The sequence below is a fragment of the Paenibacillus amylolyticus genome (assembly GCF_003719335.1).
In the GTDB taxonomy this organism is placed as follows: domain Bacteria; phylum Bacillota; class Bacilli; order Paenibacillales; family Paenibacillaceae; genus Paenibacillus; species Paenibacillus amylolyticus_D.
Map to the genome: position 1 here is coordinate 288358 of NZ_RIAS01000001.1, position 57671 is coordinate 346028.

Below are 57671 nucleotides of genomic sequence, written 5' to 3' on the forward strand. Positions count from 1 at the left end.
ACGCCCCCCACGAATCACATTCGTTACCCCATTAAGCCAAGGAGCGAAAATGCCATACGACGTGCCTGTTACCCAACCTGGATCGGCAGTACACCAGTATACGTCATTTTCTCGCAGGTCAAGTACAACCTTACCTGTATAATAATGCTGAATCATCGCATTCTGGACGTGGTACACACCCTTCGGTTTCCCTGTTGAGCCAGAGGTGTAATGAATCAACAGTCCATCCTCACGCGTCAGCCATTCTACCTCCATATCATCCGAAGCCGCAGACATCTCTGCATCAAAATCAATCAGTCCTTCCTCAGACTGTGGGCCACCGCCGACAACAAAAATATGTTTCAGCTCTGGCAATTCGGAACGTTTGATCCGTCCCAGAAGCTCAGGAGTGGTCACAAGCGCAACAGCACCACTGTCCTCCAACCGATCCTTCACTGCCGTTTCCATAAAAGCCTCAAATAAAGGACCAGCTATAGCTCCCACTTTTAAAATACCCAGCAGACTGAAATACAGCTCAGGACTTCGTGGCATAAAAATAAATACACGATCTCCTTTAGCTACGCCATATTTACGCAACACATTACCAAAACGACTCGACTGCTCGCTCAGATCTGCGAAGGTGTACGCTTCCTCACGAGAAGCATCGCTGTAGAGCAATGCCGTCTTCCCGCCTCTGCCTTCCAGGACATGGCGATCAATCGCCTCATGTGCCATATTCACTTTGCCGCTGGCGTGCCACGTAAAGTGCCTTTCTACCGTTTCCCAATCGAACCGGCTTCTTGCTTCCGTATAATCGCCCAGATTCGATTCAGACACCACCGTTTGCAGCATCTCATTATGTGCTTGACTCATGCTTGCCAGCCTCCTTCAACTCGACATTTCGATTCCCATCAGGGTTCATTCGTATTGCCTTCATGTTGACTGAACTTCCAGTTAGCGCTTACATTAGTAGAGAGAACTTCTCATCTTGTACTTGCCTGACCCAACCGATGCACTCAAACGGTGTTGAATTGTGAACATTTTTTGTCAACGCAATTATAGCAAATTGGATCAAACATCGTCTACGGCTTTTCATTTTTTTGGTTTTTTGCTATAAGTAGGGGGAGAGAGGGGTATGAACCATGGAGCATATCAAGAAACATCATATACGTTCCATTTTCAAGTCCGGCCACCGAATTACGGTTGAGGGGCCTGTGCCCGCAGAGCAGATTATGGAATTGACGTTTCACTCCGATCTGGATGCCTTTCGGCGCCCGGCAGAGCAACAAGAAGCCATTGCCGAGATTGCTGCCTTACCGGAAGGGCGAATTATCATTGCCTATGAAAATGATATCATCATCGGATACGTTACTTTTCACTACGCAGATGAATGTGAACGCTGGTCCGAGGGCAACATGACAGACTTGATTGAGCTCGGAGCCATCGAAGTCGCAGACGAATATCGCTCTCTGGGTGTTGGCCGTGAAATGCTCCTTACTGCGATGCAAGATACGTATATGGAGAACTATATTATTTTCACAACAGAGTATTACTGGCACTGGGACTTGAAAGGCAGCGGACTATCGGTATGGGATTATCGCAAAATGATGGAGCGGCTCATGCAAAACATTGACATGACCTGGTACGCAACAGATGATCCTGAAATCTGCTCCCATCCTGCGAATTGCCTTATGGTACGAATCGGCAGTCAAGTACCGATGACCTCGGAGGAACAGTTTGACCGTGTCCGCTTCCGTCATCGGTTTATGTATTAAAGGAAAAGATGCGAATCGCGAATTGAATACATAAAAGAACCGCCTTGCAGATCATTGATTGGAAACAGATCTGTAAGGCGGTTTAATATTTATTCATTTATGGGTTAGTTACGTGTTTCGAATCACATATGTTCAAGCATGTGCTCAACAATACGATGGGAACGCTGGGAAGACTGCACCGTAAACTCGGCAAAATTCACATGTGCAGAACCGTCTGCCTTGTCAGACATGCTACGCAGCACGACAAAAGGTACACGGTTCATGTAACATACTTGAGCCACCGCCGCCCCTTCCATCTCTGCACAAGCTCCGTCCATCTCTGTGTAGAGCATATTTACGGTCTCTTTGCTGGCAATAAACTGATCACCTGATAACACTTTGCCAATCCGGTAATGAGCGCCCTGCGCCTTGCACGCTTCTTCAGCAAGCGAAATTAATGCAGGCTCCGCCGGAAAAGCGGATGTCTCCTGATACGGGATCACTCCGCGTTCGAATCCTAGCGGCGTTACGTCCATGTCGTGCTGTACACATACCGAAGAAATGACCATGTCGCCAATGTTCAATTCAGGATGAACCGCTCCTGCCACACCTGTAAAAATGATCCGATTCACCTGAAAGCGATCAATCAGAATCTGCGTAGTTACCGCCGCATTTACTTTCCCTACGCCTGATTTGCATACCACAATCTGCTTGCCAAGCCACTCACCAGCAACATACGTAATCCCCGTCTGCTTGACTGTTTCATGCTGTTTCATGCCCTGAAGCAGAAGCTCTACTTCCTCATCCATAGCACCTATAATTCCTATCGTTTCACGCATTGTTGTATCCTCCCTGTTTCCAGTTCTCGATGTGAGATCAGATCATTATGCAAGCCGTATTAAGCACAAAAGCTCCGTTTCCGGAGCTCCTGTACAATCAAAATCTATGTAGAGAGAATTCAATCTCCCTTTTACTTACTTAATCAATTAACCTGCGTGACTTACCGACAGACGAAGAATGGTTTCATGCGGCAAAATCACTCTTGGATTCTCCACATTTTCTTTCTTCATCAGTTTGGTTAGCAAACGCATCGCTACCGCGCCCAGATCATACATGGGCTGAGCAACAGTTGTTAACTGTGGACGCACCATGGAAGCCATACGAATGTTATCCACACTAATGATGGAGAAGTCATCCGGTACTTTCAGGCCATCGTCCTGAATGCTATGAATTGCACCAATCGCCATTTCATCTGTTGCAGCAAAGATCGCAGTCGGCTTTTTCTTGAGTCCAAGGAAATATTTCATCGCTTCTACACCGGATTCATAACGATAGTTACCGATGCGTACCAGATCCTCTTGATATTCAATGCCTGCGGCTTCCAGTGCCTTCTTGTACCCTTGGAAACGTGCAAAACCGTTAGCCGGATCCTGTAACGTTCCACTGATCATCGCGATCTCTTTGTGACCGTGGCGAATCAGCGTGTTGACTGCATCAAACGCCGCTGCTTCATGATCAATATCAACAGAAGGGAATGTACCCTTCTCATCACTTGTTGCGCACAATACGATTGGAACTGCTGCAGACTGGAACGCTTGAATGTGTTCATCGGTTACCGTACCGCCCATGAAAAGCAGTCCATCCACTTGTTTCTCCAGCAGCGTGTTGATAACACGAATTTCTTTTTCTTTCTTTTTGTCCGCATTACACAAAATGATATTGTAGTGGTACATATTCGCAATATCTTCGATTCCGCGGGCAATCTCCGCAAAGGTGGAGTTCGAAATGTCCGGAATAACGACTCCAACTGTCGTTGTCTTTTTACTCGCCAGACCACGGGCTACCGCATTCGGACGATATCCGAGTCGTTCAATTGCTTCGTATACTTTTTTCCGCGTCTGCGGTTTGACATTAGGGTTATTGTTGACTACCCGTGATACCGTTGCCATGGACACTCCAGCTTCACGTGCCACATCATAAATGGTTACCGTCACAGTACTTCGCTCCATTACCAGTAAATTTTCATTCCATTTTCATTAAGGTTTATATTACGACAAATTATTGCATTAATCAATAAAATAGGCTCTAGGACTCACTTAAAGCGTTAGCAAGCACCCTACTAGTAATCTCTGAATGGGAAGTATGCCATACCGGATTTCCTTTTTTGATCAGAATTACTTGGGGAGATTCGTGCTTAACACCTAGTCTCTCGGCTGCTTCGTTAGAAACCGGGCGATCTTCCACCACGTAGATAATGCCATATTTCACGCTTTCATTCGGAGAGTTTTGCAAATAATCATTCATCTCCTGATAAGCATGTGCGCTGATTGGACAGCGGGTACTATGCTTGAACAGTAGCAAGGGTTGATCCTCCGTCGCCTGCACAGCGGAGTTTAGCTGTTCAATACTTGTCATTTTAGTCATGTCAGCCATTCGTTATACATCCCCCTTAATCAGCAATACCGCCATGTTGAGCGTTTTCACTCTTCGATATCTTAACAAAAAGTGAGCAAAAAATCCAATTTTCATGAAAACAAGCATTTTACACGTCAAAACTAGACGGCATTTGAGAAATGCGCCTGCCATACAAAACCGGACAATTGTGCAAGTCTGCGCTCCGTATCTTCAATCCACGCCTTGTCTTCCGCTTTATGTGCATAGCTCATAATATCTAACAATAGATTGATTCGCGCCTCTACCGCTTCTTTCATCCGATATTCCATCTCTTGATCCGATGCCTCCGGCCAGGCTAGGAGCTGTTCGTGAAGCAGGTCAGCCAATTCATTCTGTTCCCCAAAAGACACATCCTGCTTCACGGGCTGTTCACCGAGTCTGCTAATACATTCTGTCAAGTCCGGTTTCACCGGCTGCAACACCTCGTATGATACACAGTCGGTACATGCAAAAACAGGTACATTTCGAATTTCTACCTTTTTGGCGTATACGACCGTTCTTAATTCCAATTCCATTACATGTCCACATCTGCACGACTTGCGCACAACCATCACCTCATTCGTTCTCTACTCTCTATGTATGTACCATTCGACCTATTTCCGCCTAAATCCTGCTGTAATCTAAAGGTTGCACAAATTACCACTGTCACCAGATGAAGGCTGTCGAATGAAGGCAGGGGGATTGAAAATCGTTCTATCCAGATGAAGACTTGTACTTAAGCCATGCTTCAATTAGGAAGCCAAACAGCGAATCTGGTACAATATAAGACACGATCTGCCATTCAGTATAGAAGGAGAGTTGACGTATGAGATTATCAGGTCAAAAAGTCATCGCACTGGTTGATGAAGAATTTGAGGATCTGGAGCTATGGTATCCGGTATACCGCGTCCGTGAAGAGGGTGCCGAAGTGCATCTGGCTGGCGAGAAAAAAGGCAAAACATATATCGGTAAATACGGTGTTCCTGCTACCGCTGAATACAGTTTCGATGAGCTGAACTCCTCCGATTATGATGGAATTCTGGTTCCAGGCGGCTGGGCTCCAGATAAATTACGACGCTACCCCAAAGTGCTGCAACTTGTAAAAGAGATGCATGCAGACTGCAAGCCAATTGGGCAAATCTGCCATGCAGGCTGGGTGCTCATCTCCGCCAAAATTTTGAACGGAGTCACCGTAACCTCAACGCCAGGTATTCGGGATGACATGGAGAATGCAGGTGCGATATGGAAAGATGAGGCCGTTGTCGCGGATGGACATATCATCTCCGCTCGTCGTCCACCAGATCTCCCTCCTTATGGAAAAGCATTCTGTGATGCACTTGCTGCAAAAGCCGCCAAATAACAGCGAGCGATCGAAAAACCAAAGAAAAAACCGCTGAGCAACCCTATGCACGGCGGTTTTTTTGATATCTTTTGGAAAAAGTGGTACAAAAGTGAATATATTGATTTAAAGGTATTAATCGTCTGCTAATGTGCAGTTTCCCTTAAGATGCGTTTGATCCGCTTTGGTCATCAGGACTGCCGCTCGAATCATTAAATATCTGCAAACGCTGTTCAATTTCACTGCTCATTTTGAGGGTGAAACACTTGCGTGCCTCCTCCTTCGCAGCAGCAGCCGTTGTATTCAAAACTCTATGCTTCACGCGCAGCAAGGATTGCGGAGACATGCTGAGATGACGAATCCCCAGCTCCAGCCACAACGGAATAGACCGCTCGTCCCCTGCCATCTCACCACACACACTAACGTCAATCCCTGCCGTATGTGCTGCGTCAACGGTCGCTCGCAGCATACGCAGCACAGCTGGATGATACGGATGATACATATGAGCAATGTGTTCATTCATTCGATCCACTGCTAGCACATACTGTACCAGATCATTCGTTCCGATACTGAAGAAGTCTGCTTCTTCCGCAAGCAGATCTGCAATCATCACGGCAGCAGGGACTTCAATCATGATACCTACCTGAATGTTTGCATCGTAGGCCAAGCCCCGTTCATCCAGATCAGCCATCGCTTCCCGAAGGATCTCGTTAGCTTGTTGCAACTCCTCGACCGATGAGATCATAGGATACATAATTTTCACATTGCCTGCTGCGCTTGCACGAAGAATCGCCGTTAGCTGCGTTTTGAACAGATCCTTGCGATCCAGACTGATGCGAATCGCTCGATACCCTAGAAACGGATTATCCTCTTCGGGTAATTCAAAATAATCAAGCTCTTTGTCGCCCCCAATGTCGAGTGTGCGTATGACAACGGGCTGACCTGCTGTTTTCTCCGCAACAAGCCGGTACACCTCATACTGTTCCTGCTCCCCAGGGAAGGTCGCACGATCCATATACAGGAATTCAGTTCGGAACAAACCCACACCCTTTGCACCGTGTTTTAATGCCAGATCAAGCTCCTTCACAGAACTGATATTGGAAGCAAGCTTTAATACTGCTCCATCCTTGGTCACCGCATCTACAGTGGCCAGCACCTGCAACTGTTCTTTTTTCTGTATTTCCTTGTTGCGAAGCATCGTGTATCGTTCAATGGTTTTGCGATCCGGGTCTGTAAATACCAACCCATTATCGCCGTCTACGACAAGCATGTCCCCTGTCTCGACCGGCATGCCAAGACTCGCTTCCAGTCCGGAAACGAGAGGAATCCCGAGTGCACGTGCCATAATGGCCGAGTGAGACGTCTTACCTCCAATCAGCGTAACAATGCCCAAAACATAGCTTGGATTTAGATGCGCCAACTGAGACGGTGACAGCTCTTTAGCAACGAGGATGTAAGGTTGGGTATCTGAAGGCAGCGTAATCTCAGGTGCACCCAGCAGATGTTTAAGCAGGCGGTTGCCAACATCCTTAATGTCGATCGCCCGCTCCTTCATATATTCATCTTCCAGAAGGTCAAACATGGTGACAAAGTGGTCTATCGCCTCTTTTACCGCCACCTCTGCCGCCTTATACTGACGTTCAATAATGCCGCGTATTTCATTCATGAACACCGGATCTTCCAGAATGGCTAGATGCGCATCAAAGATGCTGGATTCCTCAGGTCCTACAACTTCTTTAAATTCATTTTTGATATATTCAATCTCATCCTTCGATGTCCGTATCCCCTCGTACAGCCGTTCGAATTCCTGGGCAAGATCCACCGAATCCATCTTCTGGTCGGGTAGATCCCATTCCCAGCTGGGCAGGACAAATGCTTTGCCGATGGCGATGCCTGCAGCTCCATTGATGCCTTGTATCTTCATTCTACCCCTCCAACGTTCCTGTCATAGAGCACCACGGACATGACGGATGCCTGACCTTTCTTCACTTGCTTGAATGGAGCAAAACTCCATGATTTTACACGATCCGGGTTCGTAATAACCATCGGAGTCGTGAGTGAGGCCGCCTGTTCACGTAATACGGCCAAATCAAATTTGATCAGCAGTTGTCCAGGCTCAACCGTATCCCCTTCTTGCACAAATGCTTCGAAATGCCCTTTCAGCTGTGAGGTATCGATCCCGATATGAAGCAGAACCTCTAGTCCCTCTCGTGTTGAAATGCCTAGGGCATGCATCGTTGGATACAAATGCATGATCGTTCCAAAGACAGGCGACACCAGTTCTCCTCGCTCCGGTACAAAAGCAACCCCATCTCCAACGAGCTTGGCTGCAAAAATCTGATCTGGAACTTCCTCAATCGGGAGCATTTTCCCCTGCACTGGTGCAGCGAAAAGTACTTGTTGCAAATCCCGTTCCAGCAACTTCGCAATCTCTTCCCGAATCAATTCGGAATAGGTGCCAAATACAACCTGTACGTTTCCGCCGCCTAGCTTGATCAGTCCGGCTGACCCTAGATTTTTCATCGCCCCCGTATCGATCAACCGATCGTCGTGAACCGTCAGACGCAGGCGTGTGATACACGCCTCAACCTGCACAATGTTGCTTTTCCCGCCCAGTGCTTCCAGAATCAACGGGGCTTGATAAGGAATATTACCAACCCAATCTTCCAGCATAGAACCCTCTTCCCGCCCCGGTGTTGGGATTTTGAAGGTACGTATGGCCCAGCGGAACAGGAAATAATAAACCAGCCCATATAGTATGCCAATCGGAATGAGCTTCCAAGCATTCTCAGACAGATGAAAATTGAGTATGTAATCAATAACGCCAGCCGAGTAAGAGAAACCATGCCTTATATCCAGCCAGTAACTAAGCCACATGGCCACCCCGGACATCACCGCATGTACGATAAACAGGTACGGCGCCGCAAAAAGAAAAGCAAACTCGATCTGCTCGGACACCCCTGTTAAAAAACAGACCAATGCAGAAGTCAGAAACGTTTTTCGGATTTTGGGTTTCAGATCTTCCCTGGCCTCCTGAATAATGGCAAATGCAATCGCAGGGATAGCAAACATCATAATCGGGAAAAGGCCCGCCATGAAAAATCCAGCTGACGGATCGCCAGCAAAGAATCGTGGTAAATCCCCTTGTACAATATTGCCACTCGGCGTTTCAAAGGTTCCCAGTTGGAACCAGAATACGTTATTCAGCAGATGGTGAAGCCCAAAAGCAACCAGCACCCTGTATAACACACCATAGATGAACAATCCGAAACCGCCAAGACTGTATTCCCATGTGGCAATGGAATTCAGACCATGCTGCAGAACCGGAGCAAGCCATAACATAAAGCAGGAAAAAAGAGCCGAACAGAGTCCGACGATAAGCAAAACAAACCTTGATCCGCCGAAAAATTGCAAGATTTCGGGCAGTTTGATGCTTTTGAACCGATTATGCATTCCACCGGCTAATGCACCGAGTATAATTCCAATTAAAGATGCAGGCTGCACTGTGCCATCCCCGAAATTTCGGGTGACCTGATCATAGATGACGATACCAGCCAGCGCTGCAAGTCCAGCTTGACCGGCCTGGTTGGAGAGTCCCAGAGCCACACCGACAGCGAACAAATACGGCAAAAAATAAAAAATACCGTGTCCGGCCACGGTAGACACTTCACCAACAATTCCCATTCCCCAGGAATTCCAGGGCAGACTGCCCACACTGAGCAAAATGGCAGCAGCGGGCAGGACCATTGTAGGCAGCATAACCGCTCTTCCGAGCTGCTGCAAGGATCCGAGCCAATTCATGGCGACCTCTCCTTTCTATCCTAGATGGTAAGCTTTACACAGCATTTTGTCAAAGTAAAAAGGGGAGTAATATCCCCTTCTGCGATGCACATAAATTAGAACATTCTTATCGGATAGCCAGCAGTTTCGTTCCAGTAACATAAATAGTCCCATCCCTTGAAACAAGCCATTGATCTTGTAAATCATGATTGATGATCATTTTCCAGTTCACTTTGGCTGTAGCAAGGTTCATGGAAACTAAATAGTTTATATTTTTAGCATAGTTTTTGTAATGATAGATTAGATTGCCGTTACGATCAATAATGGGTTCACTGGTAAAATAGGTTTGATTCTCTTTATTAAACGTGGTTACTTTCTTGCTCAGAGCATGATAGATATTTGTTCCAAATACGACGTCACCTTGCTTGCTGATTGAAGGAGCAAGTGAGTTACTTGTACTTTGGAAACCTCCCTTGACGGTTTTCTTCAGCTTGCCCTGGGCATCAAAAATATGAAGATCATCGTTTCCGACCACATAAATCTGATGATTATCAGAAATCGGACTCTGCAGATTCTCCCCAGTATACCGGGTACCTGATATTTTTTTACCCGCTAGGCTGTATTGAATCAATTCACCTGATTTCACTCTGCCTTTCTCTTTAATACTGCTTAAGGAGGACAGTGTCAAAAAAATTCGATCTTTAACAAAGACTGGGTCAGATACAACGAAGAAAGGACTTGAATTGATCTCTGTGCCAAGAAGACTGTTAAACTTCTCACTGCCGTCCATATTAACGCCGAGCAATCTCTTCTCTTCTTTAAAATCTTGTCCCTGACTTATAGGTTTATTGTTATGTATAACTTGTACATAAGAAGCCGTAAAAATAATAACTCCATCCTTGCTGACATCCACATTATAATTAGCTGTGTAATCCTTGTACCTTTTCTCCCAAATCTGTTCTCCGTCTAATGTATAGTTTGATATGCTCGCCGTTCCAAAATTCTCTGACCCCCTGCCTCGTTCGGGAATATCATCACCAAGAATCACAAGAGAACTGTCTTTGTATAAATACATGTCTGATATGCTATTAATATGTTCCATTCGTTTAGCCCACTTCACTTCGCCTTTTGGGGTGACGGCAGTCAATAACGGATGACCAGAGTAATGTGAGATCACGTAAAGTGTTCCTTTGGAATCCACAACCAAGTGTCTTACATAATCTTTAAAGTCCAATCCCCATTTCACTTCCGGCTTCTTGGCAGGTGCGACGAAAAGTGATTGACTTGTCCACACATCCGTTGCATGAATCGCTTCATTCGCTGCGTAAACGGGAGCCTCTAGTCGTAAAATTGCTACACATACGGCAACAAGTAGCAGAATAACTGCCTTTTTAAACCGTTTCATCTATATTTCATCCTCCTTATATTTTCAATCTCATTTTACTACGCTGAACATAAAATATCCCGTGATTTTGAATAATCACGGGATATTCATTAAAATCCTAAGTTGAATATGCGATGCCATGAACGAGTTCATGAGGACAACACGGCCTCTTAGCCGCGGCCAGCGCCGCGCAGAACGATGGAATCTTCTACCTTGATACAACGATTGGTGACTGCGGTCATGCCGTTCTCAGCCGCAATCTGGACAGCCTCATCGTTATGAATGCCGAGTTGAAGCCATAATACATTGGCCTTGATCGCAGCAGCATCACGAGCGACTTCTGCGCAGAACTCCTCACGCCGAAAAACATTAACAATATCCACCGGCTCGGGGATATCTGCGAGTGTGGCATACACCTTCTCGCCAAGAATCTCTCCCTGTGCTTGCGGATTAACAGGGATAATGCGGTATCCTCTGCTCTGCATCGCTTCCGCGACCATATACGAGGTACGATCTGATTTGTCCGATAAGCCGACAACAGCGATGTTGCCTGCATTGCGCAAAATGTGTCCAATTTCTTCTCGAGTAGGGTTGTTAAATTCCATGTTCAAGCACCATCCTTTTCTGCTTAACGTGTTAATTTACTCTTTTACCCACTGAACCGAGGCGCCAAGCGCCTGCAAATGATCAAAATATTGCGGATATGACTTGGCTACATGGTGCGCATCCCGAATACGGATAGGCTGTTTGGCACGCAGACCCACGACGGTAAGCGCCATAATGACACGGTGATCATAGTGAGCATTAATCTCTACGCCGCCCTCTACACCTTCCGGACGCCCGTGTACGATAATCTCAGCCTGACGCTCTTCAACGTTCGCTCCGGCCTTGCGCAGTTCATTTAAATAATCCGTAATTCGGTCACATTCCTTGTAACGCAGGTTCTCTACATTATAAAACCGTGACGTGCCTTCCGCAAATACGGCTGCCGCTACCATAGCCAATACAGCGTCCGTAGCCGCATCTCCGTCGAATTCAATTGCCTTTAATCGGCCATTTCCTTGAACATGAACCACATCATTCTCATGAGTGAGCGGCACTTCCATCATACGCAACACATCAACAATGGCACGCTCCCCTTGCTTGCTCTGCTCCATCAGCCTGAGAATTTTCACATCAGACTGTGTAACTGCTGCGGCAGCAAGTACGGCAGCCGAGCCAGGGTAATCTCCTTGAACAGTGTACGTTGTAGGCTTGTAAGCCTGTCCGCCAGGTACACGGAATGACATGTAATCATCGCTTGCATGGATGATGATCCCTGCTTGTGCAAGAACCTCCAGCGTCTGACCGATGACCACTTTTGATTTCAAATCATTCAGAACCTCAATCGTGCTGTCTTCTGCAAGCAATGGGGTCACAAACAGCAATGCGCTCAAGTATTGGGAGCTTACAGAGCCAGATACACGAATATGTCCGCCTTTGGCATGACCGCCTTTAATTGTAATCGGCAGACGCCCTTGCTGATGCTCCACCTGAACCCCCATTTGACCAAGTGCATCAATCAAATCATCATGCGGCCGTTTACCCAGTGAATCGGGGTATGTGTTCACAAATGTAACTTCAGGGCACAGCGCGGTAACCCCCATCAGGAAACGAAGTACAGCCCCGGCGTTCCCTACGTTTAATTCACGTACATCACGGGGACGGCTTCCAAAGCCTTGGATAACGATTTTGCTGTCGTCCTCTTCCAGCACAGCGCCCAGATCACGAATACATCTGCGCATCGCATCGCTGTCCTCACTATGTGCCGGAAAATGAATCGTACTTGTTCCTTCTGCCAGCGCAGCGGCCAGCAGGTAACGGGTGGTATAGTTTTTGGAGGACAAGGCTCCGATTTCCCCGTTCAGATTAGGGGTAGGGTTAACAATAACGTCCATGGATGATATTCTCCTTCATCGATTGTTTTAGTGTAGTGAGTCTCCGTAAGGCCAAATTGACATCGCCTGGTTCGCTTAGGTATCATTAAAGGCGTTAAGTCCATATAGAAAAGAGGACCTGAATATGACACAAATCGCAGAAATTCAACCATCCGAGCTGCGCCGCCGTCTACAAGCGGGAGAGAAGCTGCAGATGATAGACGTCCGCGAGGACGAAGAAGTCGCGCAAGGCATGATCGCTGGTGCCAAACATATTCCACTGGGACAGATTCCAGATCGCTTGTCGGAGATTGATAAGTCCGGTGAGATCGTGATCATCTGTCGCAGCGGTTATCGCAGTGAACGAGCTTGTGAATACCTGCAACAACTTGGATACGACGGCTGTACCAATATGGTCGGCGGTATGCTGGAGTGGCAACAGGAAGACGAATAGGCAAGAACGAATAGGCAGTTTGCAATCCATTTTTTAATAGATTGCCCCTACACTTCGTTTCTTTCCAAGCAACGGGCCCTCTGGCCCGTTTTTAATACGCTTTTAATTCCTACCCTCAATAGGCTTATCACCGGATTTTAGCCTTTTAGAAAAGGGAATCCAAAAAATCTGGGGATAACCGCTACTCTCCAGGTTATTCTGTCGTCGGAGTGAACTGTGTAAAATCTTTAGTTCAACTTATATTCTCCCTCAACTTCGATGATAACAAGCTTAGACGCGGTAATGCGCTAAAATTAAATGAGTCACTTCGGCCGCAGACAACGCAGTAGTATCCACCGTGTAATCCGCAAAACGATATGCATCTTTGCGCTCTTCCATAATCGTTCGAATGCGTTCCTCGGCATTTCCTGCAAGCAGTGGACGGTTATCACACCCGCTCACACGTTCCACAATGACCTCAGGATCTGCTGTTAGGGCAACAACCCAGCCATTCGCTGACATCGATTCACAGTTGTCCGGACGAAGCACAACCCCGCCTCCAGTTGCAATGACCTGTCCATTGTTCTCAAGTACCGTGCACAGCACCCGGTTCTCTACGTCACGAAAGTACGCTTCTCCCTTGCTCAAAAACAATTCCGGAATGGTACAGCCTTCCTCCTGTTCAACCGCGGCATCTACATCGATTAATCGGTATCCCAGCTCATGAGAAAGCATATTAGCAACAGTTGATTTCCCCGTTCCCATCATGCCAATGAGAATAATATTTTTAGACTTGCTCAAGGTGTACACTCCTTTAATTCAAGCATTTCGTGAGCACTTTTTTCCTATCATAACACAGGCCTGCGAACGGGGGAAGGCCATGGTCCGTATCAAGCTTCCTTTCGAGCCACAATCGTACGTACTGTTCTTCCTCGCCCAATGATCGTCATTCATTAACGTTCCTCATCAGGCTCTTAGATTCTCTCCATTTATGAAAAAAGAGGGACCTGATGGTGATCGGTATAATCCGATCCTCCAAGTCCCTCTTTACATTGTATGATTTGAAGATTACTCCATCCAGTTGTGGTGGAAGCTTCCTTCTTTGTCGACACGTTTGAACGTGTGTGCGCCGAAGTAGTCACGTTGTGCTTGCAATAAGTTTGCTGGCAAACGCTCTGTACGGTAGCTGTCGTAGTAGGACAACGCACTGGAGAAGCCTGGTACCGGAATACCTTGTTTCACCGCAGCGGCAACCACTTCACGCCATGCATCCTGGTAGGATTCGACGATGTTTTGGAAGTATGGATCAAGGAGCAGGTTTTTCAGGGCTGCATCTTTGTCGTATGCTTCCTTAATGTTTTGCAGGAACTGTGAACGGATAATGCAACCGCCGCGGAAGATCATCGCGATGTTGCCGTATTTCAGATCCCAGCCATATTCGTCGGATGCGGCACGCATCTGCGCGAAGCCTTGGGCGTAGGATACGATTTTACTTGCGAACAGCGCTTTGCGCACGCTCTCGATGAATGCTTTTTTGTCACCGGAGAACGCTTCTGCCTTAGGTCCGTTCAGGATTTTGCTTGCAGCGATACGCTCGTCTTTCATCGCCGACAAGAAACGGGAGAATACAGATTCCGTAATCATGGACAACGGTACGCCGAGATCCAGCGCGCTTTGGCTTGTCCATTTGCCTGTGCCTTTTTGTCCAGCGGCATCCAGAATCACGTCAACCATTGGTTTGCCCGTTTCCGGATCGTATTTGGAGAAGATGTCTGCCGTGATTTCAATCAGATAGCTGTCAAGTTCACCTTGATTCCACTCTGTGAAAATTTCATGCAATTCCTCTACCGATACATTCAGTACCGATTTCAGCAGGTGATAGGCTTCACCGATCAATTGCATGTCACCATACTCAATGCCGTTATGTACCATTTTCACATAGTGTCCGGCACCGTCTGGTCCGATATATGTACAACATGGGTCGTCACCGACTTTTGCCGAAATCGCCGTCAGGATCGGTTCCACCAGTTTATAAGCACTTTCCTGTCCGCCTGGCATAATGGAAGGTCCCTTCAGTGCACCTTCTTCACCGCCAGATACGCCTGTACCGATAAAGCGAATGCCTTTGTCCTCCAGTTCTTTGCTGCGGCGAACCGTATCAGGGAAATATGCATTCCCGCCGTCGATGATGATATCGCCCTCATCCAAGTGAGGAAGCAACTGCTCAATGGTCGCATCTGTAGCTTTACCTGCTTGTACCATGATCAGAATTTTGCGCGGAGATTCCAGGGAGGCTACGAATTCTTCAATGGAGAATGTGCCTGTCAGGTTTCTGCCTTCGGCTTCTTTCAACAGGTCATGTGTCTTCTCTGGGGAACGGTTAAATACCGATACTGAAAATCCTCTGCTTTCAATATTAAAGGCCAAATTTTTACCCATGACTGCCAGGCCGATTACGCCGATTTGTTGTTTTGTCATCTGATCCTCCATCCTTTACTCCAATTAATTTTATTGAAAAAAATCTCAACAATACACCCATTTTAACGGTTTTATGTATGAAAGTGAACCCCGCACCCCAGCTAGACAGCGAGAAAAAGCTGTAATCTGCTCAGGTGTTCATCGTATTTTCATAAAATACGTTATTATAGTAAGAGTAATGAATCATCATCAGATTGGAGGAGCTTGCGAATGAGCTATGAGCAACTTTCAAAAGAAGAACGGTTTTCACTAGATATCCGAAGAACTTATCTTTTGGGGATGTATATGAATGAATGGGGTATGCCCGAGAGCAGAATCGTACTTTCCAAAACAGAGCGAAGCATTCATGTGGAGATATACTATTTCCCTGCAACGTTGCAGTCTGAGATATCCCGGTTTGTCACTGTAGGTTTGTCTCAAGCTACCCGCCCTACAGGGGAACGAGTCTCCGCAGAGTGGATGCTTGCGTTGCCTTCCGATTTAGGCGGTGTAAGCGTAGCACGTATCAACACCTACTTGGCCGATATCATTACGCATCATATCGAAAATGCTCCAAATTCGGATATCCCGCGCGTGATGAAATCAAGTCCGCTAGCACCCACAGAATGGAATGCAACTGCCTTGTTAATTGACGAATTGCGAGGAGAAAACGAATCTCTCGAACTTATTCACATTGGCCAGGAGACAATCCCTCTGTTGTGGGTCATTCCGATTACTGCTAAAGAAGCGGATTTAATTCTAGAACAAGGGATTGAGGAGTTCGATACCCATGTGGAGAGTTCGGACTATTCAATTATTGATCCTCAGCGTCCTTAGACGAGCGGAACAGTGCAAGTCCAGAGATTGAGAATCCAAAACTAACGCTCCCTCTACATATCAAAGGGCTGCCCCTAGTTCATTAGTAACCTTTGGGAACAGCCCTCTTCTATAAGAGTGATGCTTCAATACGCTTTTCCTCATCCTTCCAGCATCAGCAGATGCCCGGATAATCGCTGCAGCGCTTCACGGCAGGCGTTGGCCTTCTCTTTATTATCGATCTGCACAGCATCATACAGACGCTCCAGTTCATCATCGATCTCCATACGCAGCAGCATCAGCCGTTCTTCGCCTTCGCGCGAGAGGAACATTTCTTCCATCTCTTCCGCCGTAGGCGCAGGTTCTTTTTGAAAAATGACGCGTTGCTTGAATCCCGATACTTCGACCAGACGAATCACTTCACCAAATAAAATATTTTCTACTGTCATCTGCTGATCCTTGAAGCGTTTCACCACAGCATGGCCGCGTGTATCGCCAATCAGCTTCTCCAACCACTCTGCGAGCTTGGCGTCCTTGATCAGATAATCTCCTGTCATTTTATAATTCCCACTGCGTGTTTGTTGAAAACGGAGCTTTACCAGCTTACGTCCGGTGCGGACTGACAGGATAAAGAAGGATTCGTCCTCGCTCCAATATAGTGAATACCCCTCACGAATTAGGTCTTTGATTAGATTTTGGATATGCCGACGGTTGAACCGCAGCTCCAGATTGCAATATTCAACTTCATAACTCTTGTTCACGGCACTCCCTCCATCTGTACCGGATTTGCTCCGGCCCTCATGTTTCAAGCGCTTGTGTTACATCGGCTTACCCTATTTTATACTTCATTTTATGTAAGGGTACTTGGTTATTTGACTATTTTTCACGGAATACGAATCCGAATTGAAGCTTTCCGCAGATGCACAGGGGCAAGCCCCCGGAAATTCATCGTATAACGGACGCAAAAGGAAGAAAATGCAGTTGACTTTCTAAGGGGCACAGAAAAAATTCGAAGCTCTTCTGCTCCAATCGTACAAGTGTCGAAATCATGATCATTGTGTTGTGCAGCTGAGATATCTCACTTCATTTGCACTAATTGACGACTCCCAGGCATCACAACACATCAAAAAAAGAAGATCCATAAACCCTGATCAGGGTTTATGGATCTCCTATTTTACTATCCTTCATCTATCCAGCAGGTGCGGTACGGTAAGGCTTACGTGCCAAGACAAAGTGAACGACGAAAAGTCCTGCCATCACAAGAGCGCTCGCGATAAACGGGGCCGGATGACTGATGTGATCCCACAACAACCCCGACACAATAGGACCAAAAACCATACCCGAACCTTGCAAAGTAAGGAAAAATCCCCAAATCGCCCCCCGTTCCCCTTCTGGAATCAGTGTGGCAACAAATGCATTCCAAGCCGGAAGAATCATCGCATAACTTACGCCCACAAGCATTACAATGCCAAAAACAACAGGAATGGCTGTCACTGTCGAGAAAACAAACAAACTTGCTGCCGCCATCAAAAACCCAACATTCAGGAACGGCTTCGTACCGAATTTGTCCACCATTTTCCCAACAGGAAGCAGTGCGATGACGGTAATCCCCCCTCCTGCAATGAGCAGCAGACTGTACAGATTGGGTGAGATATTTAGATCTGTTCGTGTATACAGCGTAATGACAGGGCTAAGCAGACCAATCACAAATGACTGCATAAACAGCGCTGGATAGACAAGCGGATTGACATTGAGCGTGCTGCGCACCCGGTGTAATGTACGCTTTACGCTCTGTTGCAACCGAATAAACGGGGTAAGAAGATTCGGCTTGGCTGGATATTTCTGATTTGTGGACATTCGGTCTTCTCCAGCATCTCCCGCTTCTGCTGCTTGTCCCCCCTGGGCCACAACGCGGCCCGGAAGAATCATAGCGACCAGGATGACCAGAATTGCACATCCCATGAGAACGAGGAAGATTGTACGGTAATCATGATTGGTCCGCTCCAGCAGCCAGTTCATACCGACAGGCCCGAGCCCCGTGCCTCCCAAAGCCGCCATTTCCAGAGCCCCCATCGCTGTTCCATTTTTGTTCTGCGGGCCTGACATCGCAGTTACTCCCGTCATTGCGCAGGGCCACAAGGGCGACGTACCGATTCCGAGAATGAGACAAGCCATAGACAGCCCGACGGCACTTTTGAGAAAAAGAATCATGATAACGGCAATCAAAGTACAGATCAGAGCCGTTACCATCGTGGCGCGGAAGCCGATTCGTTCTGCTGCCCAGCCTGAAGGGGCTCTGAACAGATTATCTCCCAGATACTGAAGAGCAAATGCTACGCCAATAACACCAGCAGACAACCCCAGAATATTATCCATGTATACGGGGAGAACAGCGACCAGCAGCGCCCCCTTGATGATCTCCACCAGAAAAAGTGTCAGCCACATCGCGATAAAAAAAGGCGATCTCAGTATCTTGGCTGGTTTGATGTCGGTTTGCATTCTTTTTCCCCTTTCAAGGTTCATTTACCGGTCCTCTACACATAGTGTAACCGGGGACATGACAAGCAAATCTCACCAATTCAAAAATTTGTCGTTCATACCGCTTGCATTCAGTGCTTATTTTGCTATACTCATCTTTGTTTACCATTTTACTTAGGAAGGGTTGTGACAGCACTGATGAATCACCACCGTACGCCGCTGTTTACCGCTTTGAAAAATCACGCGGCACTCAATCCCGTACAGTTTCACATTCCGGGACATAAAAAAGGATTGGGAGCGGATACCGAATTCCGTGAATTTATTGGCGATAACGCCTTCTCCATAGATTTAATCAACATCGCACCACTGGATGACCTGCATCAACCGACAGCTGTCATTCGGGAAGCACAGATGCTTGCCGCAGATGCCTTTGGAGCCGATTATACCTATTTTAGTGTACAGGGTACAAGCAGTGCGATTATGACGATGATTCTATCGGTATGCGGACCTGGGGACAAAATCATCGTGCCCCGCAACGTGCACAAATCCGTCCTGTCTGCCATTATTTTCTCAGGAGCCAAACCCGTATTCGTTTCTCCTGCACAGGATGTTAACCTTGGCATTGATCACGGTGTGACCATCCAATCCATTCGCCGTGCGCTTGAGCGGCACCCGGATGCCAAAGCTTTGTTGGTCATTAACCCAACCTATTACGGTGTATGTACAGACCTGAAGTCCATCGTAGAGCTGGCTCACAGCTATCAAGTGCCCGTTCTGGTAGATGAAGCACACGGGGTACTCATTCATTTCCATGAGGATCTGCCGCTGTCTGCAATGGCCGCTGGAGCCGATATGGCTGCAACAAGTGTGCACAAGCTTGGTGGTTCGATGACACAGAGCTCGGTGCTGAATCTGAACACCAAGAACGGGTTCGTCAACCCACAACGTGTACAGACCATCTTGAGCCTGCTGACATCCACATCCACGTCATACGTATTGCTTGCATCACTGGACACTTCCAGACGTAATCTGGCGCTCCATGGTCATGAGATTGCACAAAAGGCCATTGACCTTGCGGAGTTTGCAAGGCGTACGATCAATGACATTGATGGCTTGTACTGTTTCGGAAAAGAACTGTTAGGCACAGAAGCCACTTTCAATTATGATCCAACGAAAGTCACGATTCATGTGCGCCATCTCGGCATTACAGGCTACGAGACCGAGAACTGGCTGCGTGAGCATTATAACATCGAAGTTGAGCTTAGCGACATGTACAATATTCTGTGCCTCATCACGCCAGGTGATACAGATGACAGCGTGAATATCTTGCTGAGCGCGCTACAGGATTTGTCCCGTACGTATTATCAAGTCAATCCTGCGCATGAACTGGTTGTCAAAGTGCCAGACATCCCTCAGCTGATGCTGACACCGCGTGATGCCTTTTATGGAGATACCGAGGTCATTCCTTTCAAGGAGTCCGCAGGACGCATTATCTCGGAGTTCATCTATGTGTACCCGCCAGGGATTCCAATCCTGCTTCCGGGCGAGGTAATTACACAAGAAAATATCGATTATATCATTGATCATGTTGAGGTCGGACTGCCCGTTAAAGGACCCGAAGACCGTAGTGTAACTAATGTCAAAGTCATCGTGGAAGCTGACGCTATTTTCTAGAATGGCACGAAAAGTGAAGGACCGGGTCTATCACCTGGTCCTTTTTGATTTTCATTTTTTGTGACTCTCCGTACCAACCTGACAATCCAAACCAACAACAAAAGACCCCCTGAAATTCAAGGAGTCCTTGTGTCATATTCCAAAAGAATGACTATTCTTGGGAAGCAACCAGTTCGTTGTATGCCGCTTCAACACGGTTCCACTCTGCTTCGTCTTCAATATTGTAGAGCACCATTTCCTCGTCTTCTTCTTCCATACGCAGGATGATGCCGTCAGCTTCAGGATTGTTGCGTTCCAGCAGAAGTGCATAAACGTGATCTTGCACGTCAAACGTTTCTACCAAAACCATCTCCACGTCTTGACCGTTCTCATCAGTCAATGTGAGAAGGATCTCTTCGTGTTCATGATCGTGATCATGGTCGTGACCGCAACCGCAGTTATCTCCATGCTCGTGTTTGTGATCGCTCATTGTAATACCTCGCTTCATCAATAGAAAATGTGTAACCTTGCATATCGTAACATGTTCACAGAGCCAGGTCAATTTAGAAGGGCAACGTTTATTCGCCTTTAATCATTCAAGGCCGTAATGATTTTTTCGGCCACCAGAACATAGTTACTGTTTGCATTTTCTTTAATATGAAAACCGACCTGGTACTTGCCAGCACGACTAAAATCATAAGTGAAATCATACGTACGGAACCAGAAGTTATCCTTCTGTGTCGTCAGATCCTGTGCTTGAATATCCTTTACCTGACCGCTCGGATCCGTTATGGTGACTTTCACGGCAGCCACGTCTGTTGTGAGACTATCGACCTGTGAGAACACATTAAATTTCAATTTGCCCACGTTGACGTTCCCAAACACAGTGTCTCCCTTGAAGAGAAAAATATGTACGTTCGGCTTAATCACCGTTACTCGCTTGTTATTATTGTCCCACCGAGTAATGCCTCCAGCCTCTCTAACAGGTACATAAGTCGTTCCATCAATCAAATAACCACCGTCAGACGCTTCCTTGCCGTTAATGAACACACGAATTTTCTCGTTCACAGAGTCCGCAAATAATAAAGACCCGCCCAGCAAGGAGAATACCATGACACATAGCAGCACTCTTTTCCATTTCATCCCGTCAATATACCCTCCCTTGCTGTTAGCTTGTTTGTAGATTTATACTGCGAACGGCTCCACAAAGTTGCGCTGTTTTTCATCATTTTTCATTTTTTATCCAAAATATTTACCACGCTCTGGTAAACACAAAAAAAGGCTATCCTGTTTTCAGGATAACCTACTGTGTCGTTTATTATATATACGTCATTAGACGAAGTGTCATGAAGATACGTGGCGAGTGAGGATACAGGGAACCCCTTTGCCAACCGCCCCGCCTTCTCTCAATCGTGCAGCATATTCCGTCCCTCGTAAGCAAGGTGTCTTGCAACGTTCACATACATCGGATGTGACCAGCTTCATAGATACACGCATCTTGTCACTTTTTAACGCGGGCGCTTTCTTTCCTTTTGCCTTTGCCATCCCGGATTCCCCATTTCCCATAATGCTGACTGAATACTGCATCATATGGGGAATCGCCCAATTGTGTGCCTACCTTAGAAAACGTATTTGAATACTAAAAAGATAACGAACAAAATACCACCGAGAATCAGCCAGTTGCTGATCTCCCACCATATACTTCTTCCTCCACCAGATATGAGTTGCTGTGATTTCTCCTCATGTCGCTGCTGATGTGTGTGTGATTCGGATAAGTCTGGCGGCTTGTTAAAATCTCTAAAATCCATATCATGCACCTCTCTTTCGGTGATCTTGTTTCATTTATAGGATTGCTTCAGTTCGATAAGTTTACACTTTCATGATTATTTACGACAAAATCCATACCAAAGTTTCAACATTATTACATTCATTGAATAATAGAGTTTATGTTAACTCCATTCCATCGAAGCTGAAGTTTCAGGCGCGAAGCAAGTATATGTCAAAAAACCTCCGATTCCTCGGAGGTCTTTGTCTGTTGCATTTATTTTTTCTAAAAGGAACGTTACGAAACCTGTCTTCTTACGCCTGCTCCACTTTAACGTTAACATTACCTTTGATCGCTTTGGAATAAGGGCAGTATTCATGTGCAAGTTTTACAAATTTTTGTGCCGTTTCTTCATCCAGACCGAGAATTTTCACTTCAAGCTCCACATCCAGCTTTACACCACCATCTGCCGGGTCCGCTACCAGGGCAACAGTTGCAGACACTGTACTGCGCTCAATCGTTACATTGTGTTTTTTCAATTGAAATTCCAACGCAGAGTTAAAACATGCACTGTATCCTGCTGCAAACAGTTGCTCCGGGTTAGTCGCTGTTGTTACTTGACCTCCAAGTTCAGGGGGTGTAGCTACGTCCATCATGAATACGTTATCCGGGGATTGTACGATCCCTTGGCGTCCACCTGTATTAATAACTGTCGTTTCATATAGAGTTTTCATATTAAAATTCTCCTCTTCCGATTTAAGTTTGTTATATGTTTTGAACATGTCTTCTTTTATCTTGTTTACAAATTGATTGTACACAATTTAATTACCTTTGTAAATAGTTTTTTAAAATAAATGAAATAAAAAAGAGCCACCTTGTAAGGTAACTCTCTATATATTGATCTTAGGCAAAAGCATGCATGCGTTCATGCTCAAATATTTAGCAACGGAGACGGTCCGGCAACTGAATTCTATTTGGATGTTTCAGTTTCCTCCGTTTGTTGGGTCTTCTGTTGATTTCCCGCATTGCGGTCGAAACCTTGGCCTCGGAATCCACCCTTCATGCCGTTTCCTTTGAGGCTATCTCCTAATTTGGTTAGATCGACCGAAGAAGCATCAATCAGTGTATCCGTACTTGCTTTTTGCCCTTCCGTAGTGGAAGGAATCGTTCCAGCAAGCTGTCCTTGAATACTCTCGGCACGCAATGTGCCCAATTTAGTCAATTCAGCAACAGCTTCTTTATACTTATCATATGTCACAAACGCAGTCGCATCATTTCTAACGTAATCCGTAATCAGATTATCTAACGTCTGCACCGTCTGCTCAAATTTTCCGTTTGCAAAATAACCGTCCACGATCTCTTGCAAGTAGTCATGGTACTTCTCCTTGTACTCAGGTACTTCCAGCAACTTGCTTAGAATCGGCCGCTCTTCCATCGTTACGCCTGATAATGGGGTATCAATGGCAAGATTGACCACATCGGATGCAGAACCTGCCTGAAATCCACCAAAAGCCATATTGTAGTCCCATGGCAGCATACTGATCTTGCCGTTATTCTCATATAAATAATAGTTATGCCCCATATTGGACGTGTAACTATCCATGTTCACCACCACATTATGAGCTGCAAAATATTTGAGCACAGCATCCACATCCACATATTGCTCAAGATTGGTGCCGGCATTTAAGTTTTTGAGTGCTTCAATCACACGTTGCTCATCTTCCTCCGTCGTTTTTGTCTTGGCATGATCAAAAATGGCAGAATAGCTGGACACTTTATCATCCGTATACACCAAGGACACACCATTGGTTCCTCCGTTCATACCACCACCTCCACCTGGTCCGCGACCTCCCTCTCCACGACCTCTTGCGGGCTGTGAATCTGTATCGCCCACGCTGGTTACAGCATCACTTGGCGGTTCCATGCCTTCAGGGGGCTGCCGGTCTCCCATGCCAACAGCATCGCCTTCTTCTGGAGGATTTCCTAAGGGATTCCCCATTCCGCCCGCACCCATATTGCCATCGTTATTGGGTTTGTAGATTTCTCCTTCGCCATTCATCGCACGTTCCAGATATCCGCTGTCTATGTCTTCAACAGCCAAATATAAGCCCCATGCCTTTCCGTTGACGTTAATATTCGCAAAAGCAAACAGCGGCGCATCAACTCCGATATAACTCATGATGTCATAGCTAAGATATTCTTTCATATAACTGGCGTCGGAAATCATATTATTCACGACCATTTTATCAAGACCATTCCAGGTCTGACCTTTAACGTATTCGTCAAACTTGATTTTGAAACTATACCGATCCGTTGTATCGTCCCCTGCCACTTGTCTCAAACTCGAGTTTCCTTTGGCTCGGATGCCTACATTTACGATCGTTGTCCCGTTTATCTTTACATTTGCCTTGATATAGTTTTCCCCTGTCGCCGTGTCCAGCATTTCCTGCCAGGCATCCTCATCCACATCAATGGAGAAAGACATCACTTCCGTTTTACTAAAGTTTTGTGCATAATCCACCGTTTTTGTCTGATCTTCTGTGGATTGGTTCACCGTAGTTGTAGTCGTTGTTGTTTGCAGACTTCCACTCTCATTGCTACAAGCCGCTAATAACATGGAAGCAATCACTGTAGTTGCCATAACATTTCGCCATTGGTTGTTTATCATGCCATTTCCCACCTTAGTTCTCTTTTAAATTCCTGCTACAGAGAAGTTTAAAAGAAAAACCTTAAATGGAACTGAACAAATCGAATCAATCCTGATTGAGAGGCACCTGATGTCCATCTTGACTTCCATCTTCAAAAGTATCTTCACTTTCCTGCTTCTTTCCAAACAAAAAAGAGCCGACTTATAGGCGACTCTTCATAAACATTTCTATTTTTATGCTCTATTTTATTGTAAAATGTATCATTCAACTTTTTTGCTAGCTTTCAATTTACCGTTGCCATCCAGCTCATAGAATTGGTAAAGATCATTAGAGAGCGTTAGAGATTCCAGAATCTTCTCCATAAAGGACTCTGAGGCATTGGCACTAAGATGGTCGCCATTCCAATAGTAATGAATCATGAGACGATTTTGATTATATGGATGTTTAATGACATATGCTCCGGATTGTCCTGCTGTTTTCATGGCCTCTTTCCAAGCCAAACCGATACCGTTTGCTCGGACAATTATGTTTTTTTTCAAAGATTGCACAATGCCATTCGACTTCGCATTACCAACAAGAATGAGGTTACTGCCGCCAATCTCACGTTTCAGCTTCTGTTTCAACTGTTTTCGATCCCGAACTACATCGTACTTCATGCCAAATACATCAAGAATCTGAGTTAACTGGCTGGTCGCTTGTTCCTGTTGTTTCGCTGCTGCTTTGCTCACCTGATCTCCAAGTACAATGGTTAATGGCTCCCCTCGGAAGGACTTTTCCATTAAACGAATCATCACTTCGTAAGGCAGATTTGGAATGTTTTTCACCACTGCTTCATACTGCGGTTGATAGGCATCATGCATATATGCCGCAAGTTCCTTCTCCGACATTTGATATTCCTGCTTAAGCTCAAATCCTGGCTTCTTTAAAGCTTTTTCCATGTCCTGCCGCTGTTCTTTACCAAGCACATCCTCAATGGTACCAAGTAATCCATCGATTGTAGCGTTTTGGTAGACAAAGCGATGAAAGTATTCCTTCATAAACGCATCAAATTTCTGTTCACCAACAGAGCGGTATAATTGGTAGATCGCCTGACGACCCTTTTGGTAAAATACATAATCGGCCATTTCTCCTGCTTGTTCATTCGTTGAAGCAATAGGTAGATCAATAGGTGACGGATCAAGCTGAATCGATCTGAAGCCTCCCAGCTTGTTGCCCTGCTTTTCTAAAAAATACACCGTGGAAAAGTCGGCAAAACCTTCATCCAGAAATGATTCCGTTTCTGAATTGTTCCCAATTAAAGCATGGAACCACTGATGTGCAATCTCATGCACAAACGTGGTATCATCTTCAGGTGATAACTCCGCACCACGCTCCGGCATCTGTATTAATCTTGAATATTCCACGCCAAAGCCATCCACATAAGTCTCGATGACACGAAATTCGGGATACGGATATTCACCATATTTCTCACTGTAAAATGCGATAACTTTAAATGCATAATCAATGTATTTGTTCACTGCAGCTTTTTTGGCAGGGTCATCACCAGAATAAAAATATTCTACAGTTAGACCATTACGCGTCTCACGTTCTACCTTTAGATTGGGGCCAGCGAAAAAAACAAATTCTCTCGTGTTCGCGGCGCGCGCTGTAACGACTTTTCGTCCTTGTTCTGCACTGACTTTGGAAGTGATATCTCCCGGCATGACCACCTGATATGACTCAGGCACATTGAACTCAACATCGAAATCAGACGAGGTATAGAAATCACTCTCGAATGAAGTGCTATACGGTGTCTTATTCCACTGATGCGTAGTCTCGTCATAAACAGACATCACCGGAAACCAGTGTGCTCCGTTGATCTGATCCTTGTAGTACGATATTCTTTGCATGCCATAAGGAATGTCGAGCCGATAATCCACTTCGAAGGTAATAGATTGACCCGGTTGCAAAGGTGCCTTCAATTGTACACGTAATGCCTGATTTTTGTTATCGAAAAGAAGCTTCTCCCCTTGTTGCGTCACTTTCACAATATCCGTTCCGCCCAAGAAATCGGACGCTTTCTTTTCCGGGTGTTCTTTGGCTATTTGCTCATTCTGGCCTGTATACATAATCGTTTGTGTTGCTTTGGATCGATTAGCATCTGCATAGGTATGCATGACCAACTCTTGGAGGGTATCTTTGCTCGTATTCAGGTAGGTCACTGTCTGGCTGCCCTGTATTGTCATATCTTTTTCGTCCAGACGTGCTTTGATCTGGTACTGAATCGGGGATTGATCTTGAGACACGGCTTGTTGTGAGCGCATGCGAAAAGCATGTTGCATCTGGAACGTGTTCTGTGTTGTCTCAGCACTCGTAGCCAAGCTCTCTCCCTTCGAAGGGGTGCCATAAGTGGTGTGGATGACCCCAGATGTTGTGAGCGCCAGTACCAGTGTGCTTAATATGGCCTTTTTAATCACGTTTTTGTTAGTGAATTGGGTTTTTGAAGCGTGCATGTTCTCTCTCCTCTGTTGTACGTTGTTTGCTTACTACAACAATAAGAGATCAACCTTGCATTGAATTTAGGTTTGGTTTAAATTTTGTTTAAAAATAAAAAAAGAAGTCCTGCTATGCAAGACTTCTCACTATAATCAGTAGTGCACTCCCCCCTGTGTCAACTCCCTGAATATTTACTTTCACTCGATGAATGTCCCAAGAATTCTTTAATTCTACCCTTGATCTCTACTAAAATTTTCTCTTTGCTGACGTAAACAACATCAATCATCGTACTTAACATCATTTTCTTCTTTTCCGTTGACGCTTCATCAAAAACATCTTGCCAAACCGGAATATACTCCATTAATGTTTCCAGTTCAGACAATTCAATCTTTTTAGAGGATAGTATTCTTTCAGTTTCATTCATTTCATTGGTAGTTTGAGTAATCTCCAATTCCTTCTTCTCGATAAGATCATTAAGCATCTTTGGTTTGAAGGCGCTTTTGCCCATAATTGATTTGGGGACTTCAGCGTTAAGAATGGATAGCTCATTATAATGTTCTTCAAGTATACACTGCAGTTTCTTAATTTTTTTCTCTTCCTCATTTGATATTTTGTTTTTGATTAAATCCATTTCCGAGCTAAAATCTATTGTTTCGAGTTGATTTAAGTGACTATTTACTTGCTTCATTACTTGTCTCTCAACCATCTTAGACGAGAAAGTAGCTTGACCACTACAATCGGTTTTCCCTTGTAATTTTCCGGTGCACCGATAGCTTTTATTTTGATTGTATCTAAGTATTTCTCCATTAGCAGCCTTATATTTATTCACAAATGTTGTTGAAGTTAGCCTTGAGTTACAACACCCGCATCTCGCTATTCCAGTTAGAAGTAAACTTCCTTTTGTGCTCATCGGCACAGAACTATCATTGTTCTGCTTACTTTTGGGATTCTTTTTTTCTCTAATATCTTGAGCTGAATTCCACTCTTCTTCGGATATTATCATTAATTCAGGAATAGGTTCAGAGAATACGGCGTCTCCCGATCCTTTCCTATATCTCATTATTCCTTTATAGATAGGGTTTTTAAGTATGACATTCACAGTAGCCGCACCCCACTGTTTAGCTTTTCTTGTGGGAATATTCTCTTCGTTCAACAATTTAGCTATCCTTAGTTGTCCGTATCCTTCGTCTAGAACCAGTCGGAACATCCTTTGCACAACCAAAGACTCTTCTTCGTGTATTACTAATTTAAGCAACACCTTGCCCTTTTTATTAAATTTGCCGGAATCAACACTTCTATACCCATATGGTATACCGCCACCTCTAAATATGCCATCTTCCACCATTTGCATATGCTTTTCGTTCACGCGATTAGAAGTTCTTCTACTTTCTCCGCTCGACTGCCAGAATCTAAGATAGTTAATCACCCTATCTGTATTCACTTCAATTTTTTGTTGCCCTTCTATTACAGACCACATTTCAATTCCTCTGTTTACAAACCACTCAAGTACAAATGGTGTCTCATCATCTTTTCTACCTAATCTATCAAACATGAATACTAGCAATACATCGAATAATCCATTTTCAGCGTCATCTTTAGCCTGTCTAATTACATCTCGGTTGGAAGCAGATACTTTGAAACCTGAGACTCCTCTTTCAGAATATTCTTTTATTAACTTCCACCCCTCCTGCTTTTCAATCATTGTTCTACAAGCTCGCTGCTGCATTGGTATATCATTTCCATCCAACTGTCCTTTTGTAGATACGCGATATAGGGTTGCAACCCGTTTGATTTGCTTCAATTAATTCACCACCATATCTTTTTTCTGTTATATATTCAGAACTCTCTATAACTGCTTTTACAATTGAATAGTACTTCGATTATAGCATTAAATCAATAAAATATATTAAAGACCACCCCATATTTTTGTAGGTAGTCTTCTGGTTCGTACCATATTCAGTTATCTTTCTAGATAATAGTTTTTCATTTCAATTAAGATAAAGCAAAAAACAGCCGTTTAAAGGCTGTCTCGGCTGTAAAATATTGTTTTATGTATAGGACGAGTGGGGATCGAACCCACGACCCTTACCCTGTCAAAGTTACGGGGTTGGGGTAATATAATACCTTGATACCGACAAATCCAAGGTTTGGAAAGGGTTTGACCAATCACAAGTTCTCTGATTTGCTCCACATTCTACAACTTGTACCACAGTCCGTCCCCAATTCGTCCCCAGATTGTCCCCAGAATTAATCAAGTGAAACTAAGTGTTCTGTAGTCGGAGAAACCACTTTAACTTGAACCGGATTTTTTAACCTTTGCGCAGATACTAAAATTTGCGCAAGGGTTTTTGCTGCAGTAATTGTAATGGTATGATTAATATTGATCTGATGTAATCGCATGTTGCACTTCCTTTGCTTTGATTCATTTCTTAAAACCTAGAGATACATTATGTCGTTGACCTTGGTTTAATTATTTCTGCAAGTCATGCTATACTGATATTTGAAATTTTAATGAAGGAGTCCTCTTGGTGGAAGTTACCCGAGGGAGATGCTTACTTCAATTTTGGCTTGATCATCGCCAAATGACTCAAGCCGAATTCTCACGTAGAAGTGGTTGGTCCAAAAGAATGGTATCTTTTATCGCTACAGGAAGAAGTATGATGAATCCCGAGGCGATGTATCTGGCTGCACAGATACTTGGCATTCAAATGGAAGAACTCTACGAGTGGAAAGTAACGAAGTAAGTCGCGGTCTTATCCGCGCTCCCGGGTAAAATGAGTACTAATATAGTACTCATGCATTTTTTTCTCAATCTTCATTCGTATCATTACTTCTATGTACACACACTCATTTGCATCCCCTCGCTCTCAATCTGCTTCTTAATTCTTCCAAATTAATGATATCATGTAATGGTTGTGTAAAATGTCGATGACTGTCGAAAACACTTCTCGCTACCTAGTACCGATTGATGTTGACTTTGTATTATTTTTATGTTAATGGAGAGATAAAATCTTTATTGAAATAAACCTTTTAAAGCCTTAACCTTTCCTCTAGCTACTGTAACTCTATAATCAGACTCCTTAAAAATTGCTGTTGAGCCAAAAATCTGATCGTCGATCCTTTCTACCCAGTACGGATTGATTAGATTTCCATTATGCGCCGGATACAAGTGTGGCAAAGCTTCTATACAAGCTTTGTATGTGAGGGCAACAGTAAACAGTCCTTTGCTCGTATGAAACCTCGGGACGTAATAATTAGCCTTAGGTTCCCACATATCGATATAGTAGATATCACTTGCCATAAAAAACCTACCGGGAGATAAATCTCCATTTTCTAAAATTTCAACTCCGAAAACCTGTCTCTCATCTTTTTTTAATCGTTTCACTTCTTCTACAATTTCGTTCCAGTACTTCATGTTCTTCTGATTAATTCCTGTGTGTATATCATCTTTGAAGTACGCAATCCCCCCATATGAACCAGTTAAAACTCGTTCAATATTATCAACATTAACTAAGTTGGCTCCATCAAGAAACCTGAAGCTAGGGAATGATAATTCACACGCATTTAAAGTTGTAAGCACAGTAAAATTACCCGTTCTTGTATAAAAAAATGGGACATTGTAATTTTTAGATGGCTTCCACATTTCGATGCCCATAATATCATTTTCATAAAATGAAAAGCGAGGCCCATATGAGCCATCGCTTTGTACTTCAATACCTATGATTAACCGATCATTCATCAAGGATCACTTCTTCTTCAGTTCTTCTGGCAGTTTCATCGCTCCAACAATACTTTTTCGTTTCTTGGATGATTTTTTTGCCCCTTTAGTAAGGTCAGTACCAAGCATTCTCGCTATTTTCTGATTCAATTTAACCACCTCCTTCACGTTTTGTCCATACTGGAAGAATAAGAATGGCTTGGATAAAGAATGCCAATGATATTTCTGAAGATTTAATCAGGAAATTTCCAAGAACTAGTGAAACTGATATCCATTTCAACCACTTATCCCATTGGGTTGGATTAACATACTCAAACTCATTCGGAGCATAGATCAACATTATTATCAGGCTTACAATATTCAACAAAATGATTGTCTCGTAATTTAAATTAATTAAAGGGATTAGTGCAGCTGCAAATCCAGTTACGATTGAACAAATCGTTATAGGCAAATGTACTCCACCAGAGAACTTCCTTATTGCAACAAATGAAAATAAAGTTATCAAGGCGCCGAGAATGGTCCCAAACGTCACTCCTAAAATAATTGTGAGCAACAGTCCAGTATACCAATTAAGTCGCAGTCCCAGTTCGTATTCTAATATTTCAATAGTACCTGGTCCTTCTGGATCAGCTGTTTTTATGCTTACTGCGATACGCCTCGACAGCCTTTCTAATATCACCCTGCTCCCTCCTCACTGAAAAGAAGTATGAAATTCCGAAGGTAACAAGCGCTAATATTAACAACCCTGTCGGTTCTGATCGGTATAGCAAAATTAAAATCATACAAATTGTTATTGCGGAAAACATCGTACCAATTAAATAGGAAAGGTTTGTCTTAGACAGATAATTTTCTTTGATAAGAAAATCATGAGGAGGTCTTATAATAAAAGAAAAACCAAAATCAAACAGAGAAAAGATAAAACAGATTACATATGTAACTAAGATTGAAGATAACTGCAATAAATAAACTAGACTTCCTTCATTCTGTTGAATAATACTTGCGTGCATCACGTCCATCCACTCGAAGATGTGATATATACCCATTTGTATTGCTGCATACGCCGAAATTCCAGCGCCAGCAATAAATGATGAAATATGTGATTTTAATTCCATACCAAAACGTAAAAAAAGTATGAAGAAAATATATTGAAAAGGTAAATCCAACTTAGGTAATTCTAACGTTATACGCATCATGTACGAGAATGAAGCTATAAAAATAATGAACACAAATATTTTTCCAGCAAACTCTCGAACCGGCAACATGTATAGCTTTAGGATAATTAACAACATAGCCAGAGCGTCAAAAATGCCGATTGAGACATAAATAATACTGTTCAAATCTACACCATCCTACTTAAATAACTTTTAAAGATATTATAAAGGAGGATGTGGCAATTCCATAGCCAAAATCATACAAATGCATACTTTTACCAAAATAAGTTGTTAACATGATGCTTGATCACTGCCTGCACCTAACATCAAATTATCATCAATATTGAGTCCAATAATCAATGTTAGCTGGAGAAGTAGTAGCCTTCACTTTAGGCCTATCTTCTTCACGTTCCCAGCCTTCCAAAATGACGATATTAGACGTATTTGACCTGTCTTCCCAATGAATGTATTGTTGCTTAACAAGAACGTCCAGAGCAGCAGATACATCCGTTTTACTTTTACCTGTTTTCACTGTTAACTCATGGATTGTAGGGAACCGTCTTCGTCCACCTTTATAGTTATATAAGATACGGAGTACCTTGCGTTGAAAGTCCGTTAGCACAAAATCACCTCTGTTTTATTATACACGAACATACGTTCTCTAATCAACAACAAAAATACCCAGTCAATTTGACTAGGCACATTAATAGTAGCACTCATAGGAGAGAGAGTAATATCATCATTCCCGTTTAATTTAAGTTTATTCCTCTTTTCAATACTATTTGCTTTGCCTCACCTCCATAACTTACCGTCTCCATACTTTATATCAAGGCGGTATAATTAGCTTGAGGTGTTATTTATGTTTATTAGTCCAATGTTATTAGAAACAGCACCAGGCCCATTCTCGCATTCGGATTACATCTTCGAACCGAAAGTTGATGGGCATCGGTTGATATATTCGCAAAAGTCGGGCAATGTCCGATTATATACACGTCACAACAATGACTGTACCCGTCAGTACCCCGAACTGCAGTTACCTTTTGACGTTGACATTGTCTTGGACGGAGAGGTGGCTTGCACCGATCCAGAAACGGGGATAAATGACTTTGAGGGTGTTATGAGCCGATTCAGTACACGTCAGCATTCAAAGGTTCAGCAGCTAACCAAGACGCTGCCTGCCACGTTCGCCATATTTGATATCCTTCAATACCAGGGCACCGACCTGCGTAAGCTTCCTCTTATGGAGCGCAAAGCAATCCTTCACAACCTACCTCTTCCCTCTTCAAGCTTTGGAGTAGTTCCACACATTGAAGGAGCTGGCGAGGAATTATACACTCAAATTGAAGCCATGGGCATGGAAGGTGTAGTTGGCAAGCGTAAGGACAGCCAGTACGTCAGTAGACGCTCCAAGGACTGGCAAAAGGTCATTAACTGGTCTTATACTGATGTTTATATCACTGGGTATCGCAAATCTGAATTCGGATGGCTGGTTGCTGTCCCAAACCCGTCCGGCAAGTTGCGACCAGCTGGGATAATTGAGCATGGCCCCGGCCCAAAGCACAAGAAAGCTTTTTATGGTGTATGTCAACAGCTCGTTACTGGCGAAGACAAGAACCACGTATACCTGGAGCCCCGGATTCAAGCAAGGGTGAAGATGCGGAACTGGACCAAATCAGGCTTGCTACGCATACCAGTGTTTGATCAATTTATCGTGTGATTTAAAAGTAAAATCCCACCGGCATATGCCGATGGGATTTTATATTTCCGCTCTGTATTCATTCGTATGGTCTGTACTTTTCACGCAACTGCTCCGCCTCTCGATTCCTTGCCTCAACATCCGATTTGAGAAAGAGACGAACTGACCCGGACTCTTTTATAGGAAGCAGTTTCTTACGCCTCACCAATGAAGAAAGGTTCTGCTTTGATCCACCAAGCATCTCCACCGCTTCGCTTGCTGTTAATACGTTCTCTTGTATGATGCGGATCAGTTCATCCCGTTCCATCAAATCACCTCGTAATCAATATTACCATTGTAGCGACACTTAGACCCAATGAAAGCAAGCTAATGATCAAAGTCACTTTAGTTATTTTTGACATACTCATGATTATACATGCTCCCTTCGCGCTATGCTATAATAAGGGAGAGAAAGATAAGGAACTCACACGGTCGGCCTTTGGGATTAACCGACCGTGCTTGCCTCAAGTCCCGCCTATCGGCGAAGGACTATGATGAGGTTGACTACTGCGGTAAGCAAGCTGACAATGGCCGTGAGAAGCGTAACCAGCTTGTCTACCGGGAGTTCCTTTTTCTTTCTCTTTTTTCTCTTCATGTTCTCACCTCCTGATAATAATATACCATACCTATTTACCTAAGTCAATAGGTATATTGATCATGATTAGGTTTATGGAAACAAAAAAGGACGCTGCATTGTGCATGACAATACTGGAGGTGTTCCGTATGTGTGGAAGATTTACAATCACTGATCCTTTGGACGCGATCATGGACAGGTACATGGCCTCGATAGCAGAAGGGTTCGAATACAGACCAAATTACAACGCAGCACCTATGCAATATATCCCGACAATTATTGCTGGCAAGGACGGTAAAAATAAGTTGGGTTCTCTTAGATGGGGTCTCGTCCCTTCCTGGGCAAAGGATGACAAGATCGGGAACAAGATGATTAATGCTCGGATGGAGACACTTGCTGAGAAACCAGCCTTCAAACGCCTGATCAGTTCAAAACGTTGCATCATACCGACTAACGGATTTTATGAGTGGAAGAAAGAAGATTCGGGAAAGCGCCCTATGCGCATTTTGATGAAGGATGAGCGTTTATTCTCGCTTGCTGGCCTGTATGATACCTGGACAGACCCAGAAGGAAACAAATTGAGTACATGTACAATCATCACAACTGAGCCTAACAGCCTGATGGAAGATATTCACAACCGTATGCCGGTGATCCTGAATCCCGATGATGAGGCAGAATGGATTGGGAGAAATAATGAAGATGTTCAATCGTTACTCAGTCTGTTGAAGCCGTATCGAGCGTCTGAGATGAGAGCATATGAAGTACCGAAAGAAGTGGGGAACGTGCGGAATAACAATGAGGATTTAATTAAAGGAGTAAGATAAAAAACGAGCAGGAGAGATAGTCTCACTGCTCGTTTCTTTTAATGGTAATGTTCCGCCTTGTGTGCTAGTAACTGCTTGTATTGATTTTACGACTCTCTAATGCAAATTCCATTAACTTCCCTTCACGTTCATCCATGAGTTCCAAAATATCAATAAGCAATGGTTCTAGTTCTTGAATAATTGCATCCCCTTTAGGTGCCCCTTTTCTGAACTTAAAAAAGTGTTTAGTCCCCCGATCACTCTCGAAATACCCCGACTTGTCCCAACGAGATACATCCCCATGTAAATAAATTCTACCCTTTTGTGAACCGTATTCAACTTTTTCGATTATTTTAGCAATTCGTTCATCAAAAGGGGCAATCATTTGCTGATATAACTCTGCCTTCTTCAAAACTTTTCTTGTTTCTGGCAAGAGTTCGGGTGATGTTTCAGGGTAATCTTGCTTCAGTTTAATTTCAAATTCTAACATTCTTTGCCTTTGTTCACGTTCGAATTGTATTTTTTTCTTTCTTAAGCGAAAAGCTAATATAACTGCAATTATAGGGAGAGAAATTAAAATCAGATACGCAGCTAAGACTATTATTAAATTCATGTTATTCTTCCTTTTCATAATTAGTGATATTATCCATAGTAAACTGCGGTTCTAGGACATGCTTCGATCATAAGCATTGCAAAAAGTAATTCCAATGATTTGAGTTTGTTCACAAAGTGCAAAATCTGGATGAGTCTCGATCAAACCATAAATTACATTGGTTGCTTTTTGCACAAGGTCATCTTCTTGTAACTTAGTATCAGAATTAACTCTGACAGTTTTGTTTATGTACTCTTCTACGTCATATTTACTAGTTTTCAGATTGATTATGACAGTATATGAGAACTGATGATTTTTGCTTTGTTCCTTTACAAGATCATTCATCGGATAATACTTCATTAAAGATTCTCCTTTCTTCAAATTACAATCATGAATCATTCTACGTTTCTACACTCGTAACCTTTTCCTGCAACAGTAAAATAATGTAGAAAGATATACCTAGGTCTGATAGACTATTGATGTTGTTAATTATTACTATATCAGGAGGAATTGCATTGCGTAAAGTTACTTCTTTGTTATGTACTTTATCAATTTTATTGTGTTTAGTTGCACCTACATTGAATGCAGCTTCAGTAAACCCTAAGGCATTATTAGAGAAAAAATACCCTAGAGAACGTGTAACAGTTAGCAAGTCGGTAGATTTAAACGGAGACAACAAGAAGGAACACTTGCTAATCACTGAATCAGGCAATTTCTATCTCATTAACTCCAAAGGAGTTATCGTACTTATAGATACAAATTACTACAACGAAGAAGATCCTACATTTCATATACTTAATATTTCTTCAAAGGAGAAACATGTAGCGATAACGTTAGACTATCCACCTTCAAATACTCAACTGTTTGTGTTTAAGTACCAAGATGGAACTCTTCAAAAGAAACTTTCTATTATTGGTGATGTGAGCATTAAAATATCTAAATCAGGTGAGATAAGACAAGCGCGGAAAAACTATTTCCCTGAAGGAGGATGGGATACCGCTGTGGCCTACTATAAGTGGAATAGTAAGAAAGATAAATACGTAATTTATGGTGAATTTCCACAATAAATAAATAAGTCTCCACTCTAGTAATAATTGGTGGAGACTTACTAAATCTAAAGACTAAAGTTAGCGTATGTAAAGTTCCAATAAGTAAATAACCCCTTAATAGAGGTGTTTAAAGAACACATACCTACGTAGACGCTCGGTCAATTACTGATACAATTTTTTTCGATCCATCGTATAAGTCATTCACTGCTGATTCAATTTGGATCCTAGCTTCATCATCAGTTCCTTCAAAACGTTCTGCACCCTCTGGAAGTTCCAAATCATTTTGATATTGTAATATAGAAATTAATTTCATTACTCCATCCATAATCTCTGTAATACCATCATAATAATCTCGATATAAGGATATAATGTCCTTCGATGCATCTTTGTCTGGTGTTTCTAGCTCTCTTAACTTCAAACCACTAGTCAATTTATAGATACTATTTATGAGTTTTACATCAACCTTTGGATTGTTTTGAATGTAATTAGAAATTTCATTCACAGAATCAGAGATAGCGGGCAATGTCTTGGATATATGACTAAATAATTTTTCAATGGACGTTTCCATTAACAATCCCCCTCTGAGTTCCACACTTAGGACAAAAGTTATCTCTTACATCGATCTCATGCGAGCAGTTATAATTACTACAAACTTGAACTAAAGCAATCCCACAGTCTTTATTTACACAATGCTTTTTATTTGGCATCAATACGTGGTCACATGAGTGACATCTTTTTAGTGCTAAACAAGTTTCAAGTGCAGCATCTACTTTCGAAATTATTACTTCATCCACATAACCTTTGTACTCCAATAATCTTTGCTTTTTACTAAGTACCCTGATTTGTCCGCAATCTATCAAAGCTTCTTTTGTTTGCCCGTTAAATTTATCAGGAATCAAATGGACAAACATTGGCATGCGCTTCCTTTTTTCTGTTACCTCACCAGTTATAGGCAGTGCAATGACGGTAGGACCTACACTGTTACCAATATCGTTAGACACAATAAGAACCCGCCGCGTTTTTCCTTCCTCACTTCCACGCACAGGTTCAAGGTCTGCTATATAAATATCTCCGCGCTTAGGTGTCCTTGTTGTTGTCATCATGCTCTCCCAACGAAGCGTAAAACTCTTTTTCTGCTTCCTCAGAAGTGTATTGAGACCCTTCTGCGAATTTGAGCAGCTCTTCGCTTTGTTCCACATAGTATGCATAGAGCATTTCAAATGAGTTTTCATCTTCTATTACTTGTGAAATAATATCCTCTTGTTTTTTCATGTAGACATCAATTTTTGTTTTAGCTGAATTTAGTAGTAATCCTGCTGCAAAGAGTTTTGCAAACATCAGCTTGTCATATGTGATAACATTAGCCATATTAAACTCCTCCTTACCCACATTTTGCCCTCCTTCCTCTCAAAAGTCAAATTTTTCTTATCAAGATGTATATAAATATTATTAACATGCTATTATTCTTAGTCACTTCCTAGTGTGTTTTCTTAAAAATCAATTTAGCAATTTCAAAAAACCTCCGAATATAAAAAAATTCATTTTATAGCAGTGTATTTTCTTTATTTATCTTATTCACCCCCTTCTAAAAGTGTATTTCCCAAAACAAAAAAAGATACACCTAAAATAGGTGCATCTTTTTTCAGAAGACTCCTACTTATAATTATATTTTATTTCTAATGTTAGTTCGTCGATTTTATAGATGTGAATCGGCTGATATTCGAATGGAAATCACCTTCATTAAAGCGTATTATTTAATTTTAGTTACTCTCATTCTCCTGTAATTAACAACCAACAGTCGCCAAAAATCATAACTACCTGTCTTATCAGTTATATATGGCCGATAATATTCATAAGCTGATTCTGCCCATTTAGGACATTCCATGTTATCCTTGGCCTTCTGAGCCGCGATCCACTTGGCCTGAGACTCAACAGTCGCCTTCAATTCATCCATTTGCTTTTTTTCTTCTGCTGTCATTGGTTCGTCATCCTTTCTAGTCGGCTTGGTATTTTCGCTTCTCAACCTCGCCAATTCTTCTTTAACTAGTGGTAAAAAGCTTCCATTCGCAGCTGTAACGGTATTTCCGTCACCCCAATAAGCTGTGCCAGGACAAGATTTACTTGATTTACCTGGTGTGTAGTCAGACAATCTTGTCCCTGAAGCCGTAAACCATGCGTGATAAACGATTTTATCTGTATTGACGGGAACATAAAACTTCTCGCACAAAGCGGCGTAGACGTGGATAACAGCATTTCTCTGTGTAGTCGTCATCACATCAACGCCCTTATCAAAACAACCAATAATCTCAATCCCTACGTAACCAGCGTTATTATTGTAGATGCATGCCGGAATCATATTTAGATCACGATCTAAGGAGACTCCCACCTTACCATCCTCAAAGATTGTTAGGTGTTGTCCGGTTGCTTTCCATTTGTTTGTGTTAATGTGGTAATCACGCATACCCTCTAAGCACACAAAATGATCTTGTTGGGCAACACCATTGACTATCTTGCGTGTTTTGTAGTTAGGTGATCCAGTATGATGCACTTGTAACCCCTTAATTCTTCGTGTAACATTCTTCCTTTGCAGCCATTCTCGAAATTCGGAAAGTTCAAGCAATAAGAAGTTACCCTTGGTGATCATGACTGAGTAGTTCCTTTCTTGGCCTGTTTAAGTGCTTCATTCCCGTAAACGGAAAATGCACCTACCAAGATGCCCTGAATAAGCGATTCTGGAGACCATCCGAGCAACCAACATGTCATTAGAATAGCGAATATCGTAATAACAAAAATAATAGTCCAATCTGGAATCCTTGGAATACGTTTAATCGCAATTCCTAGCACCCAGCATGCAGCCAATACAATAAACAATTTGGGGTCAATCAGTGAAAAAACAGTGCTCCAATCCATATTTACGCGCCTCCTGTTTTCAAAATAAGAACAATCGCTCCAATAGCAATTCCGATCAATGTTGTAGCAATAGTTCTCCACAACCATGTCTGCGCATTCTCAATCTTATCCAACCTATGATGAGCCGATTTGGTGGATTGCATAGCTTCGCGCGCCAGATCCCGTGTAGCCTCCAATGTAGCCGCCATTGCCGGTACTCCTTCAAGCGTCTTTTCCATCCGGGCCAATTGGACTTGGATACCCATAAGAACTTTAGTAGTCTCTTCCACAACACCGTTCACCTCACTTGTAGTTGTGTCTGTCAATTGAAATCCCCCGTCTCTCTGTTAAGGAAATATTTCCTGCCCTATTCTACTGGTACTGATTTATCTTTTTGTTCCTTAATCTCGATTGCCGCAAGCGCATTTCCGACTTCTAAATCCAAAGCAACCAGAATCTCTTTTTCCTTAAGTGGATGTGAACTAAGAACAGCAGTTATTACCTCAACCAGCTCTTCAACCGGTTTATTGATGTCCAGCTTAATTTCAAGTATGTGTGCCATCCGTGCCAAGACGTTTCCTCCTCTCTATACGAAAATAAGCCCTTTCCAATTAAGGAATAGGGCTTCATGTATTTATTATCATTTATCTTTGATGCGTATTGGCTACGGATTTACAGTCAAAAACAAAAAAAGAGTCCGTCATCGACGGACCCCTATGTGGCTTGTTCTATTTAGCAGTAAGCAATGCTTCATCAATTAGTTTTAGTTCTGCTTCGTATTTCGCTATCTCAGCATCATATTCAGAAAGAGACTTTTCCCATTTGGATATTGCTTCTACATTTCCACTCTTCCGAACTTCCTCAAGACCTTTCATAACTTCTTCTCTTCCTGCTTTTGTTGAAGTTAACACTTTTCCAGCAATAATCTGTCTTGTCTCTTCAAGCTCTGTTTTTGATTGACCAATGTATTGGTTGTTCTCATTAGACGATGTTTCGCTCCCGACAGCCGCAGACTCTATATCGGATGTAATATTAATTGTTCTCCCCTCCACTTTAACATTAGCGCCTAACGCTTCTGACAAGGCGCGTGCAGGTACATTCGCCTTGCTATCAATGATGGCTCCCTTGTCCGATAATTTCTTTCCATCTACAACGATGGTATATTCACCTGTAACCTTCTTTCCAACCAGTGATTTTACCTGATCAGCAAACGCTCCCGCAGATGTCGAGAAAACAATACCTATGACGATACCGCCAGCAATATATGCAACCTTATGCGTAAACTTCTTCATGATTCGACCTCCGTAATTGGTTCGATTTACCTAATATGATACATTACGGAGGATGTATTGTGAAGGTTACAATCATTTTGTTATCTATGAGAGGTTGACAGTTGCAATCGCTGTTCCATTTTGATTGAATAGTTTGAGATTTTTAGTGGATGGATCATAGGTCATATTTACTGCATATTGAGTATGAGTATGACTTGTAGACGCCTTACCTCCAAGGGAAGTCCAAATTGAATTTATTTCGTTTTGCAAACCGGTCACGCTCGAAATAGTTAATCCGGTAGCACCATAGTTAAAGGTTGCAGCTCCTCCAAAATTGACAGCCCCCTGTAAGCGAATAGGATTAGCTGTATTGTTTGATCCGAGCCACAAATCGTTACTGAATATAGTTAGTTGTCCTGAGTTTTGATAGGAATTTATTTCGCCAGCAAAAGACCCACCTGATCCAAAAAAAGAAATGGCAGCTATGTCGCTGTCTGAAGCTGTATTAATTCTTATCCGGTTTCTGTTGTCAGAATCGAATGTCCTAAATCCAACTGAGTCAATTTCCACACGTCTTCCAGTGACTGCGGTACGTATTAAGGAACCCGTAATCGTTCCGCCATTAATATTAGTACCTGTAACAGTAGAAGCCGTAATAGAGCCTGAGAAGTTTGCTCCTACAGCTGACATAATACCTCCTGAGGTGACCGTAAACATTCCGTTACCTACGTTTATGGAGGAACCCACTATGGCCCCGTTTTTGAAGTTGGAGTATTCGATGTTAGCATAGTTTGCTGTTAAACTGTTGGCTATCAAGTCGCCTTTCATATTTAGTCTGAAAGGAGCACTATTGAACGAGGAAGCGCCTGCAGCTATCCCGTTTGTATTAATCTGGACGATATCCTCGCCGTTACCGATCAACATGGATACAAAATTACCGAGTTGACCTATGACTTGTTCAGCTACCACACCCCGCGCTGTAATTGCGGCGCGTATTGACTGCCAGCCATCTGTAGAAATCCCGATCCCATTTGATGTCAACCTGACTTGTTCCAAGGGATTCGTCTTCTCCTGAGCCAATATCCCGCCTTCTGGTGGATAGATCAGTTCTGTTTTACTGTTGTTAATATCAATAACAGCCTGCTTCGCAAATGATTCAAAGACATCCGTCCGGATTTTGCCGTTTGAAAATATGTTACTAGTGATATTCTTATTTCGTTCCAGGTCACTAATAATATCATCATAGTCTCTCAAGTTAAGATTGGAGATTGTTGGTTCTGCATGCTTATCCAGGTTGTACGGATATTCAGTCAATTCAGTAATACGAGCTTTCATCCGGTTCATGCCCATATCGGGGTCGATACACATTACATCGTCACCTAAATGGGGTCTGGGTTCCGTGTTGTCGATCTTAAACAGGTCTGCCGTGGATATGGTTGCCTCCAGTGATACTACTTCTTGTTCAAGCAAAGCCTTCCGTGTAGCCTTCAGTAAATCCTCTGCTTCTTCAATGTCCTGCTCAATGATTTCCCCATCGTAGAAAGGCACTGAATCACTGGCCCAATATTCCGCAAATGGAGATATGAGATAATTAACCGCCAATTTTCCGTTTACAATGGCTCCTGGTACATTCGAGAGTAAGCTGCGCTCAAGATCGGTGAGCAGCGAAGCATCCATTCCGATAAATGTACGACCATCTTTCATCTGAGCATACATCCGGGTAACGAGCGATTCGCCTTTATCTTTGAAAGAACTGGAGACGATATTCTTTTTGAGCCGGTACTGTAGACCGTGATCTGAACCGATCCGTTTTCTAAGGTTGATTACGAAGTTATCAGGCTCGACCTCGCACTCATACATATCAACAATCTTGTTCAATGCTTCCAGACAAGTTCCACGTCCAAAGTCTTTCACATCATGCAACTCAAATGTATCGTGGATTGCGAATGTGAATCTCCCGCCTGTAGCCGTTGTAATTAATTGTGTCAGCTCGTTTATATGCACCCCATAAGCTTCATCAATGTATGAGTTATAAGGAAACTTGAATTCATTCAGTTTGAACATCACATGATTGCAATAAATAGATGCCGTAAGTTTCCGACCTTCACGGGATCGGCTCCGGGACTGGATAACATAAAATTGGCCACGCTCATCTTGAACGTGGCCTTTGATTGCAATTTTTTCTCGGTAATCATCCGAGGTCATTGGGACCATGAATGTTAACTCGTAGTCACTGTTAATTCTTCTCCGGCGTTGGATGTCTGTACTGTCTATCAGTGTACCCACACGCCGTAGATTTTTATCAAACACTTTCATTGTTGGATTAGGCATATCTCACCTCAATTAATACAGGAATTTGTCTCTATGTGTGACTCTCATAAGGACCGTCCTGCCTGTTTCAATATCAGTCCAGGTCAAGTTGTTTTCTCCGAGATTCAAATAAAAGAAATCACCGTCATATAAATGCGAAACATTCTGTCCGTTACGAGTGATTTTGAATTTATCAGTGTCAATGATAATCTGATCACCAGGGTTAAACATGTCTTCGAATTCTATATAGTCCACATGGTAGCGAGTAGCTTCAGCGTATAGTCTCGCTTCGCCGGACATTTGAGAACTGAAACGCAACTCACGTATAAAGTCTGCTTGAAGCCGAGCCTCCCCGGACATTGGCAAAGCTTCGAGAACATATTCACGTACAAAATCCGCCTCTACTCGCGCCTCTCCAGACATTTCAGAGGACAAAGACATTTCCATTGAAAATTCCAACTCATATTCGTCGCCATCTCGTTTCGTATACATCTGTGCTCCGCCAGATAGATGAGCCGATAAATCAATAATGTTTATCCCGCCACCTGTGTTGAACTCGATTTCATTAAAATCTCCACCAAACACAGTATCCCTCCTTAAAAAGAAAAGCCCCCTGAAGAGTCCAGAGGGCATAAAAATAGCGCTCCGATGTCGGAACGCCTGCTATAAGATATTTCCGTTTTGGTCCATCTCTGCCGCTTCCAACGCAGCAGCCACTTTGTCCCGGCTTCCTGCTGGCACTTGCTCCAGCTTGATCAGTCCTTTGTGAATCATCATTACGTATACAGCTAACATTGTCTCACCTCCCCTCATGAGTGCTACAGCCCAATGAATCAACAACCTTGCAAGCTTAACCCTCATCTGGCGATACCACACTGAGCACAAGCATGTGCAACTCCATCAGGGCCAGTTGATTGGCGTTGCTCTCTTCCGCAAGACGTTTATTCTCAGCTTCCGATTCTGCCAGCCGCTGTTTTAATAGGTCGAGTTCAGACGGTTCTTCTGGATGTGGATTGGTCAACTCGTCAATCTCTTCCTGACTCATCCCTTCAATCCAAAGGTCAGGAAAAGTTTCCTGCGTCCCCTCTTTTACAGCGTCCTGGTATGTTTCCCAAACAACCAAGTCAAAGCGTGGCCTGAACAGGCCAGCAGGAACCGGCACGCCGACCAGATACCCGGTAATCTCCGGCTCAACCTCTTCCTCCGGGGCTTCCGGTTGCTCCGCCTGATCGGGATCAAAGACCACAGGCTCAGGCTCGGCATAAAAAGGGACGACACCACTAAAGGCATCGTCCACTAATTCGTCCTCAAGGTAGAGTCCGTCTATATTTACTTTAGGTACGGCTTTCATGTGATACCTCCTTTAATGTTCAGCTTGAAACGTGATCCCGTCCAAACTTATATAATTTCCAGTGTTCGTAGTAAAGACACCACCATCAGAAGTAATTCTGATTTCATAGGTTTCCCCTGCCCCTGCTACCCTAAATATAAGTTGAAATGCTGGACGGTATTTTACGGGAAGTATGAAGATACGGGAATTAACTGGAGCGGTTGCAATCAAACCTTTTAAATGCACAAAACCAAAACTATCTTTCAAATATCCAACTTTTTGATAGTCCACATATTGTGATGCCCCATTTAAAAGTGTCGGCGTAATCCATGCAGGAGAATCCTTCTCGGCCTTTTTCGATTCCAGCACAGATATCCGTGTTGTGTTGTCTTGCAACGTTTTGACAGTATCCAGAAGCAGAGCCTTTTCATTCTCGGCATATGTTCCCGTCACATCTACCGTTGGATACTTGTCCAACATCAGGTATGTGACACTATAGGATGGGATCGAGTTGAAGTTTTTAGAGTCTTTGTATAGACGCTGTGCCCCCCAACTATCAGCATTGGTAGAGATTAACCAATCATATACTTGTCGGCTATTTGCGTACACATAGAGGAATTTACTTACTTTGTACGCTAGTTTAGTCGCGGCTGCCTGACTATTAATATAATAATTGTTGTCAGGGGTGAGTAAAGCAGGTTTGACGCCTTCGCGTAATACAATCCCCGTCCCTACCTCAACCTGATTATCCCCGTCAACAAACGTCAATTGCCCCTCAGACGTGATGGGTTCGACAACTGGCGTAGCAAGCTGGTATAGGAGTTGGTATGGCGTCCACTCCGAGTACGTGTCCGTTGGAATTGATGCTACGCTGGAATCTGCTGGACGCTGAATTTTAAACCACTGTTTGGTTCCGCTCGTATATGGCGTTGCTCTATTCCCTTCTTGGTACATCTTCCATCCCATAAAATACGCCTTAATCTCGTCTGCTGTTGGTGTGTATGAGTCTCCCCATCCACTGTCTGTATTGGATACAGAAATTAACCAACCTATAGAACTTGAGAAGTCATGTGAATCAGGATAAACGGATGTATCAAGTGTCTTCAATAGTGCTCCGTCATACTTAGTTCCCCATGAAATTTGAGGAACTATCAAACTGGGTAGGGGAAGTTGACCTGTCGGAATAGTCACACGTTTAAATCCTATATAGTTGTTAAGAAGTCCATAGGTAAGTGATTCACTCATGACGACCCGTTTCCACTTCGCCAGTTTAAAATACTGCCCATCTCGCTCAAACACCGTATCCGGGTTTGCTCCAGTGTCTGGATTGGCGTGTAACTCCGTTTGGAATGCGAGCATGGAGTCTTGGCGTGGCTTAAATGGTAAAGCAGTGTTGCTGATATTGAGCATTGGATTTGAGAAGCTATACACCCCTGCGCCTTTTGATCCGTTGCCAATGACTATGCTCAGATACGCTGCATTGGCAGCAGTTTTTATGTGTAACTCTGAGGCAGCCTGATATCCAGAGTTTTGGATAATTGCGCCGCTACTGTCCATGTCTTGTAGAGCAATCATCCCATTGTGAGTTAATGAAATTGTGTAATCTGTATTGGCTACACATGGGATTTTATATGTCCAGCCTATATTATTTCCAGATGCATTAATAGTTGCACTATACGGACTAATTATTGACTGCCCATTCCCCGCCGTGACAGCTTCATAAAATGGTGGCAATAGATTTTGCCCATACCTAATCACATACGGATTAAGTACCCCATAGATACCGATCTGGCTTTGATAGTTAAGCACTGTTCGGCCCTGCAAGCCAGCAAGCTTAAACGCTGCATCTTGATTGGCATCAACTACACGTACACCGGGTTGCAGTGTTATGGATGCACGTTCAGGAGTGTCCAATCTTTCAGCCAGCTCTGTTATGTTATCTCGGGCAGTATCCCAATCCGCCGCTGCAAAGTTTCTGGCAACTCTCGTTCCTGCTGTCCAGGATCGGGCAACACCCTGATAACCTCGAATACATCCTTTCAGGACATTCCCATCCACCGATGTATAAGTAATTGTCTCTGCCGTATCGCCATTGCCGATTGTGGCAATGCCCTCCCCCGCAAGTAATACGGATGCATTAGATACAGTAATATCTGTCTGTGTTGATGTAATCGATTCTGGCAACTCTGTTTTCGGAGAGTTAACCACTGCCGGATACATTTTCTTCATATAATCACCTATGCCTCATCAATTTTCAACTGCCCAGCCAAATACCTGATTAAATCATTGGTTAATGCTGGCCTTGGCGTTTTAATCGCTCCGTGGTACCACAGATTACCGCCAGTAACCGCATCTCTTATACCTATGTGTGTGATTAATCCCCAATCCGCTGTAGCGGTAGGGAAGACTACATCGGCCGTATTTTGTGTCCCTGCCCTGCGTTCAGCAATCAAAGGTTCTCCGAATACAATTTCACGTCTTGCGTACCCTCCTCCTGTTACTTCCTGCCCTGTATCGGCATCCGTAGGATTGGATGTGTAGAGTGCAATATATACTTTAGGAGGAGCGGTGAAACTGATTCCTCGTAAGGCTGCGTTAATACTTGCTTTTTTCCAATGGTTTGATTTCGACAATAAAATTTCAGCCAATGTAAACCCTCCTACTCGATTAAATATTCGTTTGCTATTCTAAACTTCCGTATGACGTTCGTCCCTTGATTCGTTAATACGATAAGTGGACTCGCCTTCTCGTCTCCTGATGACGTAACAGATACGGTTTGAGGGGAATTAGTAATTACGATTTCCTTCAAATTTTCTGCACTTTCTGGAAATGGATGTTCTCCCATCTTGAAGGGTATTGTCAGTTCTCCATCGAATATTATTTTTTCGATATCCATAGTTCCAGCGTATCTCCCGATGTATCTTCTTCCAGGTAAATCCTCAAACGTTAACACGATATCCCCTTTTTTAGAATTAAAAAGAGCCGCCACTTGGGCGACTCTCCTATGGTAATCAAGCGTTGCATCATCAGCCATAATGACACATTCCAGATTTATTACTCTCGGACCGTAGGTGCTTCCGAAATCAATTTCTCCGTCACGGCCTGCAATCTCAACACTGTAATCTCTCGTTGGGGGCAATACTGGAATGTTATGCTTTTTCAGACCAAGCCCGATTGATCGGAAGGATTTACCGTCCGCTGTAGCGTCAATCATCAGCCTTTACCTCCCCTTGCCTGCATCCTACGAACAACATTATCACGTTCACTCCAAAAGACTCTCGCTGTTGATTCGTCCGCAATATAAGTATCTCCTGAATTTATTTCGATATGGCTACCGCCCCGCTCCGCATTTACTCCATATGAAGCATCAGGAACAGAGAATTCAGGCATTGTGAATGCGAGATTATGCATCCGAAGATTTAGGAGTTTGAATAGCGAGTCCTGTTGTCGATCATTCAGGAATATCTCTCCTCCGTGTGCAATGACAGGAACAGCCGCTCCGCGAGGTCCTTTGACAACACCACCCTCAGAGAAGTGTTGAAGTTTACCAGTATCCTTTTCAATTCCATACTTTTGGCGTATAGCATCGTTCTGCTCTTGAAGGGTTTTCATTGTCGCTGCATCCCCACGGGCTTTGGCAGCATTCCAAGCATCTTTGTTAGCGTTATATGTGTATAGATCAATATCCTTTTGATAATAAGGGTCTTTAGATGCCGTACCCGGTGCCAATCCACCTCCTGTGACATCAATACCGCCAACTTCAGCGCTTGCCGAGGCGATCCTATCAAGACGAGACTGATACTCTAAAATAAATGCATCAAGCATACCAAGAATCGTTTCATTTTTCTCGCTTTCCTTCAAGATTTGGATATTCTTCAGGTTCTCCGCAGAAAGTTCAGTGTTAGACGAGAATTCATCGAAGGCTGCCGATAGATCGTCGTAATGAGTTTTTGCACTCTGAATCTTATCGTCAAAATCTTTTTCGCGGGTCGTTTTTTCTTCTTGCAAGGCTGTTTTCTGATCTTCCAGAGCCTGCCTAGCAAGTTTCCGTCCGTGTTCCCGATCTAAGTCTTCGATATCCTTCTGAACCTGTTTACGTTCAGCGATTCCCTCAGGGCCTACAGCAGATTGAAGTTCTTCAAGACGAGCTACCTTTTCGGCACGTTGTCTTTCGTAGTCATCTTGGTCATTATTTCTTTCCATTGCTTGAATGAGATCATCGATAGCTTTGATCTTTGCTTCTTGAGCCGCAGTGAAAGCATCCTTTTCCGCCTGAATCCGTTTAATTTCCTCATCCCGTGCGTTGTCCAGTAACTTTTTCTGCTTAGTTACCGATTCGGATACGGCCTTAGTCATCTCATCCATGAGTTTTTTCTTTAGGTCGTACACTTTCTCGTCTGCATCCATCCGTAAATCAGTGCCTGCTAGATACGAAGATTGAAGCTTCATATACTCAGTAAGCTCTTGTTCAGTGGTCATTTCTCCAATGGCTTTCAAATGGTTGATCCGCTTCTCAGCTGCAGAATAGTATTCCTTATCTAAGTCGTTGCGTTGCTTATAAATTTTCTGTTCAAGGTCCCACAATTGTTCTGCCGATAGGGTCTTGTCAGCCTGCATCTTGAGATATTCTTGAAGCTCCCACTTCATGATATCTACTTTCTGACCACCGGACATTTCCATTTGCATCGCTTCTTTGGTCATCCACTTTTCGGAAAACTCATAACGAGAAGAAATTAATTTTTTGGAAGTATCTTGATACATTTTTTCGGCTTCCGCCCGTTGTTCTGTTTTTAGCGTGGTATCATTTCGCATACGGTTGTATGCCTCTGCCTGCATCTGATAAATCTCAACTTCCGACTTACCCTGACGTTCCATTTGGTCCGTTTGCTTATCAATCCAATTCGTAGAATTCTTGAATTTTAGATCTGTAACCTTGTTGGTCAAGTCATACACTTGTTTAGCAGATTCAACACGTTGCTCCTCTGATAAAGCAGTGTTCTTAAGTTGTCCTTGAAAGAATTGAAGTTGCGTCTTGGTCATTTCCATTTCCGAACGACCTTGTTGCCGCATACGTTCAACTCGCGCTTCCATATTGGATTTGGCTGTGTCGAATTGGTCACTAGCGAACTGATCCTTCATATCTTCTTTCTCAGCCTGCACATCCCCGATTTTCTCAGTTAAGCTTCGGCGCTTATTAATCAACTCATCTGATTTCAGCCCAGATTGTTCGATCATCTGACGTTGTTCCTGCATCAGCGCCTGAATTTCTGTTTTCAATTTCAATTGTAACTCGTACTCAGTCTTATACTCTTTGGTGTCTTTCTTCATGTTCTTCTGACGTGCTTCAGACTGGTTTAGCGCCAACTCTTTGTCTGATATTTTCATATCCTTGATGCCGAGCTTACTTTCCAATTCCGATACATCGATGTTGTACAATTCATCGCTAATACGAAGTAGTTCTTTGTCAGCAGTGCTTTTCGCATCTGTCAACTGTTTCTGCGTTGGTGGAGTCACCTTTTGAGGAGCATACGTTGCCATTACTTTATCTACGTAACCCACATCACCATACACTTTACTGTTGTAGACTTTTTTATATTTGTCGGAATATGCTTGCATATCTGCCTGGTTATAACCGCCTGATTTCAAAAACCAGTCAATAATTCCGGAACCCATGTTGTAACCGCCAAGGGCCATCTTCACATCGCCACCGGACTTTTTGAGCAACTCTGCAAGTATTTTAGCACCGGCATTGATGCTCTGTTCAGGCGTAGCGCCATTCATCCCATTTACTTGCATGACGTTCTTAATTCCCGTGGCTCCAGAAGATGATTCACGTTCCATGACAGCAGCGATTAGGAATGGATCAACATTAAATTTACTAGCTGCCGCATTTACCTCGGATGCGTACTTTCCTGCATACTTCACTCTATTATTCGCTTGAGACATGTTCGTTGTTCCTGGATAAGCATTCTCGATGGACATTCCCGGTACACGGGTAGCTCCGTTATATTTCGGCCCCCAATAGCTGTTGTTAAGGTCAGAGACTTTTAATCCCGATTCACCCATTTGAATAAATTTGCTATCGCCCATGTAGATGCCTACATGTGAATTGTCTTTCCCGGTCGTGTTAAAAAACACCAGGTCTCCAGCCTGCAAGTTGTTTTTAGTTACAGCAAGTCCAGATTTAGCCTGTTCTGCGGCAGTACGAGGAAGTTGAACTCCAATTGTTTCGAACATCTCCTGAACAAACTGCGAACAGTCCGAATAGGCCCGTTGTTTAAACTCATCGAACGAACCGTTAAAGTTACCTGGTATTTGTTTATACTTCATCACGCCTGAATTCGCCAAATTGATAGCGTTAGACAACATGGATGTGATATTGGATGAAGGGCCACCGCCGGTAGCAATCTCTGACTGAGAAGAAACTAATTGAGCTGGATCATTATAACCTTGCTCATAGAGTTTCTGTTCCTCCAGAAGCGCGGTACGCTTTTGAGCAAGAATATCCAGGTACTCTTTAGAAGACTTTGCGACCCGCTTTTGTTGAGAATCCAACTTTTCCAGAGATTTATTGTAACCCTCAATAGCTTTCTGTAAGTCTGTCATAATTTCTACGGTTTCTTTTTTGGCCTTGTTATTGTCTTCTACCCCGTAAGTGTCATCTTCTAGAAGCTTCGTCATGGCTTCAATTTGATCATTGCTCAATTGGAGTTGATCAGCATATTGCTTAATCACACCGTTCAACTCATTAAGTTTTTGTTTTTTTGCCTCAAGTTGCTCGTTTGCTTTTTGTTGAAGGAAATTAGCCATGCCTTGATTCATAAGTTGTGTGCTATTTAATTCAGAAGAGTTCTTCTTCTGTTGTTCAGCAATTTCTTTCTCAATATCTTTGATTTTTTCGCGTGCTTCAGCAAAGGTTGTAATGGAGTTAAACTCTTGCCCATAAAATTGAATCCGTTTCAAACTCTCTAGTGCTACACCTCGTGTTGAATCCCTCTCCGCTTTCAGATCATCAATAGCTTTCTTTACTTTGGCCTGCCGTAATTTTTCTAATACTTGTCCTTCAAAGATCCACCCATCCGTTGTCTTGCGGATCTGAGAAGCCAATTCAGGATATTTGAGAATTAATTCTGCCACAGAGGATGCACTTAATGACTGTCCTTTGGAGAGAGTGTCCGCAACCTGGTTAAGTTCAGAAACAGAAGCAATGCTCGCTTGAACGGACTCTCGGAGAGCCTTAGTCTGTTCAACCAGTTTTTCGGTGAGTTCTTCAATCGTATCCGATGCCTTTCCATTTATCCCAGCTAATGCATCCGTTTCTTTTTGGGCTTCAACAGATTCGACAGTCATTTGTTGCATTTGAACATTTGCGTCACTTAATGAAGCTTCAAGTTCACGATTTTTGGTTTCTAAAGAGTCCAGCTTTAATCGTAAATTCTCCAGTTGGTTGGATGATTCGTCCACGCTTTTGAAACTGAATATGTTTTTCATAAATTCCACGCCGCCAGCGATCAAACTATTTTCAAGAGATTCTATCTTCTCCTTTGTTTTTTCAATAGCAGCGATATTATCATTCATTTGATTTTGTAAACCGTTTTTCTGGTCTTCTAATACAGCTTTTCTGGCTTCCCTCTGCTTGTCTATCAGCGCATTAAGAGCAGCAATCTGTGTTTTAGTAGCCTCATCTGTGAATCCTGCCGCTTCAAGCTGTGCCAATCCTTCTTTACCAATAGTCATGGCCAGAGCTTTAGATATCTCTTCCAGTTGACGTTTAGCCTGCTCCTGCTTGCTTGTGGACAACGTTCCGCCATCAATCATAGCTTTTAAGGAGTTATGAGCGTTGACCATCTTAGGTAACAAATCAATCTGACGTTGATACTGACTAATCATTTGTTGACTAGCGGAATCATTGTCCTTCATCATTTGAATCCGATCACGTTCGGCTTTTTCAGCTTCACCACTCTTCATTGCGAAAATAGCTATAGCCCCAACCAGCAAAGAGAGTCCAGCGGTCGCAGCAGCCATTGTGACAGTAGCCGCAGCCTGCGCCCTACTTAATGCACCTGTCGCCACTGTTGCCGTAGAGGTAGCTACCGTTTGCGCCTCTCTTGCGGCAGTCTGTTGCACTGTAGAGATGGTTACACCTTCACTTGAAACAATATTGACTGTATTCGCTGTTGAATTGGCTCCTGTTGCAGCTGTACTTGCAACTGTTGTGACGGTCTCCTGTGCTTTTGCCGCATTCAAAACTTGAATTGCCGCTATAACAGATGTAATCGGACCGCTCAGAGCCTTGTACGCCAACAGCAAACCGCTTAAACCTGCGGCTGCAGCATAGACACCTGTTGGAATCTTCGTCAGTCCAATCAAGAGTTGGTCAATTCCGTCTAGTACGTCTTTAATCATTTGGCGCAATCCATCTTCGCCAGCAGTGTTAAATATTTCAAGAAGAGACGTTCTGGTTTGAGCTGCCTTGCGTTGGATCGTATCCATTTGAACAGTCAAGTACTGCATTGTTGATCCAGAAGAACCGACAGATGCAGCAGTACCCAGCAAGATATCCCCAACATTGAGTGAAGCGGCTAATTTTGCATACTGGTAAACCCCTCGGGAGATATCTGCATAAGACTGCGTAAGATCGTAGTTTTTATCCGTTACCTGGATCGAGAGATCCAACAGAATATCTTCTGCCTTCCTCCACTGTTCAACCCCGTCTACTACCTCTCTGGTTTTAACACCAAGACGTTCAATCTCATCCACTGCTTTATCTGTCCGAATTGTACCTAAAACTGTTTTCCACATGTTACCGAGGTTTTCCCCGGACAACGCAGTGTTACGTACACCGGAGGAAATAAGCCCGTTCATCACATCGAAGGATACACCCGTTTCTGCTGCAATCTTACCAGTACGCTGAATTGCCGCTCCAAGATCACGAGCCGGGGCCATCGTATCATGAGCAACCTTGGACCAAGAATCCAGAACACGGTTACCGATGACCATAGCTTCATTTGCATTTGTAATGTGAACCCCATATTGGGACATTACAGACTCCATGGACTTGGTCGCATCCTCAAGTTCGACCATATCCACCGTGGATAACTTAGTAGATTGACGAACCAGTTCTTGGACAACGTTAACATCCTTGTACATCCTGCCCCAAAGCCGTGCTGATTCCGTTACATCCAAGATGTTTGACCCTAACTCATGAGCCGTTAGGATAAAGGCTTTTGTTTCACGATTCAGCTTTTGGGTATCCATGACCATCTTGTTTGTTCCGTCTTCAAAATGAACAAAATAGTGTTCATTTGTCTGCACATATCCTGCCATGTTGGATTCAATATCAACCAGACCTTCTTTGGCAGCCTGGGTAACCTCATGCATCGCCTTATACATAGTGTGGAATACTACTGCATGTGTGGCCATGTCCCCTAATTTACCGATCCAACTTTTAGAGACAGCGTCCATTGTGGACCCCATCCGTTTAGTTTGCTGTTCAGTTTGAGACAAGGCTTGTCTGATCCGTTGTTCTTCTTGCAATACTTTTTCTCTAAGAGCTTCTTCTCTCCGTTGCCGCTCAGTGATAGCCATACGGATTTTTTGTTCCTCTTGGAGTACGCGCTCTCTCGTTCGGTCATCCGTCCCTGCACCTGTTGCCCTTGCAGCCTCCTGTCCGGATTTAACAGATCGATTTTGGAGAATCTGCATCTTTTGTTGATGTTCACGTTCGGATTGCTCAATCTGCTGGTTACGCCGTTTAATCAATGCTTGCTGCGCCTGCATCTTAGCATCAATCAAACGATTCGTTTGTTCCAATTGTTGAGCCTTTGCGCCAAGTAAAGCGGTTTGTGCAAGTTTCTGCTTATGTTGTGCTTCAACTTCAGCGAGTATCTTTTGACGTCGCTGATCCGCAGTTAAGGCCATCTTATCCATTGCTGATGATATATTCTTGTATGACTTCTCAGCAGTTGATAACTCAGCATTCAGAGCCTTGAACGCATCTGCATTACCTTTAGCGCCTGTATCAATGTTTTTAAATGATTGTAATACTGTACCAGTCTCTAATTTTATCCGCGCAGCAACGACATCTCTATTCGTACCCTCTGCCATATTTCCCCCTTTCTATCTCGGATTCGGTTGAAAGAAACCAAGATCAGATAAAAATTTTGCTTTCTTCGGTTTTTTGTTTTCAACTTGTCCGCCATGAATTGCGATTTCAAACTCACGAGAACGTTGTTTTTCTTTCATCAGCGCTCTGATTTTAGGAATGGTCATACTAGGCCACTCTGAATCAGATATTCCGTTACTGATACAGAGCGCCCACAGTCCCATCCAGTCCGTGCCTGTATGTTCGTTTTCTCCATCCGCTGAATCTTCTTCGTCCTCATCAGCATCAGGGTCTGGAGGGAAAGATTCTTTATAGAAATCGATCCAATACTCCATCCAATTTCCGAATGCCCTCCTCGTCCACCTTGTCATATTCTTCATCTGTTAATCCTTCAACAAAAATCATATTGAATGCTTTTTTATAAGCCTCTTCAATAGCTGGGAAGTCAAAAGCAGGAATCTCCTGATCTCCTATTTGTTCTGCTTCAGTCGCATCTCGTCCCATGGCATAACTAAAACGAATTCCTTTGAGGTGCTTTGCATGCTGACGCACTTCCCGAATTAATTTGATCGTTCCTAATTGAATTGTCTTCTCGATTCCCTTAGCAAGCTTCACAGTGCTACCAATGTTTAATGTTTGATCCAACGTTTTCTCTTCTTGTCCTTCAACTACTTGTTCAACTTCGCTCATGTTCATTCTCCTTTGAATTGAAATATAGTTATTACCAAAAAAAGAACCCCACCGATTACCGGCAGGGCTGCATATGTTGGTTTAGATTCCGAATTTGATTGTCATAGCATGTCCCTCTGGATTATCAGCAGATCGTCCAGGCTCCATAACTTGAAGATCGATTGTAGTTGTGCTAGGTTTTTTACGTTCTTGCGAGACATCCAATGTACCACCGCCGAGAGCTTTAAAAATCGTTACCTGTACTGGAATAGGATTTCCGTTCTTATCATCAATAAGTTCAAAACGGTGAGTAAGTTTGAACGGTGCTGGACGTCTGTTTCCATCAAACGCCGTCTCTGTACCTTCTTTTGACCATTTATAAGTGACCAGAATCTCTCTTCCTTTATTCGCATCTGAAGAAACGATTTTTCCTGTAGCGCTAATCGTATACTGCTGATCAGTTGGTGTAGATGCTACACGCGTCAGGAGTGTTCGTTCATCAGTATCAACATCCACAATGTATACTTGATCACTTTCTTCCGTAAATGTCCCGGCATATTTCGTAGGAGCCTTGATTGTATAACCGTCAGTTCCCAACAAGCCTTGCTCAGTCTCGTCAAATTCCATATCTGTAATACGCTTTGTCGTAGCCCCCTGAGACATATCAGCAATGATTGGAGAATACCTCGGCACTTCGATACTTGCTTTGTCCTGTAAATCTCCAGCAGTATAGTGGAACGCGTATCCACTATCTCCGCCCATAACTGCTTGCCAGTCAAACTGAAGTTGCAAAGTAAGTTTCGTCACTTTATCTTCGACATACTTCACCTTACCATCCAAATCATAAGCTACAACTGTTCCCACGCCATCAAAAACTAATGGTCTCATGTATTTTGTCCTCCTCAGGTATAGAGTTGATTAGACAAGCTCCCAAAGCCTTGCATCAATCTCTTCAATTCTTTTGTATTCCTTCGTTTCTTTATATCCTTCAACTGGTTCCTTACCATCCATCAAGCCGAGTTTTTGGGCAAGACGAATCTTTTCTCGGACCAGCTTTTCCAGCTCAGGAAATTCTTCCTTAGGTTCCTGTTTAGCATCTGTTACTTCTGTTTTCCCTTCAGACATATCCTCACCTCAATTCATTCGGAGATAATCCACGTCAAATATGGCCTTATATCCTTTGACACCTTGTATTCCAGTTGCAAAATCAGCATCATACGTTAATACACAAAGGTATGTCGCCCACCCTGGCATTGTAATACGTTTATCGTGCAACACCCGGAATGCCCGTTCAAATAACTCTTTCGCCGCATAACCTGTGCCTGCATAAAAATCCAAGCAGAATTTACCCTCGAAGACTAACTGATTCGAGGAAAATCGTCCTGGCATGACATATTGGCAAATATGAGGAACTGTTTCATTGCTAATCGTAATCTCAGGTTCCATACCCTTTGTAAACCGCATCACTACTTCTTTGGGAGGAGAAACAACATCGAGTTTAAGAAGTTCCATCAGTTCCTTGTCGCTTTTAAGCGCATGCTGAACCGCATCCAACAATTTCACACTCAATCCTTCACCTCCCTAAAGTAGCCTAAAGTAGCGATGATATGGGAACTCAGTAAGGACACGACTAATCCCCTGTAAAATACGGTCACGATTAGATTCAAGAGCAATACGCATGAAATAAGTAGGAGGAGTGGCCTTGAACGAAGGATCAAGATCACCCCGCTCTGCCAACTCCTCCAGATCTACGCCTGCATATGCCCCTTTAGATTGTTTTACTGTTCCGTCAATAGCTCGGTACTTTCCTCTGCCTCGGCCTACGACTACCCGACTTCCCTTTGACCTCAGTTTGTTCCATGCCTCACTGTTCATATAGCTGATTAAACCCGGGTTCTGACTTGGCCCAACCATAAGCGACCCTTTACCAAACTGCTCAAGCCAAGCTTGCCAGTAATCAGCAGTGATGTCTCCTGATATCATCTGGTTCGCCAGCACAGTCATGTGCATTGCCAGGCTTTCTCTGACAGCCGGATAATACCTGATACCTGTCTTTGCAGTAAGCATAATGATTTTCGTCAGACCTGTAATTTCAACAGCCAGCTTATTTTCCAAGTCCTTCGTTGCACGTTCAGCATCGTAACCTATAATCATCGCCGATCCTC

62 protein-coding genes (2 of these 62 only partly in view) are annotated in these 57671 nt (G+C 43.5%); 9 read left to right on the forward strand and 53 right to left on the reverse strand.

Features of this window, described 5'->3' with window-relative positions; translation table 11 throughout:
- Window positions 1-852, reverse strand: partial view of an acetate--CoA ligase gene (acsA, locus tag EC604_RS01170; protein WP_123062382.1) — the 5' portion only. 873 nt of this gene lie to the left of the window's left edge; only the first 852 of its 1725 coding nucleotides appear in the window; it begins with the start codon at window positions 850-852; the stop codon falls past the left edge of the window.
- A 269-nt stretch (window positions 853-1121) separates the two neighbouring features.
- Here acsA and EC604_RS01175 point away from each other — a divergent pair, with 269 nt between their 5' ends.
- Entirely contained in the window at window positions 1122-1754 is a 633-nt protein-coding gene (locus EC604_RS01175) for a GNAT family N-acetyltransferase (protein WP_123062383.1), read from the forward strand.
- A gap of 122 nt (window positions 1755-1876) precedes the next feature.
- On the opposite strand, the gene EC604_RS01180 is transcribed toward EC604_RS01175, so the two are convergent.
- The 4 genes from EC604_RS01180 to EC604_RS01195 all read right to left on the reverse strand — a co-directional run bounded on the left by EC604_RS01180 (window position 1877) and on the right by EC604_RS01195 (window position 4702).
- On the reverse strand, window positions 1877-2572 hold the full coding sequence (locus EC604_RS01180) for a 5'-methylthioadenosine/adenosylhomocysteine nucleosidase (protein ID WP_123062384.1): 696 nt from the start codon (window positions 2570-2572) through the stop codon (window positions 1877-1879).
- A gap of 147 nt (window positions 2573-2719) precedes the next feature.
- On the reverse strand, window positions 2720-3727 hold the full coding sequence (ccpA, locus tag EC604_RS01185) for a catabolite control protein A (RefSeq protein ID WP_090923671.1): 1008 nt from the start codon (window positions 3725-3727) through the stop codon (window positions 2720-2722).
- A gap of 91 nt (window positions 3728-3818) precedes the next feature.
- Entirely contained in the window at window positions 3819-4166 is a 348-nt protein-coding gene (gene ytxJ, locus EC604_RS01190; RefSeq protein WP_123062385.1) for a bacillithiol system redox-active protein YtxJ, read from the reverse strand.
- A 122-nt stretch (window positions 4167-4288) separates the two neighbouring features.
- Complete coding sequence (locus tag EC604_RS01195) at window positions 4289-4702, reverse strand: hypothetical protein (RefSeq protein ID WP_123062386.1); 414 nt, start codon at window positions 4700-4702, stop codon at window positions 4289-4291.
- Window positions 4703-4992: 290 nt separating this feature from the next.
- Between EC604_RS01195 and EC604_RS01200 the strand changes: the two genes are divergently transcribed.
- Window positions 4993-5526: a type 1 glutamine amidotransferase domain-containing protein gene (locus EC604_RS01200; protein WP_123062387.1), complete on the forward strand. Its 534-nt coding sequence runs from the start codon at window positions 4993-4995 to the stop codon at window positions 5524-5526.
- A gap of 142 nt (window positions 5527-5668) precedes the next feature.
- Here the strand turns inward: EC604_RS01200 and ptsP are convergent, their stop codons facing one another.
- The 5 genes from ptsP to aroA all read right to left on the reverse strand — a co-directional run bounded on the left by ptsP (window position 5669) and on the right by aroA (window position 12606).
- Window positions 5669-7429 (reverse strand): phosphoenolpyruvate--protein phosphotransferase, encoded by a 1761-nt coding sequence (gene ptsP / locus EC604_RS01205; RefSeq protein WP_123062388.1) that lies wholly within the window; start codon window positions 7427-7429, stop codon window positions 5669-5671.
- The gene (locus EC604_RS01210) at window positions 7426-9306 is read right to left on the reverse strand and encodes a glucose PTS transporter subunit IIA (protein ID WP_123062389.1); all 1881 of its coding nucleotides are present in this window, start codon (window positions 9304-9306) and stop codon (window positions 7426-7428) included. Before EC604_RS01210 ends, ptsP begins: the two co-directional genes overlap by 4 nt.
- Before the next feature lie 106 nt (window positions 9307-9412).
- Window positions 9413-10690 (reverse strand): hypothetical protein, encoded by a 1278-nt coding sequence (locus EC604_RS01215; RefSeq protein ID WP_123062390.1) that lies wholly within the window; start codon window positions 10688-10690, stop codon window positions 9413-9415.
- 149 nt (window positions 10691-10839) lie between these two features.
- Window positions 10840-11274, reverse strand: coding sequence for a CoA-binding protein (locus EC604_RS01220; RefSeq protein WP_123062391.1), 435 nt, complete (start codon window positions 11272-11274; stop codon window positions 10840-10842).
- 36 nt (window positions 11275-11310) lie between these two features.
- Window positions 11311-12606: a 3-phosphoshikimate 1-carboxyvinyltransferase gene (gene aroA / locus EC604_RS01225; RefSeq protein ID WP_123062392.1), complete on the reverse strand. Its 1296-nt coding sequence runs from the start codon at window positions 12604-12606 to the stop codon at window positions 11311-11313.
- A gap of 124 nt (window positions 12607-12730) precedes the next feature.
- On the opposite strand from aroA, the gene EC604_RS01230 reads away from it, so the two are divergent.
- Window positions 12731-13039: a rhodanese-like domain-containing protein gene (locus EC604_RS01230; protein ID WP_123062393.1), complete on the forward strand. Its 309-nt coding sequence runs from the start codon at window positions 12731-12733 to the stop codon at window positions 13037-13039.
- A gap of 270 nt (window positions 13040-13309) precedes the next feature.
- On the opposite strand, the gene EC604_RS01235 is transcribed toward EC604_RS01230, so the two are convergent.
- Entirely contained in the window at window positions 13310-13819 is a 510-nt protein-coding gene (locus EC604_RS01235) for a shikimate kinase (RefSeq protein WP_240036595.1), read from the reverse strand.
- Window positions 13820-14086: 267 nt separating this feature from the next.
- Entirely contained in the window at window positions 14087-15496 is a 1410-nt protein-coding gene (gene gndA, locus EC604_RS01240; RefSeq protein WP_123062837.1) for an NADP-dependent phosphogluconate dehydrogenase, read from the reverse strand.
- A 210-nt stretch (window positions 15497-15706) separates the two neighbouring features.
- Here gndA and EC604_RS01245 point away from each other — a divergent pair, with 210 nt between their 5' ends.
- Complete coding sequence (locus EC604_RS01245; protein ID WP_240036596.1) at window positions 15707-16312, forward strand: suppressor of fused domain protein; 606 nt, start codon at window positions 15707-15709, stop codon at window positions 16310-16312.
- Between the two features lie 140 nt (window positions 16313-16452).
- Here the strand turns inward: EC604_RS01245 and EC604_RS01250 are convergent, their stop codons facing one another.
- Together EC604_RS01250 and EC604_RS01255 are read right to left on the reverse strand one after the other, a co-directional pair.
- Window positions 16453-17052, reverse strand: coding sequence for a hypothetical protein (locus EC604_RS01250; RefSeq protein ID WP_123062395.1), 600 nt, complete (start codon window positions 17050-17052; stop codon window positions 16453-16455).
- A gap of 427 nt (window positions 17053-17479) precedes the next feature.
- On the reverse strand, window positions 17480-18790 hold the full coding sequence (locus tag EC604_RS01255) for an MFS transporter (RefSeq protein ID WP_123062396.1): 1311 nt from the start codon (window positions 18788-18790) through the stop codon (window positions 17480-17482).
- 177 nt (window positions 18791-18967) lie between these two features.
- Between EC604_RS01255 and EC604_RS01260 the strand changes: the two genes are divergently transcribed.
- Window positions 18968-20443 (forward strand): aminotransferase class I/II-fold pyridoxal phosphate-dependent enzyme, encoded by a 1476-nt coding sequence (locus EC604_RS01260; protein WP_123062838.1) that lies wholly within the window; start codon window positions 18968-18970, stop codon window positions 20441-20443.
- A 151-nt stretch (window positions 20444-20594) separates the two neighbouring features.
- Here EC604_RS01260 and EC604_RS01265 read toward each other — a convergent pair whose 3' ends face one another.
- The 8 genes from EC604_RS01265 to EC604_RS29810 form a co-directional block, all read right to left on the reverse strand.
- The gene (locus tag EC604_RS01265) at window positions 20595-20912 is read right to left on the reverse strand and encodes a DUF1292 domain-containing protein (protein WP_090923684.1); all 318 of its coding nucleotides are present in this window, start codon (window positions 20910-20912) and stop codon (window positions 20595-20597) included.
- 98 nt (window positions 20913-21010) lie between these two features.
- On the reverse strand, window positions 21011-21565 hold the full coding sequence (locus EC604_RS01270) for a copper amine oxidase (protein ID WP_123062397.1): 555 nt from the start codon (window positions 21563-21565) through the stop codon (window positions 21011-21013).
- 476 nt (window positions 21566-22041) lie between these two features.
- Window positions 22042-22230 (reverse strand): hypothetical protein, encoded by a 189-nt coding sequence (locus EC604_RS01280; protein ID WP_123062398.1) that lies wholly within the window; start codon window positions 22228-22230, stop codon window positions 22042-22044.
- Between the two features lie 271 nt (window positions 22231-22501).
- The gene (locus tag EC604_RS01285) at window positions 22502-22921 is read right to left on the reverse strand and encodes an organic hydroperoxide resistance protein (RefSeq protein WP_090923686.1); all 420 of its coding nucleotides are present in this window, start codon (window positions 22919-22921) and stop codon (window positions 22502-22504) included.
- Window positions 22922-23157: 236 nt separating this feature from the next.
- Window positions 23158-24855 (reverse strand): CotH kinase family protein, encoded by a 1698-nt coding sequence (locus EC604_RS01290; RefSeq protein ID WP_205127903.1) that lies wholly within the window; start codon window positions 24853-24855, stop codon window positions 23158-23160.
- Window positions 24856-25095: 240 nt separating this feature from the next.
- The gene (locus EC604_RS01295) at window positions 25096-27327 is read right to left on the reverse strand and encodes a M1 family metallopeptidase (protein WP_123062399.1); all 2232 of its coding nucleotides are present in this window, start codon (window positions 27325-27327) and stop codon (window positions 25096-25098) included.
- 158 nt (window positions 27328-27485) lie between these two features.
- Entirely contained in the window at window positions 27486-29111 is a 1626-nt protein-coding gene (locus EC604_RS01300; RefSeq protein ID WP_123062400.1) for a recombinase family protein, read from the reverse strand.
- Window positions 29112-29557: 446 nt separating this feature from the next.
- Entirely contained in the window at window positions 29558-29710 is a 153-nt protein-coding gene (locus EC604_RS29810; RefSeq protein ID WP_161556827.1) for a hypothetical protein, read from the reverse strand.
- A 128-nt stretch (window positions 29711-29838) separates the two neighbouring features.
- On the opposite strand from EC604_RS29810, the gene EC604_RS01305 reads away from it, so the two are divergent.
- Window positions 29839-30054, forward strand: coding sequence for a helix-turn-helix domain-containing protein (locus EC604_RS01305; RefSeq protein ID WP_240036597.1), 216 nt, complete (start codon window positions 29839-29841; stop codon window positions 30052-30054).
- A 269-nt stretch (window positions 30055-30323) separates the two neighbouring features.
- On the opposite strand, the gene EC604_RS01310 is transcribed toward EC604_RS01305, so the two are convergent.
- The 5 genes from EC604_RS01310 to EC604_RS01325 all read right to left on the reverse strand — a co-directional run bounded on the left by EC604_RS01310 (window position 30324) and on the right by EC604_RS01325 (window position 32801).
- Window positions 30324-31049, reverse strand: a complete 726-nt coding sequence (locus EC604_RS01310) for a hypothetical protein (RefSeq protein WP_123062402.1) — start codon at window positions 31047-31049, stop codon at window positions 30324-30326.
- Window positions 31050-31055: 6 nt separating this feature from the next.
- On the reverse strand, window positions 31056-31178 hold the full coding sequence (locus EC604_RS30765) for a hypothetical protein (protein WP_275670002.1): 123 nt from the start codon (window positions 31176-31178) through the stop codon (window positions 31056-31058).
- Window position 31179: 1 nt separating this feature from the next.
- Window positions 31180-31707, reverse strand: coding sequence for an accessory gene regulator B family protein (locus EC604_RS01315; RefSeq protein WP_123062403.1), 528 nt, complete (start codon window positions 31705-31707; stop codon window positions 31180-31182).
- The gene (locus EC604_RS01320) at window positions 31655-32365 is read right to left on the reverse strand and encodes a hypothetical protein (RefSeq protein WP_123062404.1); all 711 of its coding nucleotides are present in this window, start codon (window positions 32363-32365) and stop codon (window positions 31655-31657) included. Before EC604_RS01320 ends, EC604_RS01315 begins: the two co-directional genes overlap by 53 nt.
- A gap of 151 nt (window positions 32366-32516) precedes the next feature.
- The gene (locus EC604_RS01325) at window positions 32517-32801 is read right to left on the reverse strand and encodes a helix-turn-helix domain-containing protein (protein WP_192895039.1); all 285 of its coding nucleotides are present in this window, start codon (window positions 32799-32801) and stop codon (window positions 32517-32519) included.
- Between the two features lie 237 nt (window positions 32802-33038).
- Between EC604_RS01325 and EC604_RS01330 the strand changes: the two genes are divergently transcribed.
- Window positions 33039-33896, forward strand: a complete 858-nt coding sequence (locus EC604_RS01330) for an ATP-dependent DNA ligase (protein ID WP_123062405.1) — start codon at window positions 33039-33041, stop codon at window positions 33894-33896.
- A gap of 58 nt (window positions 33897-33954) precedes the next feature.
- Here the strand turns inward: EC604_RS01330 and EC604_RS01335 are convergent, their stop codons facing one another.
- Complete coding sequence (locus EC604_RS01335; RefSeq protein WP_123062406.1) at window positions 33955-34182, reverse strand: helix-turn-helix domain-containing protein; 228 nt, start codon at window positions 34180-34182, stop codon at window positions 33955-33957.
- A 455-nt stretch (window positions 34183-34637) separates the two neighbouring features.
- On the opposite strand from EC604_RS01335, the gene EC604_RS01340 reads away from it, so the two are divergent.
- On the forward strand, window positions 34638-35312 hold the full coding sequence (locus tag EC604_RS01340) for an SOS response-associated peptidase (RefSeq protein WP_123062407.1): 675 nt from the start codon (window positions 34638-34640) through the stop codon (window positions 35310-35312).
- 64 nt (window positions 35313-35376) lie between these two features.
- Here the strand turns inward: EC604_RS01340 and EC604_RS01345 are convergent, their stop codons facing one another.
- Together EC604_RS01345 and EC604_RS01350 are read right to left on the reverse strand one after the other, a co-directional pair.
- Window positions 35377-35904 carry a hypothetical protein gene (locus tag EC604_RS01345; RefSeq protein WP_123062408.1) on the reverse strand — a complete coding sequence of 176 codons (528 nt, stop codon included), beginning with the start codon at window positions 35902-35904 and terminating at the stop codon, window positions 35377-35379.
- Window positions 35905-35955: 51 nt separating this feature from the next.
- Entirely contained in the window at window positions 35956-36243 is a 288-nt protein-coding gene (locus tag EC604_RS01350; RefSeq protein ID WP_123062409.1) for a hypothetical protein, read from the reverse strand.
- Window positions 36244-36398: 155 nt separating this feature from the next.
- Here EC604_RS01350 and EC604_RS01355 point away from each other — a divergent pair, with 155 nt between their 5' ends.
- Window positions 36399-36950 carry a hypothetical protein gene (locus EC604_RS01355; RefSeq protein ID WP_123062410.1) on the forward strand — a complete coding sequence of 184 codons (552 nt, stop codon included), beginning with the start codon at window positions 36399-36401 and terminating at the stop codon, window positions 36948-36950.
- Window positions 36951-37074: 124 nt separating this feature from the next.
- Here the strand turns inward: EC604_RS01355 and EC604_RS01360 are convergent, their stop codons facing one another.
- The 23 genes from EC604_RS01360 to EC604_RS01465 all read right to left on the reverse strand — a co-directional run.
- Entirely contained in the window at window positions 37075-37500 is a 426-nt protein-coding gene (locus EC604_RS01360) for a hypothetical protein (RefSeq protein WP_123062411.1), read from the reverse strand.
- Window positions 37484-38032 (reverse strand): type II toxin-antitoxin system PemK/MazF family toxin, encoded by a 549-nt coding sequence (locus tag EC604_RS01365; protein WP_123062412.1) that lies wholly within the window; start codon window positions 38030-38032, stop codon window positions 37484-37486. Before EC604_RS01365 ends, EC604_RS01360 begins: the two co-directional genes overlap by 17 nt.
- Window positions 38010-38321: a hypothetical protein gene (locus EC604_RS01370; protein WP_123062413.1), complete on the reverse strand. Its 312-nt coding sequence runs from the start codon at window positions 38319-38321 to the stop codon at window positions 38010-38012. The genes EC604_RS01365 and EC604_RS01370 overlap by 23 nt, the downstream gene beginning before the upstream one ends.
- Window positions 38322-38682: 361 nt before the next feature.
- Window positions 38683-39576, reverse strand: a complete 894-nt coding sequence (locus EC604_RS01375) for a peptidoglycan recognition protein family protein (protein ID WP_123062414.1) — start codon at window positions 39574-39576, stop codon at window positions 38683-38685.
- Window positions 39573-39842, reverse strand: coding sequence for a phage holin family protein (locus EC604_RS01380; RefSeq protein ID WP_123062415.1), 270 nt, complete (start codon window positions 39840-39842; stop codon window positions 39573-39575). The genes EC604_RS01375 and EC604_RS01380 overlap by 4 nt, the downstream gene beginning before the upstream one ends.
- 2 nt (window positions 39843-39844) lie before the next feature.
- Complete coding sequence (locus tag EC604_RS01385) at window positions 39845-40147, reverse strand: hemolysin XhlA family protein (RefSeq protein ID WP_240036598.1); 303 nt, start codon at window positions 40145-40147, stop codon at window positions 39845-39847.
- A 41-nt stretch (window positions 40148-40188) separates the two neighbouring features.
- Window positions 40189-40383, reverse strand: a complete 195-nt coding sequence (locus EC604_RS01390; RefSeq protein WP_240036639.1) for a hypothetical protein — start codon at window positions 40381-40383, stop codon at window positions 40189-40191.
- Between the two features lie 166 nt (window positions 40384-40549).
- Window positions 40550-41113, reverse strand: coding sequence for a copper amine oxidase (locus EC604_RS01395; protein WP_123062417.1), 564 nt, complete (start codon window positions 41111-41113; stop codon window positions 40550-40552).
- 84 nt (window positions 41114-41197) lie between these two features.
- Window positions 41198-43423: a phage tail protein gene (locus EC604_RS01400; RefSeq protein ID WP_123062418.1), complete on the reverse strand. Its 2226-nt coding sequence runs from the start codon at window positions 43421-43423 to the stop codon at window positions 41198-41200.
- 12 nt (window positions 43424-43435) lie between these two features.
- On the reverse strand, window positions 43436-43987 hold the full coding sequence (locus EC604_RS01405) for a phage distal tail protein (protein WP_123062419.1): 552 nt from the start codon (window positions 43985-43987) through the stop codon (window positions 43436-43438).
- A 78-nt stretch (window positions 43988-44065) separates the two neighbouring features.
- A complete protein-coding gene (locus EC604_RS30770; protein ID WP_275670003.1) occupies window positions 44066-44197 on the reverse strand; it encodes a hypothetical protein in 132 nt (43 codons plus the stop codon).
- 55 nt (window positions 44198-44252) lie between these two features.
- Window positions 44253-44753 carry a hypothetical protein gene (locus tag EC604_RS01410; protein WP_123062420.1) on the reverse strand — a complete coding sequence of 167 codons (501 nt, stop codon included), beginning with the start codon at window positions 44751-44753 and terminating at the stop codon, window positions 44253-44255.
- Window positions 44754-44765: 12 nt separating this feature from the next.
- Entirely contained in the window at window positions 44766-46961 is a 2196-nt protein-coding gene (locus EC604_RS30085) for a hypothetical protein (protein WP_192895040.1), read from the reverse strand.
- A gap of 8 nt (window positions 46962-46969) precedes the next feature.
- The gene (locus tag EC604_RS01420) at window positions 46970-47380 is read right to left on the reverse strand and encodes a phage tail fiber protein (RefSeq protein WP_123062421.1); all 411 of its coding nucleotides are present in this window, start codon (window positions 47378-47380) and stop codon (window positions 46970-46972) included.
- An 11-nt stretch (window positions 47381-47391) separates the two neighbouring features.
- Window positions 47392-47946 (reverse strand): distal tail protein Dit, encoded by a 555-nt coding sequence (locus tag EC604_RS01425; protein WP_123062422.1) that lies wholly within the window; start codon window positions 47944-47946, stop codon window positions 47392-47394.
- Window positions 47946-54839 carry an NlpC/P60 family protein gene (locus tag EC604_RS01430; RefSeq protein WP_123062423.1) on the reverse strand — a complete coding sequence of 2298 codons (6894 nt, stop codon included), beginning with the start codon at window positions 54837-54839 and terminating at the stop codon, window positions 47946-47948. Before EC604_RS01430 ends, EC604_RS01425 begins: the two co-directional genes overlap by 1 nt.
- Before the next feature lie 12 nt (window positions 54840-54851).
- Window positions 54852-55172, reverse strand: coding sequence for a hypothetical protein (locus EC604_RS01435; RefSeq protein WP_123062424.1), 321 nt, complete (start codon window positions 55170-55172; stop codon window positions 54852-54854).
- The gene (locus EC604_RS01440; protein ID WP_123062425.1) at window positions 55147-55527 is read right to left on the reverse strand and encodes a hypothetical protein; all 381 of its coding nucleotides are present in this window, start codon (window positions 55525-55527) and stop codon (window positions 55147-55149) included. The genes EC604_RS01435 and EC604_RS01440 overlap by 26 nt, the downstream gene beginning before the upstream one ends.
- 81 nt (window positions 55528-55608) lie before the next feature.
- Window positions 55609-56394: a hypothetical protein gene (locus tag EC604_RS01445; RefSeq protein ID WP_123062426.1), complete on the reverse strand. Its 786-nt coding sequence runs from the start codon at window positions 56392-56394 to the stop codon at window positions 55609-55611.
- A 30-nt stretch (window positions 56395-56424) separates the two neighbouring features.
- The gene (locus tag EC604_RS01450; RefSeq protein ID WP_123062427.1) at window positions 56425-56631 is read right to left on the reverse strand and encodes a hypothetical protein; all 207 of its coding nucleotides are present in this window, start codon (window positions 56629-56631) and stop codon (window positions 56425-56427) included.
- A gap of 9 nt (window positions 56632-56640) precedes the next feature.
- Window positions 56641-57069, reverse strand: a complete 429-nt coding sequence (locus EC604_RS01455; RefSeq protein WP_240036640.1) for a hypothetical protein — start codon at window positions 57067-57069, stop codon at window positions 56641-56643.
- Between the two features lie 18 nt (window positions 57070-57087).
- Window positions 57088-57660, reverse strand: a complete 573-nt coding sequence (locus tag EC604_RS01460) for a hypothetical protein (protein ID WP_123062429.1) — start codon at window positions 57658-57660, stop codon at window positions 57088-57090.
- A protein-coding gene (locus EC604_RS01465; RefSeq protein WP_123062430.1) for a hypothetical protein crosses the window boundary here: on the reverse strand, window positions 57657-57671 show its 3' portion. It continues 561 nt past the right edge of the window; 15 of the gene's 576 nt are visible here — the last part of the coding sequence; the start codon falls outside the window, past its right edge; the stop codon is at window positions 57657-57659. The genes EC604_RS01460 and EC604_RS01465 overlap by 4 nt, the downstream gene beginning before the upstream one ends.

What these genes read in the sequence shown, in the direction of transcription:
- EC604_RS01175 (WP_123062383.1), top strand. Translation starts at nt 1,122, where the DNA reads ATGGAGCATATCAAGAAACATCATATACGTTCCATTTTCAAGTCCGGC.
- EC604_RS01180 (WP_123062384.1), bottom strand. Translation starts at nt 2,572, where the DNA reads ATGCGTGAAACGATAGGAATTATAGGTGCTATGGATGAGGAAGTAGAG.
- ytxJ (WP_123062385.1), bottom strand. Translation starts at nt 4,166, where the DNA reads ATGGCTGACATGACTAAAATGACAAGTATTGAACAGCTAAACTCCGCT.
- EC604_RS01195 (WP_123062386.1), bottom strand. Translation starts at nt 4,702, where the DNA reads ATGGAATTGGAATTAAGAACGGTCGTATACGCCAAAAAGGTAGAAATT.
- EC604_RS01200 (WP_123062387.1), top strand. Translation starts at nt 4,993, where the DNA reads ATGAGATTATCAGGTCAAAAAGTCATCGCACTGGTTGATGAAGAATTT.
- ptsP (WP_123062388.1), bottom strand. Translation starts at nt 7,429, where the DNA reads ATGAAGATACAAGGCATCAATGGAGCTGCAGGCATCGCCATCGGCAAA.
- EC604_RS01210 (WP_123062389.1), bottom strand. Translation starts at nt 9,306, where the DNA reads ATGAATTGGCTCGGATCCTTGCAGCAGCTCGGAAGAGCGGTTATGCTG.
- EC604_RS01215 (WP_123062390.1), bottom strand. Translation starts at nt 10,690, where the DNA reads ATGAAACGGTTTAAAAAGGCAGTTATTCTGCTACTTGTTGCCGTATGT.
- EC604_RS01220 (WP_123062391.1), bottom strand. Translation starts at nt 11,274, where the DNA reads ATGGAATTTAACAACCCTACTCGAGAAGAAATTGGACACATTTTGCGC.
- aroA (WP_123062392.1), bottom strand. Translation starts at nt 12,606, where the DNA reads ATGGACGTTATTGTTAACCCTACCCCTAATCTGAACGGGGAAATCGGA.
- EC604_RS01230 (WP_123062393.1), top strand. Translation starts at nt 12,731, where the DNA reads ATGACACAAATCGCAGAAATTCAACCATCCGAGCTGCGCCGCCGTCTA.
- gndA (WP_123062837.1), bottom strand. Translation starts at nt 15,496, where the DNA reads ATGACAAAACAACAAATCGGCGTAATCGGCCTGGCAGTCATGGGTAAA.
- EC604_RS01245 (WP_240036596.1), top strand. Translation starts at nt 15,707, where the DNA reads ATGAGCTATGAGCAACTTTCAAAAGAAGAACGGTTTTCACTAGATATC.
- EC604_RS01255 (WP_123062396.1), bottom strand. Translation starts at nt 18,790, where the DNA reads ATGCAAACCGACATCAAACCAGCCAAGATACTGAGATCGCCTTTTTTT.
- EC604_RS01260 (WP_123062838.1), top strand. Translation starts at nt 18,968, where the DNA reads ATGAATCACCACCGTACGCCGCTGTTTACCGCTTTGAAAAATCACGCG.
- EC604_RS01265 (WP_090923684.1), bottom strand. Translation starts at nt 20,912, where the DNA reads ATGAGCGATCACAAACACGAGCATGGAGATAACTGCGGTTGCGGTCAC.
- EC604_RS01270 (WP_123062397.1), bottom strand. Translation starts at nt 21,565, where the DNA reads ATGAAATGGAAAAGAGTGCTGCTATGTGTCATGGTATTCTCCTTGCTG.
- EC604_RS01280 (WP_123062398.1), bottom strand. Translation starts at nt 22,230, where the DNA reads ATGGATTTTAGAGATTTTAACAAGCCGCCAGACTTATCCGAATCACAC.
- EC604_RS01285 (WP_090923686.1), bottom strand. Translation starts at nt 22,921, where the DNA reads ATGAAAACTCTATATGAAACGACAGTTATTAATACAGGTGGACGCCAA.
- EC604_RS01290 (WP_205127903.1), bottom strand. Translation starts at nt 24,855, where the DNA reads ATGATAAACAACCAATGGCGAAATGTTATGGCAACTACAGTGATTGCT.
- EC604_RS01295 (WP_123062399.1), bottom strand. Translation starts at nt 27,327, where the DNA reads ATGCACGCTTCAAAAACCCAATTCACTAACAAAAACGTGATTAAAAAG.
- EC604_RS29810 (WP_161556827.1), bottom strand. Translation starts at nt 29,710, where the DNA reads ATGCGATTACATCAGATCAATATTAATCATACCATTACAATTACTGCA.
- EC604_RS01310 (WP_123062402.1), bottom strand. Translation starts at nt 31,049, where the DNA reads ATGAATGATCGGTTAATCATAGGTATTGAAGTACAAAGCGATGGCTCA.
- EC604_RS01330 (WP_123062405.1), top strand. Translation starts at nt 33,039, where the DNA reads ATGTTTATTAGTCCAATGTTATTAGAAACAGCACCAGGCCCATTCTCG.
- EC604_RS01335 (WP_123062406.1), bottom strand. Translation starts at nt 34,182, where the DNA reads ATGGAACGGGATGAACTGATCCGCATCATACAAGAGAACGTATTAACA.
- EC604_RS01340 (WP_123062407.1), top strand. Translation starts at nt 34,638, where the DNA reads ATGTGTGGAAGATTTACAATCACTGATCCTTTGGACGCGATCATGGAC.
- EC604_RS01345 (WP_123062408.1), bottom strand. Translation starts at nt 35,904, where the DNA reads ATGAATTTAATAATAGTCTTAGCTGCGTATCTGATTTTAATTTCTCTC.
- EC604_RS01350 (WP_123062409.1), bottom strand. Translation starts at nt 36,243, where the DNA reads ATGAAGTATTATCCGATGAATGATCTTGTAAAGGAACAAAGCAAAAAT.
- EC604_RS01360 (WP_123062411.1), bottom strand. Translation starts at nt 37,500, where the DNA reads ATGGAAACGTCCATTGAAAAATTATTTAGTCATATATCCAAGACATTG.
- EC604_RS01365 (WP_123062412.1), bottom strand. Translation starts at nt 38,032, where the DNA reads ATGACAACAACAAGGACACCTAAGCGCGGAGATATTTATATAGCAGAC.
- EC604_RS01375 (WP_123062414.1), bottom strand. Translation starts at nt 39,576, where the DNA reads ATGATCACCAAGGGTAACTTCTTATTGCTTGAACTTTCCGAATTTCGA.
- EC604_RS01380 (WP_123062415.1), bottom strand. Translation starts at nt 39,842, where the DNA reads ATGGATTGGAGCACTGTTTTTTCACTGATTGACCCCAAATTGTTTATT.
- EC604_RS01390 (WP_240036639.1), bottom strand. Translation starts at nt 40,383, where the DNA reads ATGGCACACATACTTGAAATTAAGCTGGACATCAATAAACCGGTTGAA.
- EC604_RS01395 (WP_123062417.1), bottom strand. Translation starts at nt 41,113, where the DNA reads ATGAAGAAGTTTACGCATAAGGTTGCATATATTGCTGGCGGTATCGTC.
- EC604_RS01400 (WP_123062418.1), bottom strand. Translation starts at nt 43,423, where the DNA reads ATGCCTAATCCAACAATGAAAGTGTTTGATAAAAATCTACGGCGTGTG.
- EC604_RS30770 (WP_275670003.1), bottom strand. Translation starts at nt 44,197, where the DNA reads ATGTTAGCTGTATACGTAATGATGATTCACAAAGGACTGATCAAGCTG.
- EC604_RS01410 (WP_123062420.1), bottom strand. Translation starts at nt 44,753, where the DNA reads ATGAAAGCCGTACCTAAAGTAAATATAGACGGACTCTACCTTGAGGAC.
- EC604_RS30085 (WP_192895040.1), bottom strand. Translation starts at nt 46,961, where the DNA reads ATGAAGAAAATGTATCCGGCAGTGGTTAACTCTCCGAAAACAGAGTTG.
- EC604_RS01425 (WP_123062422.1), bottom strand. Translation starts at nt 47,946, where the DNA reads ATGATTGACGCTACAGCGGACGGTAAATCCTTCCGATCAATCGGGCTT.
- EC604_RS01430 (WP_123062423.1), bottom strand. Translation starts at nt 54,839, where the DNA reads ATGGCAGAGGGTACGAATAGAGATGTCGTTGCTGCGCGGATAAAATTA.
- EC604_RS01435 (WP_123062424.1), bottom strand. Translation starts at nt 55,172, where the DNA reads ATGGAGTATTGGATCGATTTCTATAAAGAATCTTTCCCTCCAGACCCT.
- EC604_RS01440 (WP_123062425.1), bottom strand. Translation starts at nt 55,527, where the DNA reads ATGAGCGAAGTTGAACAAGTAGTTGAAGGACAAGAAGAGAAAACGTTG.
- EC604_RS01445 (WP_123062426.1), bottom strand. Translation starts at nt 56,394, where the DNA reads ATGAGACCATTAGTTTTTGATGGCGTGGGAACAGTTGTAGCTTATGAT.
- EC604_RS01450 (WP_123062427.1), bottom strand. Translation starts at nt 56,631, where the DNA reads ATGTCTGAAGGGAAAACAGAAGTAACAGATGCTAAACAGGAACCTAAG.
- EC604_RS01460 (WP_123062429.1), bottom strand. Translation starts at nt 57,660, where the DNA reads ATGATTATAGGTTACGATGCTGAACGTGCAACGAAGGACTTGGAAAAT.